Raw genomic sequence first — 57,671 nt, forward strand, 5'->3', positions numbered from 1 at the left:
ATTGTAAAATACCACGTGTAAAAACTGTTGAGAATAAGGTTGAACAAGTCTCAGTACCGTGGGCACGGGAAGGTAGTGGTTTTACACTTCTGTTTGAGGCATTTAGTATGTTGTTAATAGAGCAAGAAATGCCAGTCAACAAGGTAGGCAAAGTGATTGGAGTTTACCCCAATCGCATCTGGAATATCTTTAATTATTGGCTTGGAATTGCTTATTGTGGTGCAGATCATAGTGATATTTCAACATTGGGAATAGACGAGACAAGTTCTAAAAAGGGGCATGATTATATAACCGTTGCGGTGGATATGAAAACTTCAAGGGTAGTACATGCAACTGAGGGCAAGGGAGCAGACACCATTACGAAAATAGCTGATTATCTGGAAACTAAAGGTACCCAGAGACAGAATATCAAGCAAGTTTGTATAGACTTATCACCCTCTTTTATCAGTGGTGTGGAGTCAGAATTTTCAAATGCTCAAATAGTATTTGATAGGTATCATGTCAAAGCACTCTTGAATAAAAGTATGGACGACTTAAGAAAACAAGAACTAAAGAATCACCTAATGCTAAAAGGGCAAAAGTATTTGTTTCTCAAAAATGACAAAAACATGACGGCTTCTCAAAAAACACAGAGAGATATGTCACTAGAGGCATTACCCAGATTAGGTGCGGCTTATCGTTTAAAAATACTATTTGACGACTTTTGGTCTATTAAATCGCCTCAAGAAGCTCAAGGGTTTTTAGCCTATTGGTGTGATATGGTAAAAGAGGCAATGATACCTCAATTTGAGAAATTTGCAGACACCGTAATCAAACATTGGAAAGGAATTACAAACTATTCTAAATACCATATTTCAAACGGAATTTTAGAAGGTATTAATAGTAAAATCCAATTGGCTAAAGCTAGGGCTCGTGGATACAGAAATAAAAACAATTTTATCAGTATGATTTACTTCATTGCTGCTAAACTCAAATTCAAGTACCCACTCTATTCAGCATAGAGCCATTATTTTTATATTTAGGACATCTCCGGTTGGATTAATTTCTTTACCCATAAGTTCGGCAATTTCTTCACCTAATTGACCCAGCTGTGCTTAGTCTTCAGACTAAGCACGAGTGACAAACGGTCTTCAGACCGAAAACCACAAATATCATCACCATAAGTCGATTTCAATATCATATCCAGATTTCTTTAATGGATTTATAATTGGATTTGATGGCAACGTTACAGGAATTAAACTTTCTTTTTGCATATAATTACTCGCACTTGAATACAAGTAATCTGATGCTTTAGAAACAATACCAGCCCTAACTGGATTCATATGAATGTAATTGATTTTAGACCATAAAAACGGCTCAGTAAAGATTTCCTCTGGATGATTGTTTATTTGCCAAAATTGCAAATTTGAGTTCCGCTGATTACTCTTAGCAGCAAATGCGAAACGTTTTAACATCCAGTCAGACCTTGACTCAGGCCCAATTTTAATTTGATTGAGAATCATTTGAGCTACATATTTTTTAAAATCTCTAACTAAATCCGATAAATTCCCTTTATCTGATTGACAGATTATATGAATATGATTGCTCATAATGACATAAGAAATCAAATTCATTCCTTTGTTTTCCTGACAAAATTTTAAACTATCAATTACAATATCTCGATAAATTTTTCTTGAGAAAACATCTACCCAATCAACTATCGTCAATGTGAGAAAATGCATTGCTTCCTGATTTCTTATCGCATAACCGCCTTCCATCTTATTTTTTATACTAAAATAAATAATTATTGTTTTTTATGAAAATAGTGTCGGTCTGAAGACCGATAGACACCTGTGCTTAGTCTGAAGACTAAGCACAGCCTCTACGATGGTGAAACCATCATAGAGCTTTAATTATTTCAAAAGCCTATAAATCAACAAAGTACTTCTTTTTATCAACTTGGGATATTCTTTGATATTCATCGTTTCTGTGGGTGTATGAGCACCTGAACCTGAAGCTCCTAAGCCATCCAGACAGTCCAAATAATCGGCCACATAACTAATATCTCCAGCACCTCTTGAGCCGGGGTCGCCTTCTTTTACTGCACCCATTCCAAGGTCAAGACTTACTTGGCTTAGTACTTTCATGATATTTCTATTACCTTCGGTTGGAGGCATGGAGGGTATACCGTCTTTGAATCTGATTTGAGCTGAAGTTTGATTCAAGTTTCTTTTTACAATCTCCTGCATTTTTTTTCGGGCAACAATCTTCTGATTTTCAGTTAGGAACCGTAAATCTCCTGTCACTAACGTGCGTTTGGCTATGATATTGGTCTTGCCTAGGGATATGCCTTTGGCTTCGGTTTCGTCATAGTTTACAAACGAACCTCCTACTATCTGCCCAGGATTGAAGGTCAAATACGTTTCCTTGCTCAAAGTTTCCCTGAATTCATTTAGAATGCGTGAAGCTTCGTAAATAGAGCCATAACCAGCACTTTCACTAAAAATACCTGAGGAATGGGCTTGTTTGCCGGTAACTATAAGCGTCCAGCCGCTTGCTCCTCTCCTAGCTGTGGTGGCTATGCCAAAGCCAGCGGTTGTCTCATAACCCAAGGCTACATCACAAGCTTTGGCTCTTTCTATAAAATCGGCTCTTGATACCGAAGTTGGTTTTCCGGACTCTTCTTCGTCACCCGTGAAATATACGGTTATGTGTCTGTCTTCTAATAAATTGAGTTGATGTAAAGCTTTTAAGGAAGCTAAAATCATCACATCGCCACCTTTCATATCGTTTACGCCTTGACCTGATGCCGTAGAATCATTCACAATAGTAAAAGGCGAAAACTCCATCGATTTCTCGAAAACGGTATCCAAATGGCCAATTAAGAATAACTTTTTGCCTTTATTGCCTTTTCTGGTAGCCACAAAATGTCCTGCTCTGTTCATGGAATCTGGTAAAGAAATCCACTCTGTCCTAAAACCAATTTTGTCAAACTCTCTTTTAAAGATTTCTCCTACCTGCCATACCCCTTCCTTGTTGAGTGTTCCCGAATTAATATTCACGACTTCTTCTAATAATTTGAAGGTTTCGCTGTAATTGGTTTCCACCAATTTTATCAATTCGGCTTCGGTTTTATCTAATTTTTGAGAAAAACCAATAAAACAAAAGTTTAAAAGAAGCAATAAGAGTACAAACCTTTTCATTTTTCAGGGGATGTTTGATTTAAAACTATAGAATCACTTTTGATTATTATCTTTTTGTCCTTATACAGAACGCCGATAGCTTTTTTGAAGGCTTTTTTACTCATTTCCAAAACTTCTTGAATCTCGATTGGGTCAGAGCTATCGCTCAAATTTAATGTGCCGCCCGATTGTTGAAGTTTATCAAGAATAGCTTTCTGATTGGGTTCTAAGGTTTTTAAGAAACCTAAAGGCTGCAAGGAAATATCTATCTTACCTTCGTCCCTTATCAATTTCACATAACCTTTGGTGGTATCGCCCCAAGCCAATCTACGGAATGTTTCGTTTTCGTAAACCAAGCCTTTGTAAAGATTATTTACCACCACATTATGCCCCAGTTCGGTCTTTTCAAAAACCAACAAATCCACTTCTTGGCCTTCCTCCAAATCTACTCCATCGAGGTTTTTGAAATATTTATGCACTTTGGCAGAAGCCACCACACGGTCGGTTTGCTCGTCGAGATATAAGTAAACAGGGACATACTGTCCTTTTTGTAGCTTATGATTTTGTTCTTTGAATGGCACAAAAAGGTCTTTTTCCAAGCCCCAGTCTAAGAAAGCACCAAATTGTGTTGCGGCCACCACTTCAAGTATAGCGAACTGATTGAGTAAGATTAATGGCTTTAATGTGGTTGCGATGAGCCTATCTTCTGAGTCTCTGTAAATAAAGACTTCGATACTTTCGCCAATTTGGGCATTTTCAGGAATATACTTGTGTGGCAAAAGCACATCGTTGCCTTCTTCATCGCCCAAATACATGCCTACGCTTGTACCCCTTAATATCTGTAATGTATTGTATTTTCCTACTTCCATATTTTTTGTATTCGATGCTAAAAGTACAAAAAAAAGAGGATAGAGCCTTAATAATGGCTCACTTTGCAGCTAAACTAATCTATTAAATTCTAATTTGAGATAACAAGCAGGTTGCAAAATTGTAAATTCAAAAATATACGGTATAAGTATGCAGCCATTCCTTGAAAAAATAAAATGTCGCCCATACTGGGCTTATAATGATTGGAATTATATTATTACCAATATAACGCCTCTCTTAGGCTGAAAAGTCGTTTGAAAATAAACAATTTCAAAAGAATTAATACCTCAAAATAAAAGCCCATCGGGCTGGCATTATGGTAAAAAACTGAAATTTAAGATAGAAAAAGCCCGATATGGGCGACATTAATTTAGCTACCAGTTTTAGCTCAGTACTTTAATTGTGATTTAGACTATTATTTAAACAATATCAGCAAAGCTCCTAAAAATGTTATGGCCATCACGAGCTTTCTGAAATGAGCATCGTTGACTTTGCCCACGAGTTTTAGACCAATATAGAAACCTATGACTAATGCCGGTAAAACGATAAGATCAAGTAATAAGGTTTGTGTAGTAATGTTGTCCCAGAAAATAATTTGGAAAGGCAATTTGAAAAAATTTATAACCAAAAATATCCAAGCTGCAGTGCCGATAAAGGTGTTTTTATCCAATTTTAAAGCCAAAAAATAAATGTTTGAAATGGCTCCCGCCAAATTGCCCATCATGGTTACAAAGCCCGCCAAAAGACCCATACCCGTACTAAACCACAACTTCGATGGAAAACTGGTATTTTTTGACCTTTCGGAATATACCATTATCACTACCGTCAAAACAATTATAATGGAAATCACTCTTTTGAAAAGTTGCTCGTCGATTCCTTTCCCAAACCAAACCCCACATAAAACACCGACAATCATAGCTGGTATGAGTTTCCAGAAATATTTCCACTCTACATGTCTTTTGTAAATTATCACTGCCAGGATGTCAGCAAAACATAAAAGTGGCAAAATAACCCCAGTAGAAGCTTTACCACCAAAAACAACGGCCATCAACAGTACATTGAGTACGTCTAAACCTTTTATTCCAGCTTTAGAGAAACCGATAATAAATGCCGCCAATACCATAAAAACCCACTGCAAAATTGAGAATTCCAGATTCATAATAAACTTCAATCAAACTGATATCAAAAAACCATTAGAAAAGTAAATCTATAATGCGTTTTAATATTGGTTCTATGGATTGGCAATACAAGACGTTTTATTTACTTTGTGTCGGCTGCCGCCTGGGCTTTCATTTTTTTTCAAAAAAAAACGAAACAAAAAAAACTGCACGGCAGCGGCCGACCGTCCACAAACTCACACACTCAAAATTCTCTTAATCATCAGGCTTTGAAATGGATATTACAGTTTGAGAATTTTGATTGTGTTCAAACAGTGCTGGCTGTTATAAGGAACCATTCATATTTACTTTTTCTTTAGAGCATTAAAATAAGGGTTAAAAAAATAGCCACTCAAAACTGAGCGGCTATTTTATTATATTCTTCGAAAATTATTTTTTTCTAACCGAAACCGCAATTCTACGGTTTTGTGCTCTTCCTTCTTCAGTATCGTTTGAAGCGGCTGGATGTTGGTCACCATATCCTTCAGATTCCAATCTTGCTGCATCCGTACCCATGGCTACCAAAGCTGCTTTCACAGCGGCTGCTCTTTTTGAGGATAACTCCAAATTAGAAGCTGGAGCACCAACATTGTCTGTATATCCACCCAATTTGATGGCAACAGCTGGAAATGCTTTCAAAATTTCAGAGATGTTTTTAACTTCTGAAAGCGAAGTTGAATCCAATTTGTCGCTACCCGTTTCGAAATTCAAGTTCACAAAATTGAACCAGTTTTCTTTTCCAGCAACTGAGTCTGCGTTTTCGATAAAGTTAATCAATTGATCTTCAATACCGCCTTGTGCAAATGATAGATTAACACCAGTTGAAAGTTCTTTTGAAAGAGTTTCAACGGCAACAACCTCGGTTGAAGGCTCAGAAACCACAGCAGTAGTTTTCTGAACAGCAATATAAGGAGCAATAACCAAAGAAACGATAGACATCAATTTGATCAAAATGTTCATTGAAGGACCAGAAGTATCTTTGAAAGGATCACCTACTGTATCACCAGTAACGGCCGCTTTGTGTGGTTCTGAACCTTTCTTAAATGTTTTTCCATCGATCAATACGCCTTTCTCAAAAGATTTTTTAGCGTTATCCCAAGCTCCACCGGCATTTGATTGGAAAATTCCCATCAAAACACCTGAAACTGTAACACCAGCTAACAAACCTCCAAGAATCTCGGCTGAGCTTGTAGTTTCGAAAATTCCTTTGAAACCGAAACCTACTAATACAGGAACCAAAATAGCAATAGCTCCTGGCAATATCATTTGTTTGATAGAGGCTTTTGTAGAAATCTCTACGCATTTTTCGTATTCAGGCTGAGCTTTGTATTCCATTATTCCTGGAATTTCTCTGAACTGACGACGAACTTCGTTTACCATTTCCATCGCAGCTTTTCCTACGGCAGAAATACACAAAGCACTGAAAATAAATGGAATCATGCCACCCACAAACAATCCTGCCAAAACTGGAGCTTTATAGATATCTATTGCAGAAATACCAGAGATACCCACAAATGCAGCAAACAAAGCCAATGAAGTTAGAGCAGCTGAAGCAATCGCAAAACCTTTACCTGTTGCAGCTGTTGTGTTACCTACTGCATCCAAATTATCTGTTCTTTCACGTACTTCAGGAGGTAACTGAGACATTTCAGCAATACCACCAGCGTTATCCGCTATTGGACCAAAGGCATCGATAGCCAACTGCATGGCCGTAGTGGCCATCATACCAGCAGCGGCTATAGAAACTCCGTAAATACCTGCAAAAGCATAAGAGAATATAATACCCGCAGCCAATACCAAAATAGGCAATACTGTTGATTCCATACCTACTGCTAAGCCACCGATGATGTTTGTAGCGTGACCAGTTCCTGATTTTTGTACAATCGAATCAACAGGTCTTTTGCCCATTGCTGTGTAATATTCAGTAATGATTGACATCAAGGTACCCACTATCAAACCAACCACAATGGCATAAAATACGTCCATTGAACTAAATTCAAATCCTCTCAAATTAAGCGTTTCTGGCAAAATTTCTTTCACCAAGAAATAAGAAGCAACCAAAGTGATGACAATTGATAACCAGTTTCCTAGGTTTAAAGCATTCTGTACGGAGTCTGTTTCGTTTTTAACTCTTACAAAAAACGTACTAACCATAGAGGCCAACAAACCTACACCTGCAATAAGCATTGGCAACAATACTGGTGAAAAACCACCATAGTTATCCGTTACGCTAATTTCTTGTCCCAAAACCATTGTAGCCAAAATAGTAGCGACATAAGAACCGAACAAGTCAGCCCCCATACCAGCCACGTCACCTACGTTATCGCCCACATTGTCGGCAATAGTCGCTGGGTTTCTCACATCATCTTCAGGAATACCAGCCTCTACTTTACCCACTAAGTCAGCACCAACGTCAGCAGCTTTGGTATAGATACCACCACCTACACGAGCAAAAAGAGCAATTGACTCAGCACCCAAAGAGAAACCAGCCAATACTTCAATGGCTTGTCTCATACCTTCAGAAGTTAATCCTTGGCCTTGAGCGAAAATGTTGTAAAATGCTATAAACAAACCTCCTAAACCTAAAATAGCCAAACCAGCAACGCCCATACCCATTACGGCACCACCTGTAAATGACACATTAAGAGCTTTAGCCAGAGACGTACGAGCAGCGTGAGCCGTTCTTACATTGGCTTTTGTGGCTACTTTCATACCTACATAACCTGCGAAAGCAGAAAAAATAGCTCCTATCAAAAATGCTATTGAAATTATCCAAGAAGAATGTATTGGATTTTCAGGAGTGCCTTCGTCCATCCCTAACCAAGCCAAAATTAGAGCAGTAGGAGCTGCAAACATAGCTAAAACTTTCCATTCCGCTTTTAAGAAAGCGATGGCACCATCTGCAATATAACCAGATAGTCTCTGCATGTTTTCGTCTCCGGCTTCTTGGCGAGATACCCAGTTGAATTTCCAAGCTGTGTACAACAATCCAATGACCCCGAATAATGGAACCAAATAAACAATTGAATTCATATAAAAACGGTTTAAATTAAGAATTTAAAATAAAAAAATTTGGCAAATTTAAGACGAGATGGACACACTAAACAAGTAAAACACAATTAAATCTAAAAAAATAAAAATTTAAGCCAATTATTTGAGGCACAGAAAGCATGCAGAAGTAGACATCAGAAGCAATTACCGATTTGAGCCTTGAAAACATTACCTTTTTCAGCCACAAAACCTGGGCTTAAAAGTATACTTTCCGAAGCTTGGTAAAGAACATTGGAGACCGGCTGAATTTTCTGAACCGACGTTAAATCTTTGGCGAAGATATTTTGGCTAGAATTAGCCATTATTACCCCATTCACCAGTTTGTCTTCTGTGGCTCTAACAAAGTTAAAATCTGTTGGTGGTGGTACAGGACAGTTCCAGTTTTGAAGACAAACGGCGGTTATACTTAAATTCGTTTTTAAGTTTTGGATAATTATCCCGGCATTCGTTTCTCCATTGCTCCACAAAACAGGACCAGAGCATCCCGTAGCAATCAAAACAAAATCTACAGAATCACAAACACTTACAGGTGAAACATGCGGAGCAATGGCGGAAATCTGATAGGAAAATGCTTGGTTATTTTGATTTGTTCCTGTTACAGAAAACTGATTTTGAGTGTTTTTGGAAAACTGAATATTAGTAGAATTTGCGATTTCGTCAGCTTGAGGAACTGTAATGGAAACATTTTCAAAAGGAAAACCAAAAATCTCTGGGGTACTTTTCACAAAAATCTCTGCCTTTTGCCTCGGCGATGGACACAAACCTGTACATTGAGATTGAGCGTAGTAGTAATTTGAGCCCAGTGGTAAATTACTTCTCACTAGCTGCTCGGAATTTGAAAGAAGGTTACCGCCCACACTGGCGTCCCACCAAGTAGTAGATTGTACTGCCAAGTGAGCATTGGTGTAAATTTTTATACCAAAACCTGACACACACAAAGGATCCAAAAGAGAATTATCTACTGGTAATAATTTCCATATTCCATTTGGAAATTCACCCACCAAAGTCGAGAATGAGGTTCGGGGTGAGAAATTACCAGAAACGGGGCTGATACCTACAATTGGAGCATTGTTTTTAAAAACCATCGTTACCAAACCACTGCTGGCAGTGCCTCTAGCGTAAGTTCCCTCGGCAATTAAATCGTATAACTGACCAGAAGGTGACAAAAGTTTAAATCCTACCTCTTCATTAAAAGGCACACCTCCACCATCAGCAGTACTACAAGATGTCGCCCCTCCACCATCTTTTTTATGCCAACTAATGGTTACTTCCAATGAATCAATTAAACCAATCGCATCGGTCATATTTACAGTAATATCGGAGCCAGACTGTTCAAATCCGTCAAAACCAACGGTGGGTCCTGAGTAAATTTTTTGATAAAAGTCAGGGAAACTACATGCAGGAGATGTGGCCACAAGCGTATCTAGTTTTGCCGAACAATACCTATCCTCTAGATTATTTACGCTTGGGGTTTGAGTCTGAGTAACATTGTAAACAACTGGTTTTGACTCAACGGTCTTAACACAAAAACCTTTGCTTACAGTTAAGGTATAGTTTCCATCTTGGGTAGCTGTAAAACTATTATCGGTATCAGGTAAAATTACACCATTTCTTCTCCAAACATAGTTAGTCCCAGCTACTAATGGAGTTGAAATAATGGCACTGTCGCCAACACAAAAATATCTACTGGGAGATACACTGAGGCTTACACTGGCCAGGTTTTCATTCAAACATGCCACAGCATTAAGAAGATTTACCCTGCCTGAACCCAACTGACCTACAAAACTTGGATTGACCGAGGAAATATCATCAGCAGTGGATTTTAAAACATTCTCCAATTGAGCCATGGTAAGGCTAGGAAAACAAGACCAAATATAAGCCAAACAAGAAGAAACCAGCGGAGTGGCCATGGATGTACCGCTGAAAGAGGCATAAGTGCCGAAAGGAATCGTACTCAATATACCTCTACCCGGTGCTGAAATATCAACCGTGTTTCCATATGAGCTAAATGAACTCCTAGCATCGTTTATATCTAGACTAGCTACTGAAATAACGTGATTGTAAGCTGCAGGATAGCTCAGTTCGTCGTTGTTATCGTTTCCAGCGGCTGCCACCACCATGACACCACGATTGTAGGCGTAATCTATCACATCCTGCTCTGCCTGAGAGAAACCTGGACCGCCCCAAGATAAACTAACTATCTTGGCACCATTATCTACTGCCCATCTTATACCCTCGAAACCGTAATATATGCTATTAAAACTACCATTGTCTGGAGTAGCTTTTATTGGCATGATCTTTACCTTATTGTTGCCCGCAGAAGCTATTCCTAGGGCGTTATTGGTAACTGCCGACACAATTCCCGCCACGTGGGTTCCATGTGAAAAACTGGCATTGGGTGGATTTGGGTCAGTATCAGCCAATGATGACATATCTTTCCCAGCCACCATGTTAGCTGCCAAATCGGGATGATTGGTCTCAATAGCATTATCTACAACAGCCACCACGACAGGATTTCCACCTGGATTTACATCCCATGCTTGGTCTGCTTTGATTTTTGTAAGTGACCATTGGGATCCAAAATCAGTATCGTTGGGAGCGGAGATAATTTTACGAATCGGCACTTTCTCTACATATACATAATAACCATCTTGCTTTAGTTGGTCGATTATATCATCTATCTTGTCGGAATCTTTGAGTTTTAGTCTTATGATATTGTTTAAATCCCTATTTTTGAGATTTGAAAAAGGTTTTTCTATTTTACTAATATTGGATGTGGCTATGGTGTTTGAAATGAAAGGTGCCTCTGTGGCTACATTCAATGCTTTGGTAGTAGATTTTATCATTTTCCCAAACTGTGGTTTCACTCTTATGTAAATTTCGCCCTCAGAGAACTCAGTGAGTTTCTTTTGAGACAAAGCATTAAACCAAAACAAAACTGTAAAAAACAACCCTAACCAATATTTCATTCTTACATAATTACTATTACAAACTTATGAAAAAATTATGTCTCCTTGGTCTTCTTTTTTATTCTACGGGCATATTGTTTGCACAGCCGAAGCCACAGTCAAGTAGTGAAATCTACCAAAATATTCAAAAACTGAACACAGTGGGTAACGCCATGTATGTGGCAGCACACCCCGACGACGAGAATACTTTATTGATAGCTTGGCTTTCAAAAGAAAAAAAAGTTAGAACAGCCTACATGGCCATGACCAGAGGTGACGGTGGGCAAAACCTAATAGGTTCAGAACAAGGAGAATATGTAGGACTACTCAGAACGCATGAATTGTTAGAAGCCCGTAAAATAGACGGTGGAGAACAATATTTCTCACGAGCGGTAGATTTTGGTTTCTCGAAACAAACAGATGAGGCCTTGTCGACATGGGGAAAAGACAAAATACTGGAAGATTTGGTTTATCAAATACGAAAATTCCAACCTGATGTGATCATTAACAGATTTCCACCCGATGCACGTGCTGGACACGGTCATCACTCAGCATCAGCGGTTCTATCAGCAGAGGCATTTGATGCGGCGGCCGATCCTACGAAGTTTCCTGAACAGCTAAAAACCGTGGGTGTATGGCAAGCAAAAAGATTGGTTTGGAACACTTTCAACAGAGGTTTTACGAATACCGAACCTACGGATGGACCATATATCAAGCTTCCATTGGCAGACTATAGCCCACTTTTGGGAAAATCATACTCTGAAATAGCAGCTGAAGCTCGAAGCAAGCACCGTAGCCAAGGTTTTGGATCCGCACCTACCAGAAACGAACGTTACGACTTTGCAGTAAACATCAAAGGAGAATCAGCCAAAGAAGATTTGTTTGATGGCATAGATTTGACCTGGAGAAGGATTCAAGGTGGAGAACCTATTGGAAAAGCACTGGATGCCATTCTTGCCCAATTTGACTTTCAAAATCCTTCTAAAAGTGTAAAAGGCCTAATTGAAGTCTACAAAGCGATTGAAAAAACGCCTGAATCTATTTACAAAACCAACAAGCTTTCAGAATGTCTGAATTTGATCTTGGCTTGTTCAGGAATATACTGTGAGGCCAATGCAGCCACCAATATGATTTCTCCGGGTCAAACACTTAAAGTTTTTGCGACAGCTGTGAATCGTTCCAACTTAGATGTAAAAATAGAGAACTTTAAAATCTATGGAGCAGCTTCAAAAGACAGTACTTTAACCAAAACATTGGCCTATAACAAGAGCTTGGATTTTGCCATTGATACGAAAATTCCTATTAACGCAGCCATAACCCAACCTTATTGGTTAAACGAAAAGCCAGAAAAAGGAATTTACAAGGTGCAGGATGAAAAATTCAGAGGACTACCCATGGCTCCAGATGCACTTTGGGCTGAATTTACCCTGAATATTTTGGGAGAATCTTTCAAATATACCCACCCTATCAAATACAAATATACCGAACCATCACTTGGAGAAATATATAAGTATCTGGAAATCAGACCTGAAATTATGATTAACCTTGACCAAAAGGTGTACATTTTTGCAGATAACAAACCTAAAAAGGTTAGTGTAATGGTAAAAAGCAATGTGGCAAACTTGAACACAAAAGTAAAACTCAATTTGGCCGCTGGGTGGAATTACGAACCAAAAGAAATAGAAGTAAGTTTTACTGAAAAAAATCAAGAAAAGCCAGTCTTTTTTACGGTTACGCCACCTTCAACGAGTTCTGAAATAGAAATAAAAGCTTCGGCAAGCACCTCGAATGGTACTTTTTCTAAATCAGTGAAAAATATTAAGTATGAACATATTCCAGAACTCAATGTTTTTCCAGAAGCCACAGCAAGGGCCAACAGAATAAATCTTTTGAAAAAAGGACAAAACATAGCCTACATAGCCGGTGCAGGTGACGAAGTTCCAGAATCCCTGAAGCAAATTGGGTATGATTTGACCAATCTAAATGAAACCACTATCAAAGGTAATTTGTCTAAATATGATGCTATAATAGTGGGTGTAAGGGCATACAATACCGAAGATTGGTTGGTAAATGCACAAAATACCTTATTTGAATATGTCAAAAACGGTGGAAATCTGATCGTTCAATACCAAACGCAAGCGTTCTACGGAACTGTCAAAACCAAAGAACTCGGACCTTTTCCGATTACAATTGGCCGCGGAAGAGTGACCGAAGAAAATGCTGAAATGAAAGTTTTGAGAGCCGCAGACCCAATTTTGAACACGCCAAACAAAATAGACGCAAAGGACTACGACGGTTGGATTCAAGAAAGAGGACTCTATTTTGCCGAAAAATGGTCGGATAAATACACCAGTGTTTACAGCATAAAAGACACCGGTGAAACCGAACAAGAAGGCTCTTTGTTATATACCAAATATGGCAAAGGGACCTATATTTTCACTGGTCTTTCGTTCTTTAGGCAGCTACCTGCTGGAGTACCAGGTGCTTTCAGATTGATGGCCAATTTGATATCATTCAACAAAAAATAGATGAATTGGAGTAGAGAATTCTCGCAAAACGAGGTTTTTTTCTTGGTTAGCTTTATCCTGATTTATATTATTTATTTCGGTAGGGTGTTCTATATCTCCAAAAAACTAAAAACCTCGGCAGCTTCATCTTCCTTGAAATTTATTATTCGCAGTATCTATTTGGGGCTCATGAGTTTAGCTCTACTGGGCCCCAATTTTGGTATAACTGAGCTAGAGGCCCGTTCATCGAGCAAAGATATTTATTTGGCTTTTGACCTCTCTCTTTCCATGAACGCAAACGATGTGGAGCCATCGAGATTGGACAAAATAAAAAGTGAAATTACCAATTTGGTAGACCAGTTTAGTACCGACAAATTTGGCATAATGGTTTTTAACTCCGGAGCTCAAGTTTTCACACCCTTGACCTTTGACCATGCCAATCTCAAGAACAACATTGCGTCTTTAAAAACCACACTTCTTCCAAAAGGCTCAACTGATTTCAATTCTATTTTTGACTTATTGATTGAGAAATTTGGTGTAAACGCTAAAAAAGAAAGCCAATCCAAAGTGGGCATCGTCATCACCGACGGTGAAAACTTCCAGAACATTGATAATCAATATTTTAAACTTATAAAAAAGAACAACATCAATTTGTTCATCATAGGTATTGGTTCTCAAATGGGAAGTAAAATCCCGACCCTAAATGGTTATAAAAAAGACAAAAATGGCCAGGATGTGGTGAGTGTTTTAGATATCAACCAAATAAATGAAATAGCCAAGCAAACTGGCGGTCAATATTTTATAGTCAATAACCAAAGAAATCAGATTGCAGATTTGATAGAGAAACTGAATCAAGTCAAAAGTAGTTCGGATACCATCAACCAACAGACGGTTACCTACAACAAATACATGTATTTTTTGCTTATTGCACTGATTTTCATCATATTGGATTTTTTATTAACTGTAAATGTGCTGAAACTCTAAATGTACCAATTCATTTATCATATCATTTATTTCCTGATCAACCCTCAATTTTTTACAAATATTGAGCAAAAGAACACATTTAAAATGGAATTCAACTTGGCCTTCAGAAAAGGCGATTTCAAAAAATCTATCGCAGTTTTTGAAGAAATAGAAAAAGTAAATAGACTAATTGAACCCGAGCTTCGACTGGATGCCGCTCATGCCTATTTTGTTACAAACGATACCCTCAATGCCCGAATAAATTACGAACACACGCAAGATTTACCCAACGCACTCCAAGCTTCTCAGTCTTGTAATCAACTGGGTGTGTTGGCCATTATACGTGGAGATAGCAGTACTGGGCTAAAATACTTCAAAAGAGCGATTGAGAAAAACATAGATCTAGAGCAGGCAAGGTATAATTATGAGCTCATCAGTAAACTTTACAAACCAAAAGGTTCGCCACCCCCAGAACAACAGCAAAGCAAACAAAATCAGGAAATTTTAGCTTCTGATAAGAAAGAACAAGACTTTGATGAATATACATCAAAGAAAATTTCGAAAGAAAAAGCCCTACAACTCCTCGAAGACCTGAAAAATTCGGAAGTTAAAATTCTCATATCGAAAAAAAATAGTAAGCAAAATTTAGAAAAAGATTGGTAATAAACCCGAAATTTGTAATTCATTAAGTGCCAAAGGCATGTTACGCAGTATAACAAGGGAAATTTTAGATTAAAAATGAATAGTATTAAAGAAACCAATTACATTTTCAAGAACCAAAAAGCTTTCTATCGTGGCAAAGTAAGAGATGTTTATACCATTGGTAATCATGTACTTATGATCGCTTCCGATAGAATATCGGCCTTCGATGTGGTTTTGCCAAGACCTATACCTTTCAAAGGTCAAGTTTTGAACCAAATAGCCGCCAAAAACCTTGAAGCCACACGCGAAATTGTACCCAATTGGTTGATAGCTACTCCAGATCCAAATGCGACATTTGGTCTAAAATGCGAGACTTTCCCAGTTGAAATGGTCGTAAGGGGATATCTGGCTGGACATGCTTGGAGAGAATACAAAGCCGGTAAAAGAACACTTTGCGGCGTATCACTTCCGGAGGGATTGAAAGAAAACGATAAATTACCTCACCCGATCATCACGCCCACCACCAAAGCTCACGAAGGTCACGACGAGGATATCTCTAGAGAAAATATCATAGCTTTGGGCCTGGTAGAGGAAGACAAATACATCGCATTAGAAAAATATGCATTGGCTCTTTTTGCGAAAGGAACCGAAATGGCTCTTCAAAATGGACTAATTCTCGTTGATACGAAATACGAATTCGGTGAAAAAGACGGCACTATTTACTTGATAGACGAAATTCATACGCCTGATTCTTCGAGATTTTTTTATAATGCCAACTACCAAGAAAACCAGGATAACAACCTACCGCAAAAGCAGTTATCGAAGGAATTTGTACGGGAATGGTTGATTGCTAATAATTTCCAAGGCAAAGAAGGACAAACGATTCCTGAAATGACCGATGAAAAAATCGAAGAAATCTCGAACCGTTACATTGAATTATACGAAAAAGTAACTGGCGAGAAATTTGTAAAGGATTTGACAGAAGATATCATTAAACGTGTTGAAGAAAACGTTAATAGTTTCTTAAAAAAGATATAATACTATGCCAAACGAGTATAAAAAAAGCGATAGGCTAAACAATCTTAGTTACGCTATCAGAGGTCCGGTTTTCGAAAAAGCTCAGCAGCTAGAAGCTATGGGCCAGAAAATAATCAATCTCAATATCGGCAATCCGGCTCCGTTTGGATTTGATGTACCTGACGAAATTGTACACGATATGATTCTGAATCTTCGCAATGCACAAGGCTATTCGCATCATTTGGGAATTTTCCCTGCTCGTAAGGCCATCATGCACTATACGCAACAGATTGGTATCAAAGACGTTAAGATGGAGGATATCTTTGTTGGGAACGGTGTAAGTGAGCTCATTGTAATGTGCATGCAGGCATTGCTCAACGACGGTGATGAAATACTTATCCCTTCGCCCGACTATCCGCTATGGACTACTGCGGTGGCACTTTCCGGTGGAAAACCCGTGCATTATATGTGCGACGAGGCCTCTGATTGGAATCCCGACGTGCAAGATATGGAGTCCAAAATAACCTCAAAAACCAAAGCCATTGTAATCATAAATCCCAATAACCCAACGGGGGCTGTTTATGAAAAAGACGTTTTGAAAAAAATCGTTGCACTGGCTGAGAAGCATAACCTCATTGTATTTTCTGATGAGATTTATGACAAAATCCTTTATGATGGAAACGTTCACGTACCAGCAGCAACACTCTCTGAAGATGTATTTTTCATGACTTTCGGAGGTCTTTCTAAAAATTACCGAGCAGCAGGATTCAGAGGCGGATGGGTGATACCGAGTGGTGCAAAAAATAAAGCAAAATCATTCTTAGAAGGCCTTACATTATTGGCTTCTATGCGTCTTTGTGCCAACGTACCTACGCAATACGCAATACAGACTGCACTCGGTGGGTATCAGTCTATAAACGATCTTGTGGCAGAGGGCGGCAGATTAAAGAAACAAAGAGATTTAATTTATTACAAACTGACGGATATTCCAGGCATCACCTGTGTCAAACCAAAAGGCTCTCTTTATGTCTTCCCAAAAATAGACATGAAGAAGTTTGATATTCAAAACGATGAGCAATTTGCTTTAGATCTTTTGTCAGAGCAAAAAGTATTTGTGGTTTCAGGCAAAGGCTTTAATTATAATGATGGCCAACACTTTAGAGCTGTATTTTTACCTGAGGTGGACACTTTGGAACTCGCTACAGATAAAATTGCTGAATTTTTGGATAGTAGAAAAATAAAAACTAAAACACTCGTAGAAGCCTAATGGATTATCTGTTGCTAATCTCCGGACTCGGCTGTCTTGTTATTGGCTTAGCGGGAGCTATACTTCCACTACCTGGCCCACCACTGAGTTTTGGTGGGATTTTATTACTTCATTACTCAAGATTTGCTGAATTTTCAGAGAACAGCCTTATTGCTTTTGGCGTCATAACGGTCTTGATTACCGTCTTGGACTATTACATTCCGATTTGGGGCACAAAGAAGTTCGGAGGTAGTAAATGGGGAACCATAGGTTCTGGAATTGGCCTTTTAGTTGGTATGTTCTTAGGCCCATTTGGTTTGTTTATCGGAGCTTTTGTTGGAGCTTTCATTGGCGAATATCTCTCTAACAAAAATCACAACATAGCATTCAAAGCCGCCTTGGGTAGCTTTTTAGGCTTGATGGCAGGCATCGTAGCAAAAACCGTTCTCTGCATCGTCATGCTGGTTTATGCCATCATAGAAATTTACCAATCATTCCAATAAAAAAGGCCCCTTTCGAGGCCTTTTTCTTACCAAATATTATCAAAATCTTCTGGTTGATACTGGTGATCTCTCGTGTGAAAGACCGACTTGTCTGAGTCCTTAAGAGAAAGGTAATTCTTCCGAGAAAGCAATCTTTGTAAAAGAGCAAAAGGAGTTAGGAAAATAAAAAACACCAAACTCATGAGAATTCGAGTATTTATAAAACCCAAAACCTCAGCAAGTTTCATCCAACCTTTCAGTATTACATCTGCAACAACATCAAACATCAATGAGGAAACTCCTATAGCTCCTGCAGCGTAAAGGAAGTAATTCCTTTTAAACTCAAAGAAATACCAGTCGTAGTTTCTTTGAAAAATAAAATAAAGAACCAGAAAACCAACAACTATAACTAAAAGTGATTGGTATCTATCTGCAATTTTCATCTATATAAATATTTATCTCTTTACGAGAATGAATTAAAATAAGGTATAAATAAACGGAGCAATGGCAGAACCTCCACCAATCACAATAAGTATACCCACCAAAAGCAAAATAATAATCAGGGGAGCCAACCAAAACTTTTTTCTAGCCGCCATAAAACCCCATAAATCTTTAATAAAGTCCATATTCTTAATCTTTTATATTAATCTAAAACAAATTCTTCTTTCCAATTGTCTGTGCCTTGCCATTCGGGCTGGTCTTTCTTACTGAACAAGAAATTACCTACCACCAAATAATCCATTTCTGTTCTCATAAAGCACCTGTATGCGTCATTCGGTGTCATTACGATAGGTTCCCCTCTCACGTTAAACGATGTATTTACCACAACACCCATGCCCGTAAGTTTCTTAAATTCCTCAATCATTTTATAATAACGAGGATTGGTGTCGCTGTGAACCGTTTGGATTCTGGCAGAGAAGTCAATGTGTGTTATTGACGGCAAATCTGACCTTAAATGATATAATTTATCTCTCAAGTTCATGTCATCGTATCCTTCTGGCAATGTTTTCTTTATGGCGTCAGCTACCGGATGCACCAACAACATGTAGGGAGAAACACCATCGTAATCAAAAAACTTGCTCACATCTTCGGCCAAAACCGACGGTGCAAACGGCCTGAATGACTCTCTGTATTTGATTTTCAGGTTCAATTTTTTCTGCATTTCGGGACTTCTTGGGTCACCCAAAATACTTCTAGCACCCAAAGCTCTTGGACCAAATTCCATTTTGCCTTGTACCCAACCAATTACATTTTCTTGAGAAATCAATTTGGCCGTTTCGGCTGCCAATTCGTCAAAATTCTCAAAATATTGATAGTTGGCCTTGTATTTTTTAGACATCAACTCCACTTCCAAATCAGAAATGGTTGGCCCTAAATACGAACCTTTCATGGCATCCATCTCGTAATCTATCACACGCTCTTGCTTGAAATAGATATAGTTCACGGCCAAAGCAGCACCCAAAGCACCGCCTGCATCACCTGCAGCTGGCTGAATGAATACGTTCTTGAAAACGCCTGATTTTTGAAGTTTACCGTTCGATACACAGTTCAGTGCCACTCCACCAGCCAAACATATATTTTCTGAACCCGTAAGTCTTTTTGCTTCTTGTGCCATCAAAACCACCACATCTTCGGTAATCTGCTGAATAGCAAGACCTAGATTACAATGGTGTTGTTCCAATTCATCCTCAGGCTTTCTAGTTTTGAAACCAAACAATGCCTCCCATTTCGACTCATTCACCATTTTCAGGCCAGTGGCATAATCAAAGAAATCTTGATTTAACCAAACCGAACCGTCCTCTTTAACACTGATTAAATCCTTTTTGATGATATCTACATACTTTTTAATATCTGGTGAGAGCGGATTTCCGTATGGAGCCAAACCCATCAGTTTGTACTCACCAGAGTTCACCCGAAAGCCCAAAAAGTAAGTAAATGCCGAATATAAAAGTCCAAGAGAGTGCGGAAAACGCATCTCTTTCAAAATCTTTATTTGACCCTTTTGCCCGTGACAGATAGACACTGTGGCCCACTCTCCCACTCCGTCTACAGTCAGAATAGCTGAATCTTCATAAGGCGAAGGATAATAAGCACTGGCCGCATGCGAAAGGTGATGCTCTGGAAAAAGAAGTTTCGTTTTCTTTTTGTCGTAAGTTCCGATCTGTTCCAATTCCTCATGAATAAGTCTTTTCAGGAACATTTTCTCCTTGATCCAAACCGGAATAGAAGTTATGAACGAACGCAAACCTTTCGGTGCAAAAGCATAGTAAGTTTCTAATAATCTCTCGAATTTCAACAGAGGCTTGTCATAAAATACGATGGCATCCAAGTCTTTCAACTCTAAACCACTATATTCCAAGCAAAACTTGATAGCGTTTGTAGGGAAACCAGGATCGTGTTTTTTTCTGGTAAACCTTTCCTCTTGTGCTGCGGCAATTATTTTACCATCTTGAATAATAGAAGCTGCTGAATCGTGGTAAAACGCCGAAATGCCAAGGATATTCATTCTAAATTATGGTCTGTTATATAATATACTGCAAATTACGCCATTATTGACAAATAAAAAAAATTTGGACCAAGCTCATCTGGGTTTTGATTTTATGGAAAATAGATTTCTGACTAAATTTCTATTAATTTGCTCTAAAGTTATATTTTCAAAATTTAATTCCTCTAGAAATATATGTCTTCAAAAATTACTTTTTCTATCAAAATTGAACCTTTTACTGCTTTAGTTATCCTATTATTAACTTTAGTTTCTGGGGTTTCTAATGCCCAGAATATTGAAAAATGGGTAACAAAATTGAACAAAAGTAAGCTTCTGGAAAAACAAAAACAGACTTTGGCTTTCTCAAAAAACTACCAAAACCTACCCACCATTTTTGTCGATGATTCTAAGAGTTTCCAGTCTATGGATGGCTTTGGATATACCCTAACCAGCGGAAGTGCCACTTTAATAAACCAACTCAGCAACAAAAAAGAGTTGCTGAACGAACTTTTTGGGCATGGCGAGAACAGCATCCGCGTAAATTATCTTCGTGTGAGTGTGGGTGCGTCTGACTTGAGTGACCATACCTACAGTTATTCTGAAAGTAAAGATTTGAGTTTGAAGAATTTTTCTTTGAAAGAAGACGAAAAGGCTTTGATACCGGTTTTGAAAGAAATCATCAAAATAAACCCAACAATTAAAATATTGGCCTCGCCATGGAGTCCTCCTACCTGGATGAAAAGCAATAATAATTCTATGGGTGGTAGTCTTTTGCCAGAGTATTCTCAGGTTTATGCCGATTATCTGGTGAAATACATCAAAGAAATGAAAAAGCACGGCATCGTGATTGATGCCCTCACTATTCAGAATGAGCCACTTCACCCCGGAAATAACCCAAGTCTTTTGATGTTACCAAATGAACAAGCCAATTTCATTAAGAATAATCTCGGGCCAACATTCCTAAAAAATGTTATCAAGACCAAAATCATCGTTTATGACCACAACGCCGACCGGCCAGATTATCCCATCTCGATTTTGAATGATCCAGCCGCAAGGAAATATATCGATGGCTCGGCTTTTCACTTATATGGCGGCAGTGTAGAGAGTATCGGCGAGGTTCACGAAGCTCATCCCGACAAAAATCTCTATTTCACCGAGCAATGGATAGGTCACCCATCCAACTTTGGAGGAGATATGGCATGGCATATAAAAAACTTGATCATAGGAGCCACCAGGAATTGGTGTAAAACGGTGTTAGAATGGAACTTGGCCATAGACCCACAAATGAACCCGCATACCGATGGTGGTTGCACAGCTTGTTTAGGTGCTGTCACCATTGACAAAAACAAAATAGAACGAAACGCCGCCTATTACATCATTGGCCACGCCTCCAAGTTTGTACCCACCAACTCCAAAAGAATAGCCTCCAACACCGTTCTAAACCTCCAAAACGTTGCATTCAAAACACCAGAAGGCAAAACTGTTTTGATAGTTATTAACGATTCAGACAAAAACCTTGAATTTTTGATTGGATCAAAAGGGAAAATGGCTAAGGAAACAATTGAGGGTGGTAGTGTGGTTAGTTATGTTTGGTGAATTTGAATAAGTTTATACCCAATCAACATAATGACGGAAGTCGAAAAAATTGGATTATTTTGATTCTTGAATTCTCTGAAAATGTCAGCCAAAAAAAATTAGCCCCAATCATTGATCGAGGCTAATCCAGCTATCGAGTGAATCTATACTACTTATTACTTATCTTTGATGAGGTTGCCGCAATGGGCAATCTCAATATTTTCTTACTATTATTTTATCTCCAACCTCTATGATATTGTTATTGAGGTTATTGAGCTTATACAATTGATTTACGGACACTTTATAATTTACCGAAATCCGATACAAGGTTTCGCCCTTTTTTACTTCATGTACCAAATACCCCTTTTCATAATTCTTCGGGATATCGATTGTCTCTTTTAATTCTTCCGAAAACGGTTTCGCCGATTCTACCTTTGAGGTTGGCACTTCTTTCACCACCAGTTTTGGCTCAAATGGCTGAACTTTACTCTTCGGCACTACTGTTATTTCTTCAAAAGGCACCACTTCGTTTTTGGTCAAAACCTCCGATTTAAAAACTTCCTTAGGTTTATTTTCAACCAATGCTTCCGCTTTTTTGGGCTCAACAATTGCTGGTTTTTCCTCCAACTCTTCTTCCTTTTTGGACTCTACATATTGAGAAATCAGTTCATCGTCAAACTTCAATCTCTCAGGTTTTTCATCCTTATTTTCAATCGGAAACTCTATGTACTCTATCGGCTTGTTTTTCGGTCTGGTAGTCTGCATCCATACCACACGTCCTCTTTGTAACCTACCAACGGTCTCCATTCTGTTGTATTTCAATAACTTTGACAACTTCACACCGTATTGTTGCGAAATATCCCAGAGTGTTTCATCATTCTTGACGATATGATGTGGAATGGCTGCCTTGTCATTTTTAGCTTCGATATAGTAAACCTGACCAATCTGCAAAAAGTCTTTGTCGGTCATTTCGTTATACTCCAGAAACTGCTTATTCGTGATATCCGCCTTATAAGCAAGATTTACGAAATCATCGCACATTTCGGCTTGAATACCCTTCAGATTATTGCTGGTGTAAAACATTCCGCCAAGGCCTTTGCTCAACTCAGGAGTAGGTTTCAGAACCGGAAAACCCAAATCCATATTTTGATTCCCGACATTTCTCGACATCTCGTCGAGCATCCTTATCTCGCTGTATTTGTTGCTTGGGATATAGACCAAAATATTGGCATCGCCCTCAGGAACTCTATTGGTTTTCAACCATAAGTTACTCTTCAACAACTCTTTCGGGTCGATTTTTAAGTCAGCGGCTATAAGGTTAAGAGACTTACCAGCAGCGTTTTTGTATTCATAAACGATACTTTGCACTGGATTCTTATAACTATTAAACTCCGCTTCCATGACCCACTTAAAGGCCAAAAACTGTATCAAAGAACTGTATGAAGGCGAGTCAAGAACGATATAGTTACCCGACCACTTTCTGTTTGTTTCTAGGTTTTTCAAAACCTCACGACTCGCTATGTGAGCAAAGAGAGTTTTACCCCAGTTTTCGTAAAGCACCTGATTTCGCTTCAGGCATACCATGGCACCTTTGGAGGCCATGAGCAAGTGCTTCCGCTCGTCTATTTTGTCGTCGATAATCAAATCGACATCTTTTGCTTTTTCAATATCCAAACACCAAAAAACACCCTGCTCTAAAACTACACTTGCACTTAGGCTCTTTTGGAATTTATTATAAATACTCAAGTATTTAAAATCCGCCGGCACGTTGGCGTTTTCAACAAGGCTTTCAATGGATGGAATCACCAAGGAAAGCTTACTCAAATATTCGTTTTTAAGTTCTGTATTTCGTGAAATAGCCGCTACTTCTTGCGACATCAAATACCTCGTGACATCATTCAACTGAAAGGTTACATCAGCAAACTTTATTTCATAAGGGACTTTACTTTCTCGTGTCGCATTGGTCTGAGCCGAAGCCACAGAGAAAGTAAAGAACATAAAAAGAATTAAACTTCTTTTCATTACCTTAAACGATATGTTAAAGAAGGCACGTAAGTTCATTTTTGTTTGATTCACTCTTTTACTTTTTGATATACAATTATACCATTTTTTAAAAGATGTTTCAAATTTAATTTATTGAATTTATACTTCCAAATAAATAACCAAAATTTTTAAAAAATTTTGTTTTTTCAGTAATAATTGAAAATATAATACAAAAAAAATAGAGCCGAGGCCCTATTTTCTCCATTTTTTGTAGGTATTGATCAAATTATTGGTCGAAACATCGTGTGAGGTAACTTCTGAATCATCCTGTAATTCGGGATAGATCTTATTGGCCAGCTGTTTTCCAAGCTCCACTCCCCATTGATCAAATGAGAAAATATTCCAAATAATACCCTGTACAAATATTTTATGCTCGTACATAGCCACCAAACTTCCCAATACTTTCGGGTTGAGTTTCTTCACAAGTATAGAATTGGTGGGTCTATTTCCTTTGAAAACTTTAAATGGAGTAAGAAAATCTATATCGCCTTGACTTTTGCCTGCTTTTACAAATTCAGCAATCACCTCTTCTTTGGTTTTGCCATTCATCAAGGCCTCTGTTTGAGCAAAAAAGTTTGACATCAACATTTTATGATGCTCACCAATCGGATTCTGGCTAACCGCTGGTGCTATAAAATCAGCTGGAATAAGTTTAGTACCTTGGTGAATCAACTGATAAAATGCATGTTGACCGTTGGTTCCTGGCTCACCCCAAATAACTGGACCCGTTTGATAATTTACCTCGTCGCCATTTCTGTCAGTGCTTTTACCATTAGATTCCATGTCGCCTTGCTGAAAATATGCCGCAAAACGGTGCATGTATTGATCATAAGGCAAAATAGCGTGCGACTGAGCATTGAAAAAGTTATTGTACCAAATACCCAAAAGACCTAAAATAACCGGAGCATTGCGTTTCAGAGGCGTATTTTTGAAATGCAAATCCATTTGGTGAGCACCTTCCAACAAAGCCTCAAAATTCGCAAATCCAATGTAACAAGCGATTGAAAGGCCTATAGCACTCCAAAGTGAATAACGACCTCCTACCCAATCCCAGAATTCAAACATGTTTTGGGTATCAATGCCAAACTCAGCAACGCCTTTTGCATTGGTAGAAATGGCCACAAAATGTTTTTTGACAAATTCTGCATCCACGGCGGTTTCCAAAAACCAATTTCTCGCCGAATGAGCGTTGGCCATGGTTTCTTGCGTGGTAAAAGTCTTAGAAGCAATCATAAACAAAGACGTTTCAGGATCTAAACCTTTCAAAGTCTCGGCTATGTGTGTACCGTCTACATTAGAAACGAAATGGACATTCAAACCTTTTTTGGCATAAGGTTTCAATGATTCCGTAACCATAACTGGGCCCAAATCAGATCCACCGATGCCGATATTTACTATGTCCGTTATTTTTTTACCTGTGTATCCTTTCCACTCACCCGATCTCACGCTTTCCGAGAAGGCTTTCATCTGAGCCAATACTCGATTCACATCAGGCATTACATCTTTTCCATCTACTATAACAGGCGTATTGCTTCTATTTCTCAGAGCAGTGTGAAGCACCGCTCTACCTTCGGTAGCATTGATACCTTCACCGGCGAACATTTTCTCAATAGCCTCACCCAATTTACATTCTTCGGCCAATTCATTCAAATAGACCATTGTACGGCCATTGATATTATTTTTGGAGTAGTCTAAAAGAATATCTTGAAATTTAAGAGAAAACTTGGAGAAGCGTTTTTGGTCTTCCGAAAACAAATCTTTGATAGTGGTTTTTGAAATGGTCTTGTGGTGGCTTTTTAATTTTTTAAAGGCTTTGGTTTGATCAAACTTTACAGATGTTAACATAAATTGTTTTCTTTGGTGATATATCTAAATTAAAGTATAAACTTCTGGAATTTGTGAGGTGTACCCAAAAAGACATTAAAATCAACGTGAGAGTTAATGCCGGGCACTTTTCCTTTGGCCGAATGTTGCCAAAGAATAAGGTTTTTACAATCGAAGTTATTTTGGTTTTCAGAGACATAGTCTGATATCCAAATAGGATAATCGTCTAGCTTTCCCTGAATATGTTGCCTAAAAATGGGTTTATTGGTATAAATTATTGGTTTTACGCCAACATATTTCTCTACGGTCTCTAGCCAAACTTGTACATTCTTGGAAAGAGCTTTTCTCTCCGCAGCATTTCTACCATTGGTTTCAAAATCGAGCACTGGCACAAAATCGCCTTTTTCATGCTTGGCGTTAATAATAAAATTTAAGGCTTGTAGCTTTGGATCTGTGTAAGGCGTATAAAAGTGATATGCTCCTCTTACAAAACCATTCTCTTTTGCAGAAGCCCAATTGGTTTCAAAATTGGAATCTACCAAATCTCCACCTTCGGTGGCTTTGATGATAATAAACTTGATGAGGTTATTTTCGAGGCGGTCTTCGTTGATTTTTTTCCAATCTATGAGGCCATTGTGTCTGGAAATATCGATGCCGTGTATTTGATACTTAACGGGTATTTCGAGACCGTATTCCTTGTCAAAACGCCAGCCTTGGCCGTCACTAACAAACATGGGATCCATCACAAGCAAGCCTGTAATTGTACCGATATACCCATATCGCCAATAACGTTTAAGGAATTTGAACATTTATAGAAAGACTCGATTTAGAACAAAGTTACAAAAAGAATAAATGTTATGAAATAAAAAAAGCCAGCAAGCTGGCTTTTTTTTACATATAATTAAGGTCGTTATTGGGCTTGAGCTTTATGAGCTTGAGCTTATCTAATATCTTTATAATGGGATATGTTGGATCAAACTCGTGCCATTTCACACCGAAATTGGCTCTTCCGCCAAATTTGTGGTGATTATTGTGATACGATTCGCCCATCATCAAAACATCCACAGGAAGTAGATTTTTAGCGGTATCATCTACATCGTAGTTTCTGTAGCCATATTTATGAGCAAACCAATTGATGATAACTCCATGAACTGGCCCCATTAAAAAATGAATCGGGAGCAACAAAAATACCCAGTAACTTTCAGCAAAATAAAAATAAAACAAAGTGTAAGCAACACCCCAGCCGATTCTAGAAACCCAAGTATCGGCCAGTTTCTCCATGAATTCCCAGTGAGGTACGTTTTTCTTAAACTTGGCCTCCACAGAATCTACTCTATTGCAGATTTCTTGGTAATAGTTCTTGGTTTTCCACATCATATCGAACAAGTTCTTCGAAAAACTAGGCGAATGCGGATCGTGTTCGGTATCGGCGAAGGCATGGTGTAACCTATGCATAACACCATAAGCGTAAGGACTTAAAAATGACGAACCTTGGAAAATAAACGTAAGCCAGTAAAACAGTTTCTCCATGCGAGGACTCATCGTAAACATTTTGTGTGCAGCGTATCTGTGCAGAAAAAACGTCTGAGCAAAAAGCGATAGGTACCAATGAGAAATAAAGAAAATTAAAATAGCCATCAACAATTATATTAAATTAAAACACAAAAATACTCTTCCTAAAATACGTCAAAATATGACAAAAATCACAAAACATTAAGAATTAGCAACATTGAACTCGGAGGTGGTATGAAACTCAACCTCTGGGTTGTTTTCTTTGTTCATTCTTAGTATCCAATCCGTTTCTGCTAAAAAAACAGGGTTGTCGTCTTTATCTAGAGCTATGAAATTAGACTTCAGACGCATGAACTCGTTCAACTTTTCGCTGTCCTTGCTGGTAATCCAACAAGCCTTGGAATATGGTTTACTCTCGAAACGACAAGACGCTCCATATTCATGCAACAATCGGTGCTGAATTACCTCAAACTGAAGCTCACCCACCGTCCCGATGATTTTCCTGTTACCCGGCTGCATGGTAAACAACTGTGCAACGCCTTCCTCCGCCAACTGTGAAACGCCTTTCTCCAGTTGCTTCGATTTCAACGGGTCGGTATTGATTACCTCCCGGAATAACTCTGGTGAGAAACTTGGGATTCCAGTAAAAAACATCAGCTCACCTTCTGTAAGCGTATCCCCTATCTTAAAGTTCCCAGTATCGTAAAGTCCGACGACATCACCAGGGAATCCCTCGTCCACTACGTTTTTTGAGTCTGCCATAAACATGTAAGGATTCGAGAACCTCACATCTTTGCCCAATCTCACGTGCTTGTAGAATTTTCCACGTTCAAATTTCCCCGAACAGATTCGCAAAAAGGCGATTCTGTCTCTATGTCGAGGGTCTATGTTTGCGTGTATTTTAAACACAAATCCCGTGAATTTGTTTTCCGTCGGCTCCACCAACCTTACGCTCGTGTTTCTTGAAATGGGTTCAGGACTAATGTTGCAGAAAGAATCGAGCAATTCTTTAATACCGAAGCTGTTTACCGCACTTCCAAAAAACACCGGGGCAATACTTCCGGCCAAATAGTCGGCTTCTTTGAAATCGTCATAAATGGTCTCGATCATTTCCACATCTTCGCGAAGCTGAGCCGCGTCCTTTACTCCCACGCTGGCGTCGAGTTCGGGCGAATCAAGTGCAATTTCTTTCACGTCGTCTTCCAGCTTGGTTTTATTTACTTTGAAATAGTTCATTCTATTTTCAAGTAAATGATAAACGCCCTTGAAGTCTGAGCCCATGTTTACCGGCCACGTAATCGGACGCACTTTTATAGAAAGTTTCTGTTCCAATTCGTCCAAAAGGTCAAATGGGTCTTTGCCTTCTCGGTCCATTTTGTTCACAAAAACTATCACAGGCGTATCTCTCATGCGACAAACCTCCATCAGACGCTCGGTTTGTTCCTCTACTCCTTTTACACAGTCAATGACCAGTATCACACTATCTACCGCTGTAAGTGTTCTGTAGGTATCTTCTGCAAAGTCTTTGTGACCAGGAGTATCCAAAATATTGATTTTACGACCGCCGTATTCAAAGGTCATCACCGAGGTGGCTACGGATATACCTCTTTGCTTCTCGATTTCCATAAAATCGGAAGTGGCGGTTTTCTTAATTTTGTTAGATTTTACTGCACCGGCAGTTTGAATAGCTCCACCAAACAACAAAAGTTTCTCTGTGAGGGTGGTTTTTCCGGCATCGGGGTGAGAAATTATGGCAAAAGTCCTTCTCTTTTTTAACTCTGAAATAAATGACACTTATTATCTATTTTGTAAATTCTCTGCAATTTACGAAGATTTGTATTCATTATTTTGAAAAAGCATATTTTCTCTATTTTCAAAACGGTAAAGGAATTTTCACAATTTCGAAAGGTTCGAGATAAATAATGATCAATTGGATATTCTTGTAGCCCATCTGCTGCAGAGACTTTCCATAGGTCTGAATCTGGCTTTTATGCTTTTCGCTTTTTTCACCCGCCTTATAATCCACCACAAAAACCTTGTCTTGCACAAAAACTATTCTGTCCGGCCGTTGAACATTATTCCCTTTTGACAAAATCTCGATCTCATTTTTAACCAAAGCTTTGTCGCTGAAAAGAAAGGAAATCTCATCATTCTCTAATACTTGTTTGATTTTTTGCTCTATCAAGGTCCGTAAATCTTCGGTTAAAAAACCGTCTGCCATGAGCTTATTTATGGCAAAATCTACATCGTCCTTGGTTTTTATCAACTCAAAAGCTGCGTGAATAAGATTGCCTAGTGTTATTTTTTGCTCTCTTTCAATCGACTTAAAGTCAGATTCGGTTTTGAGTTTTAGATGATACGTTTTTTCGAAAATCTTTTGAAAGGATACATCAAAAACAACATCATCCTCCTTCAATTTAGTTTTGGAAGTTTTTATTGATTCTTCTCCAAATTTATAGCTGAACTGTCCGCTATTAAAAATGCCCTTTTGTTCTAAAAATGCCTTGAAAGCATTGCCTAAGCCATCCAGCGACCAGCCATCTTTCTTTGGTTTGTAATGACACCAAATATATAACCTATCCACCGGTCGGGTCAAGGCCACGTAGAGCATATTGAGATTCTCAATAAAAATGAGTTCTGTTTGTTTTTCGAGGATTTCAAGTCCGAAACTCACATGTTTTCTAAGCCCAAAAGACAAAGGAGCTGCTTGGAGCGATTTTGTTTCGGACAGTAGCTCAGAATAATCCAAAGCACTTAAATCCATCCAAAGCTCCGACCCAGGCTTAGGCTTGGTATCCCAAGTCAAATAGGGCATGATGACCACCGGATATTCCAGACCCTTGGATTTATGAATACTGGTGACCGTAATGGCGTTTTCAGATTTGTTATTGATGGATAGTTTCTCCTTTTTTTGTTCCCAATAGACCAAAAAATCAGAAAGATTCTTGCTTTTTTTATGCAAAAACTGAAGCTCTACATCTAAAAAAGTAAAGATATAATTTATGGAATTCTGATTTTTAAGCAAGTCAAACTTCTCAATTAAATACTCAGTTACAGAATAGAAATCCTTCTCAAACAATGATTTTTCCTCTATTTTGAATATTTCCAAGAATAAACTCAATGAACCCACACAAACTTCCTTGATGTCTAAATTTTCTAAAACTTTTGGATTCAGTAATCCATAAAACTGTAAAAACTCGAACCTAGCAAAGGTATTATCGGGCTGATGCAAAAACTTTAAGGCGGAAATCAAAAAACTTACCTCCAGATTTTTCCAAATCTTCAGAGAGTCTACTGAATTGATTTCAAAGCCTTGCTTTTGAAGAAAATCTGCAATTTCAGAACCTTGGGAGTTTTTTCGCACCAAAATGGCAATTTCACCAGGTTTGTATCCGTCTACCAAAATCTGATGTATCTGTGAAAGAATTTTTTCCAAAATAGGCTCAGCCTCTTTTTCGACAAATTCCAGACCCACAAAACCACCCTGATTAGGTACAGCAGGGAGGTTTTGGAAATAATCTGAAAAAACATTTGCTACCAACGGAAACTCTGATTGATTTTGAGCGATTACCGACTCAAAAAATGTATTATTGAAACCAATAATCTCAGATTTACTACGATAGTTGACATTTAGGCTTTCGACACTACCTGAAAACGCCACGTTTTCAATCTGAAAATGCTGACCTTCGCCACTTTCAATATTGGCCTTGAGACCTTCTACATTTTTCTTGATGAGGTCAATCATCAACTGTATATTGCCCCCTCGCCACTTATAAATGGCCTGCTTAGGATCACCTACTATCAGATTGGCCTTATTTTTTGAAATGGCATTATCAATCAATGGCAATAGATTGAAAAACTGCATATTGGAAGTATCCTGAAACTCATCAATCAACAAATGGTCGTATTTTTCGCCTATACGTTCATAAATAAACGGAACAGGTTCTTTAACCACTATGTCAAGAATTTTTTTATTAAACTCAAACAAAAACACCTCGTTCCGGTCAGATTTTATGATGTCCATTTCCTCCTTAATCATTACCAAAAGAGGAATTTTAAGTAAATTTTTGTTTACCTCCTTCAGAATGTAGTATTTATCGGATTTAAGACTCAAAACATCTTTGGCGATATTGGTCAAATCCTGTGAAATGTTATCTATAGAAGCACCGTTAGTCGCCCCTTTTTTATACCATTTACCTTCTTCAAAAGCACTAACATGCCTAGATTTTGGATAAGGTAGGTCAGAATAAAACAAATCTTCGGGATATGAAGCGAGTTTTTCGTAAAAGCCAAATACTCCACCCTTGCCATAAAGGAAGTCGTCAAAGCCCAAACCGTTTCTAAATATCAAATCGAGACCTGACTGTGCCAACTCTTGAATCCTATTGAGTGTATTCTTATGATAAGCAATTATTTGGCCTCTAATTTTCTTGATATCCGACAGTGTCAAATCCAGATTTTTCTCAATCAAATACGAACCTTCGTTTTCAAAAATATTCTTACCAAACTGATTGATTTCGTCTATTAAGGTATTCCAGCTTTTGTCTTCTTCTATTTTGTTCAGGGCAAAATCCAAAAGCAATTGGCTCAAATCCTGATTTTTGCCAATCTTTTCTAAGAGATTATCGACGGCCTCACTGAGAATCTGTGTTTGATCAAGATTGATTTCATAATTAAATGGAAGGTCTAAATCAAAAGTAAATGAGCTAACTATCTGATTTACAAAACTGTCAATGGTTTTAACAGCGAAGTCGTTGTATTCGTGGAGTATTTCGTTGTATATTGAAACACCTCTGCTTTTTAAAGTTTCGACAGAAACAGCAGGGAGTTCATCAGCAATTATGCCAAAAATCAAAGAACCTGAGACTTCACTTTCCGATATCTCCTTCAATGCCTTCAAAATCCGCACTTTCATTTCGTTGGCGGCGTCGTTGGTAAAGGTTATGGCCAATATGCGTTGAAAATAGCGAGGATCTTCTTCTTTCAAAACCATTTTCAAATATTCCTTGGTCAGAGTAAAAGTTTTACCAGAACCTGCAGAAGAACCATAAATTTTAAAAAGCGACATAAATGTGTTTTTAGAGAAAGAATCAAAGTTACAAAATAAACCCAGACTCAAATCAAATTAGATTTCGGTTAAAACAAAACGACCATTTTAGGGGTATTAGTAACGAATAAATCCGTTTAACCTTACCGAATTCAAACCTTTTTCCTTATTTTGACTCTATATTTGTGTCGAAAAAAAATTCATTATTCATTATGAAATATTTGTACTTACTTCTTTCTCTAATATCGATTTCAACTTTGGCTCAAAAAGCACAAAACATCAGAATAAACATAAAAGACCAAAATACCAAAGCTCCAATTTCGGGAGCTACAGTACTAGTTAAAAACACAGTATTGTCGGGTGTGGCGAATGAAAAAGGAGAAGTACTTATTGAAAACGTTACGATTGGACGTCATGAGATAGAAATCACATCTGTTGGATACACCAAGTTGATATTAAAGGAGTTAATACTTGAGAACGCAAAAGAAATCGTACTAGATTTGGAAATGCAAGCAAGTAGCAAAACCCTTGACCAAGTTGTTATTACGGCCGCCACACCCAACATGTCGAAGGCAATTACTAGCCTGAATACTATTACCTTTGAGCAAATAATGCGTTTTCCGGCTACATTTTTTGACCCTGCTCGACTAGCCTTTTCATTTGCGGGAGTGGCCAATACCAACGACCAAGCCAACGGCATGTCTATCAGAGGTAATACCCCTGAAAGTATGCAGTGGAAACTGGAGGGCGTTGAAATAGTAAATCCCAACCACCTGAGCAATGCCGGGACTTTCTCCGATCAACCTACACAAACAGGTGGGGGCACAAATATTTTGTCGGCTCAAATGCTCGGACATATGAACTTCCTAACTGGAGCATTTCCAGCCGAATATGGCAATACCCTAGCAGGTGTAATGGACATGACCTACAGAGTGGGCAACAACAAAAAGTTTCAACATACTGCCCAAATTGGACTCATCGGTGTCGATTTATCCGCTGAAGGGCCGCTGAATAAGACCAAAGGAAGTAGCTATTTGTTCAATTACAGGTATTCATTCACCGGTTTATTAGGCTTGATGGGAGTAGATTTTGGTGGTGAAAGTATCAAATTTCAAGACTTGGCTTTCAATTTCAACTTCCCTACTCGCCGCTTGGGTACGTTTATGTTTTTTGGTATGGGAGGCAATTCTTCCAACCAATTTGTACCAAACAGCGACAAAACCTTGTGGGAATCTGAAAAGGACTTTAATAACATAGACTTCTATAGCAGAATGGGCGTGGCGGGCCTCAAACATAGCCTAAAACTTTCTGAAAACTGGAATTTAAAGACGGTAATTGCCAACTCAGGACTAGAAAACTTAAGGGATGCTTACAAAACCAATCCAATATTTAATATCAACTACACCTATCAGGCCCGCAATATCCTCGGCTTTTCGAGTATTTTGAGTGGGAATTTGAATCGAAAATTTGCATTAAAAACTGGTTTAAACATTAATCAATATTTCAACGAGTTCAACTTTAAGAACAACGGAGATTCTTTCTATAGTTTTAGTGGTTTAATGGTTCAACCTTTCGTACGAATTACTAATAACGAAAAAACTAGACTTAGCTATAATGCTGGTTTAGTAATACCACATTATACTTTGAGTCAAAAAACCTATTTGGAACCAAGACTTGGGTTGGCCTATGATGTAAGCAGTAAATTTAGCTTAAAAGCGTCCTACGGACTCCACAGCTACGAGTCTTCTAATCAAAACGCCTATGCCTTGCCGTACAGACCGATTCGTGCACATCACTTCAACCTAGGTTATCAATATCAATTATCTGAAAATCAGGAACTTTTTGGTGAAATTTTCTACCAGAACCTGTTCAATACGCCGGTTTCGAATAATCAATATTTGTCGGTTTTGAATGGATATGAAAACACAGTGGTGGAACTTTCGACCGATGCCAGCAACCTCAACAATCAAGGAAGAAACTACGGTATAGAACTTAACTACCGAAAATACTTGAGCAAGGGTCTTTTTGCATTGATAAATACCACCCTTTACAAAGCCGAATTCTTGGCTTTTGACAAAAAATATTATCAGACCAGATTCAGTGGAAACCACATTGTGAACTTGACGATTGGTAAGGAGTGGTCAAAATCTCCCGGAAAATTCATTGGACTGAACACTAGAATAGCTTGGCTAGGAGGTTTTAGAAATTACGAAATACTTGAGGCAGCTTCCATTGTGTCGAAAAGTACCATTTATAATTATTCTAAACCATTAATAGAAAAAAATCCGAACTATTTCAGGCCGGATTTGAGAGTATATTTCAAGAAATCAAAGGAAAAATTCTCCAGAACCGTGTCTATCGACATACAGAATTTCAATGGACAGAAAAACCTAGCTTACCAATATTATGATGCTTTGTTGGAGAAAGTCACTCCGAAATACCAACTGGGAATGATTCCGATGCTGAATTACAGAATAGAGTTTTAACAGTGGAGAGAACTTATTGTTTCTCTCCATTCATTACCATGTCCTGAACTTTCAAGATTACTTTTGAGACTTTTCCAGCCGAATCTCTTATAAACTCAACAGAACCATCATAGCCTACCACGTTAAAAATATCTTTTTTATCGGTAGATTTAAGAACCGCAGAACCTTGATCTGTTTCTCCAAATAGCTCACCATCCTTCAAAGAAACAGTCATCGAAGCCACCGCACTGTCGTCTGCGAATTTATACTTGCCTAGATATTCGGCCTTCGCATCACTTTGCTTGGTTCCTTTCAACTCAGACCCTTGCACTTTCACCGTTAAAGAAACTACTTGGCCGCTACCGTCTCGATTAAACACCAAAACAGCATTGTTGTTGGGTTCGGTAAATTCATCTTTGTTTTTTGAAGGAAAAATTTCACCCTTGCCTACTCCCTCTGCTTCTGCAAATAGCGTAGAACCTTCTACACTTATGATAATTTTTTCAAACGGGGCCCCATCAAACTTAAATGCCCCTGCATAGTCCAACAAATTGCCGTTTTGAGCACTCACAAACAAAGGAAAAGTTAGGAAAAGAACAATTACAAATAGTTTTTTCATCTTTTTGAAGTATTAATATTTAAGGTTTTTAGATAATTTATCCAAATTTAGATTTTTGGTTTATTTAAATCTGATTTTGGGAAGAAAAATTTTTAAAAAGCATAATTTTGTGTGTAAATCAATCAAATTCAAGAATGCCGAAGGTTGTAGAACACTTAGCCAAAGTAAATGACAAACCCGTATTTTCTATTGAAATTATACCACCGGCAAAAGGTGGGAAAATAGATGAATTGCTTAACGACATAGCACCTATGATGGAAATCAAACCTCCATTTATAGATGTTACCTATCACAGAGAAGAGTACATATCGGTTAAGTCCGATGATGGCACTACGAAAGAAATTAAAACGCGAAAAAGACCGGGAACCGTCGGAATTTGCTCAGCTATCATGCATAAATTCGATGTAGATGCTGTGCCGCACGTGTTATGTGGTGGTTTTACCAAAGATGACACTGAGGATTTATTGATAGATTTGAATTATTTGGGAATAGAAAACGTAATGGCACTCAGAGGCGACCACGCCAAGCCGTTTAGTACTTTCAAACCCAAAACAGACGGACATGCTTATGCAGCTGAGCTAATAACTCAAATAAACGACATGAATCATGGAAAATATTTACATGAGGATGCCGAATACTTATCCAAAAGCAATTTCTGCATCGGGGCAGCCGCTTATCCTGAGAAACATTTCGAGGCAGAGTCACATGAAATCGATTTTGACCATTTAAGAGCCAAAGTGGACGCAGGTGCTGAATATCTGGTAACACAGATGTTTTTCGACAATCAAAAATATTTTGATTTCGTAAACAAATGTCGAGAAAACGGAATTCAAATACCTATTATTCCAGGTTTGAAAATCCTTTCGACTAAAAAACAACTGGATATTCTTCCCAAATTGTTCTATTTAGAAATGCCCTCAGAGTTCGATAGTGCCGTGAGGCAAGCCAAAGACGATAAAGACGCCAGAGCGATTGGAATTGAATGGTGTATAGCTCAGTGTAGAGAATTGATGAAATTCGGAGTGCCAGCACTTCATTTTTACACCATGAGTAAATCAACCACCACGATGGCTGTAGCCAAAGAAATATTTTAAGGAAATCAAAAACTGAAATACAAAAAAAGGAGTCTTTCGACTCCTTTCTTTTATAAGATTCAACTTAAAATTTATTTGATATCTTCAAATTCAACCTCAAGATTGCTTCCGTCTTTGATAGAAACAAGTTCCAAAGCAAAGTTAAGCTCTTGACCGGCCAGAGGATGATTGGCATCCATCAACACATAATCTTCGGCTATTTCTCTGATTATTACAGGAATGGCTTGTTGACCATCATGCATGTTCAAAGTTCCTCCAACTTCTAGAGGCACATCACCAGGAATCCCTGCTTTGTCAAACTTAAATATCATCTGCTCATTAGCAGGGCCATACGCTTCCTCAACACCGATATGTATGTCTTTTTTTTCGCCGATGGCCATGCCCATTACGCCGTCATCAAAACCTTTGATAACCATTCCACTTCCAACTTCGAACTCCAACGGCTCTCTTCCTTCCGATGAATCAAATATAGTTCCGTCATTTAAAGTCCCTTTATAATGAAGTGAAACGATATCCCCTACTTTTACCATTTTTATATTTATTTACTTGTTAATATGCTCTTGCAAAAATCACTCTTCCTTCTGAAGGTTTGCCTGTTAATACACAAACACCAGCTTCTGATTTACTATTTAATGGAATACATCTAATCGTAGCCTTGGTCAATTCTTTAATTTTCTCCTCAGTTTCTGAAGTTCCGTCCCAATGAGCCATCAGGAAACCACCTTCTTCAATTTTGGCCGTAAACTCGTCCCAAGTATTCACTTCGAAAGTGTTTTCCGTTCTGAAATCAAGTGCTTTTTTATAGATATTTTCCTGAATATCATTCAGTAAGTTTTCAAGATATTGAGCAATTCCCTCAATCGAAACAATTTCTTTTGAAAGGTTATCCCGCCTTGCCACCTCTACTGTACCACTTTCTAAGTCTCTCATCCCTACCGCCACTCTCACTGGTACACCTTTTAGCTCATATTCGGCAAATTTCCAACCTGGTCTGGCTTGGTCATCTTTGTCAAATTTCACTGAAATCCCTTTTGATTTCAATTCTTTCAATATAGGATTTATTTTTTCAGAAATTTGCTCCAGTTGTTCGTCGCCTTTGAAAATCGGAACTATAACTACCTGAATTGGAGCCAATTTCGGAGGCAAAACTAAGCCCAAATCATCTGAGTGAGCCATTATCAAGGCACCCATCAAACGAGTACTTACACCCCAAGAAGTTCCCCAAACATATTCTAAAGCACCAGATTTGTCTTGGAATTTCACATCAAAAGCTTTGGCGAAATTTTGACCCAAAAAATGTGAAGTACCAGCCTGAAGTGCTTTTCCGTCCTGCATCATGGCTTCAATACACAGCGTATCCTCGGCACCAGCAAAACGTTCATTGGCCGTTTTCTGACCTTTAACCACTGGTAGTGCCATCCATTCCTCCGCAAAAGTGGCATAAACATCTAACATCCTTGCTGTTTCTTCTTCGGCCTCTACTTTGGTAGCATGAGCTGTGTGACCTTCTTGCCACAAAAACTCGGCGGTTCTTAAAAATATACGGGTACGCATCTCCCAACGCACTACATTGGCCCACTGATTTATGAGTAATGGTAGGTCTCTGTAAGACTGTATCCAGCTTTTATAAGTATTCCAAATAACTGTTTCTGAGGTAGGTCTAACTATCAATTCCTCCTCTAGTTTTGCATCTGGGTCAACAATTACACCGTTGCCGTTAGGATCATTTATTAGTCTGTAATGAGTAACTACGGCACATTCTTTCGCAAAACCTTCCACGTGTGAGGCTTCTTTTGACAAGAAAGATTTCGGAATAAATAACGGAAAATAGGCATTGCTATGACCAGTTTCTTTGAACATGTCGTCCAATGCTCTTTGCATTTTTTCCCAAATTGAAAACCCATACGGTTTAATCACCATACACCCTCTTACTGCCGAGTTTTCGGCCAAATCTGCTTTTTTAACGAGTTCGTTGTACCACTCTGAATAATTCTCACTACGTTTAGGAAGACCTTTAGACATTTTTCAAGTATAGTTTTAATATAAGAAGTAAAAATTGCATTTTACTTATAAAAACTTTTGTTAATTATTTTGTTAACAATAGCCATTAAGGTTGCAAAGATAAGTTTTAATATTATTTTTGTAATGAAATATTTCACTAAGAATGTTTCAAAAAATATAAAAGCCGATGACGCAACCTTTTGGGGTATTTGAGCGTCTAAGTATATATGATTAGGTACACCTTTTTATCTAAAAAAATTATGAAACTTAAAAATTCAGTTTTGTTATTGGGAGCCAGCATTTTCATTGCTTCTTGTACAAACAAATCCCTTCCAACCAGTGGAGAGACTGATGACATGTATGCAACTTCTGCTGATGCTGCACCTGCTCCTATTGTGGCCTCTTCTAATGCTCCATTTAATAAAAACAATGGTGTAAATACCCAGCAATTACCTTACGAAGATGAGTATGACAGAATGGATAGCGGGAATCAGGCGGAATCCACTGACGATTATTACAGCGAGGATTACATAACTTCGCGTGATTTCAAAAGAAAATCTAGTCCAAACCCTGGATATTCAGACGGTTATAGTGATGGATATAGCCAAGGATGGTTAGATAACTCTTGGAGCCAGCCGATTGCAATGGGATGGAACTCGCCCTTTAATAGATTTGGATTTAATTCCTTTTCTCCATTTAACTCAGGCGTATTTTTGTCATACGGATTTGGTGGTGGTTGGAATTCTTGGAATAGATTCTCGCCTTGGGGTTTCAACTCTTGGAACAATCCTTGGATGATGGACTCTTGGGCTTTCAATTCATGGGGATACAGTCCTTGGGGATTCAATAGCTTCTATTCACCTTGGGGATTCAATAGCTTCTATTCACCATGGGGCTACAATAGCTTCAATTCTCCATGGGGTTTCAACGACTTTTATGGCAATGGTTTCTACAACAATTACAGACCTTACTATAACAACCAGGCTATTATTTCCCAAAACTCCTACAGGAATGGGTCTAGAACTTATGGTGCTAGGGAAACCGGAAGAAACTCTTCTAATTACAATGACAGATTTGTAAATACCAATAAACCTGCTGCGACCGCTTCAAGTGGAAGAACATCAAGCTCGGTGAGAAACTCTGGAAATACAAGCACTGCAAATGGAGAAAGAGTTTTGGCAGACAGAAAAAATGGAACTTGGGTAGGCAATACTTCTGGTAACAACACCAACAGTAGTAACCGAACCACTTACTCTAACTCAAGATCTAGTAGTGGTGCTACAGATTCTTACAATCCAAGCTCAAGAAGACCTGCAAGTTATGATTCTTACAACAGGTCGAGCAACTCAGGATCAAGTAGCTATAGCTCAAGAAGTGCCAATACCAATAGTACTGCTCAAGGTAATACCTACACGCGTTCTTCTTCTAGCAGATCATCAGCGAACAATAACTATAGTTCTCCAAGTTATGATCGAGGATCTTCTTATTCTTCACCTAGTAGCGGTAACTCAAGTTATAGCTCGGGATCAAGTTCAAGAGGAAGTAGCAGCAGTGGTGGCTCATCTTCTGGTGGTTCTAGCTCAGGTGGTGGATCTTCAAGAGGACCAAGATAATTTTTAATTAAAAACTCAATTTTATACCCCGCTAATAAACCAATTGTTGTTGGCGGGGATTTTTTTATCCTTTTTTTAAAATATAACACTATGAAAAAGTTAATTATTGGAGCATTTGCATTTGCTTTGGGCATTTCTTCATCGGTGGCACAATTGTCTCTGAATGGTCATTTTTATGGAGAAGACGCCTTGAAATTCTATTCTTATGGCAACTACGGTTCAGCAAGAACACAAGGAATGGGAGGAGCATTTACAGCTCTAGGGGGTGACTTGAGCAGCTCTTACTTAAATCCAGCGGGTCTAGGTTTTTACAATAAATCCGAGTTTACGATAAGTCCAATATTTACGGGTACCAACACTACTTCGAATTATATTGACAACCCTACCAAGCTAAGTGCCTCTAACATGAGCATTGGCCAAATTGGTGTGGTATTTAGTAACAGAGGAGTTGGCACCCGCAAAAAAAGAACCGCATGGAGTATTTCATACAACACTTTGGCAAACTTCAACAATGATTTTTCTTATAGCGGTTCGAATAAAAGAAGCTCTATATCAGACTATTTCGCAGAGAGAGCGACCCAAAGAGGAATAAGTTCAGAGGCGTTGAATAATGAATTTAATACCACTACTCGACTAGCTATGAATACCACGGCCCTAGCCTATCAAGCCTACTTGATAGACCCGGTTCAAGGTGGCGGTTATGTGGCATCAGAACTTTCGACTCCAGTTAACCAAAAAGGAAATGTATCAGAGAGCGGTAACCTTGGACAAATAAACTTGGGATACGGTATCAACTACGACGACAAAACATATGTTGGGGCTTCACTTGGAATTCAGAACCTAAATTATACCCAAATAACAGACTTGACGGAGCAATTTCCTAACGGACAGATTTTCAATGGTTTTACCTTTGGAGACGAACTTTTCGTAAAAGGTACAGGTATAAACCTGAACGTGGGAGTTATAATGAAAGTTAGTGACAACGTCCGATTTGGTGCAAATATCACCAGTCCGACGTCTATGAGGGTAAATGAAACTTATACATCTTATGTGGCTTACGACCAAAAACCAAATACCTTTGAATCGGACGAAAAAGAACTTTTCACTGTACCTAACGACTTCAAATATAGGATTTCGTCCCCATTGAAAGCCAATTTGGGTACTTCGATATTTCTGCCTAAAAAACTAGGTGTGGTAAGTGTAGAAGCCGAGTATGTAGGTTACAACATGATGAATGTGAGAGATAAAGAAGATAATATTTGGTCCACCGACCAAAAAAGAGGAATTCAAAGCGAGTTCAAAGACGTGGTAAATGTAAAAGTTGGTAGCGAATTAAGATTTGGAGTTGCAAGGGTAAGAGCAGGATTGAACTATCTCGGAGATCCAAGAAAAAACAGTGATGCTTTTAATACCAGGTCAACCCTTATTGGAACCGTAGGAGCAGGAATAAGAAATAACAGGTTCTTTGCTGATGTTTCCTACTCTAGAACTTCTAGAGATTTCGCTTTTACGCCATACAACCTTAGCAACGAAACCGACTTTGAATCTGCTACACTGAAGCAGTCAAAAGGTATCGTAGGAATTAGCTTTGGCACGTTTTTCTAAAAACAGAAACATAAAAAAGGCGGTTTTAGTAATTTAAAACCGCCTTTTTTGTTATCGATCAGTATTACCATTTCTTTTCAAAATCCCCTCTAGAAAAGTATTTTTCGATAAAGCAGTACATTAAAATAAAGAAATATCTACTACCCATTTCCCTAATTTTTAACTTAGACTCACCATACTTTCTATTTGTCCAAGAATTGGGTACCACAGCAAAACTAAAGCCCCGGATGATTGCCTTTAAAGGAAGTTCGATGGTAAGGTTAAAATGTGGTGACAAAAAAGGCTTCACTCCTTCTATAGTATGTCTTTTATAAAGCTTAAAAGCATTGGTTGTATCGTTATATTTAATATTCATGACCATCCTGATAATGGCGTTGGCCACTCTATTGATCACTTTTTTAACTCCTGGATAATCAATCGTTTTTCCTCCTTTCATGAATCGACTACCAAAAACGCAGTCGTAATTGCCTGCCATCATAGTCTCATAAAACTTAACAAGATCATGAGGAGAATCGGACAAGTCGGCCATCATAACGGCCACGCAATCGCCCGAAAATCTTTCAAGTCCATATCTTACCGCGTAACCAAAACCATTTGGACCAGAATTAGTGACAAAATTCAGTGCATCATGTTTTGCTTTTAGTGATTCCAATACCTCGAGTGTATTATCCTTAGAATTGTCATTGACCACCAAAATCTCGTAGTTCATCTGTTTTTCAGAAAGAACTGACACCAACTCCTCGATGGTTTCACCAATAGACTCTGCCTCGTTGTAAGCAGGAATGACAATACTTAGCCTCACTTATTTTTGGGTTAATTGATTAAAGCTTATTTGAGTTTTATTTGCTGTGAAAAAATCTGTTCCAGAATATCGTTCAAGTCATACTTATAATTCCAATCAGGATAATGACTTTTGAACTTTGAAACATCCGAAATATACCAAATATGGTCTCCAATTCGATTATCCTCAGCATAGCTGAAGTTCATTTTGTTACCCGTAATTTGTTCACAAATCTCTATAGCTTCAGTCATAGAACAATTTGAATGACGACCACCACCTGCATTGTAAACCTCACCTTGACGAGGATTCATGTAGAAATGATAAAACATATTTACGAGATCATAAGAATGAATATTGTCTCTCACTTGCTTACCCTTGTAACCAAACACAGTGTAATGATTACCGGTTACGGCACATTTCATCAGATAAGACAAAAATCCATGAAGTTGCGTCCCCGAGTGATTTGGCCCTGTGAGGCAGCCACCTCTAAACACCGCCACGTTCATTCCAAAGTACTTGCCATATTCTTGAGCCAACACATCAGCTGCCACTTTTGAGGCACCAAAAAGCGAGTGCTTGGAGTTGTCTATACTCATGCTTTCGTCTATACCATGCTCATAGTAAGCATGCTCCTCAGAGATTTCCCAACGTTTATCTTGCTCAATCAAAGGTAAATAATTAGGGGTATCACCATAAACTTTGTTAGTAGAGGTAAAAATAAATACAGCCTTCGGTGCATGTAACCTAGTAAGTTCCAACAAATTGAGCGTTCCATTGGCATTTATGGTAAAATCAGTCAATGGCTCCTTGGCAGCCCAGTCATGGCTTGGCTGAGCGGCTGTATGTATTATCAATTGAATATCAGAAGCATATTGCTTAAAAACCACCTTTAAAGCCTCATAGTTTCTGATATCTATAGCATGATGTATGTAATTTTGAATACTTTCTTCCAATTCATCCTTGCTTCTTTCGGTAGAAGCATCTTTGCCAAAAAAATAGGCTCTTTGGTCGTTATCTATACCGATAACTAAATCCATTTTGTCAGAGAAAAAACGTACGGATTCACTTCCTATCAAACCAGCAGAGCCAGTAACTATGGCGACTTTCATATTTTACTTTAAAATGTTTTCTAATTGTTTTTCGTTTTTGACAATCCACTGGTGAATGTCAGCAAAAATCTCATTTGCCGTTTTTTTAGGTGACCAGCCTATCTCACGTTCGATTTTAGAATTATCGGTAATGTAAATTCTCAAATCAGCAGGTCTGTTTTCTTTCTCAGATCCTACTGTTATTTTATTTCCAGATATTTCTTCACAAATCTTGGTCATCTCCAATAGCGAAACACTACTATTTACCCCACCACCTGCGTTAAAAACCTTACCAGTAAACTTCGAAATATTATGTATCTGAAAATCTATTAATTCAACCAAATCATCCACATGCAGAATGTCCCGAACTTGCTTTCCAAGGCCACTATAACCTATGTATTTCAGTGATTGTTTCCAAAAATGTTTAGCCATCCAAAGTGTTACCACGCCTTGGTCAGTCTTACCCATTTGTCTTGGCCCAGCTATCACACCAAAACGTGTAATGGCAGCGTCAAGGTTATAAAAAGCCGAATATTCTTGTATGAATAATTCTGATGATAGTTTGGTGGTGCCATAAAAAGACCTCGCACCAGACAATGTAAAATCTTCGGAAATACCCCTACTCGAAATCCCCGACAAAATCTGATTATCAGTGAATGAAAAACGAGTTTCTTCTTCAATAAAGTTGGCAGTTTCGATACTGTCGATCGGATAAACTCTACTGGTGGATAAGAATATAAGCTTAGCCTTGTGTTTAAGGCAAACATTGAAGCAGTTTATCGAGCCGTAAAGGTTGTTGTTGATAACATAACTCGGGTCGGAATTTAAACCGGACATAACTGAAGGTTCAGCTGAAGCCTCTATCAAAACGTCAAAAGCTTCAATGGAATTTAAGTCTTCAACATTTCGAATATCGCCATGTATAAATTCGATATCTCTTTCTTTGAAATCGGCCAGATTCAACTCCGAGCCTCTTCTTTTAAGATTATCAAATGCTATTATTTTATATTTTGGATATTTTTCTTTGAGCTGTATACAAAGTGTAGAGCCTATAAAACCCGCACCTCCAGTAACTAAAATTGTCATTTATGCTAATGTTAACTGTACTTTAAAAGTACCTGATCTTAAAACTCAATATGTGGATTTTGTTGTTAAGCGAATGCAAATTTATCAATACTTGCTATCAAAAACAAATATATTCATAAAGAGATGAATGCTGTTTTATGAGCCTAAGATCTAAAATGAAAAATACGAAACACAATTAATTAACTTTATCCTTAGAATAAAAGTAATACACAGATTCTAAATGCGATACGAACATTTGTCCATCGGTATTAGCTAATAAATCAAGTTTAAAAACGGAGTTACGCTTTTTTAAGAACTTCTTAACTTGTTCAAACTCGAACTTGGTGTAGAAAACACCTTTTCTACTATCAGTATTGTAGGGTTTTAACACACTCAGAAAGCTACTGCCGTCTTCTCCGTGAAAAATCAGGTAATACTTGGTCGATTTATTGGTATGCCTAAGATTAGTGAGATTCAGTACAATCTCGTGAAAATTATTCAAACTAAAAGCCTCCTCCAATATCGGCCTCGAAACAGTATCTTCTTTAAACTTAATAGTCTCTGTTAATGGATTAACTTTTGATTTAGTCATATACTCATCGTAATCGAAGTCATTTCGAAAAAGAAGCCATTTTCCGCAAACATTCAAATTATCGTCATCCAGACTAAATACTGATATTTTAGCATCCTCGTTTGGCAAATATTTTTTGGGCAATAAAAAATCAAACCCCACTGATTGAGCCTTTACCTCCTCAAACAAACTCAAGTGGGCGTTTAAGGCTGGAATTAAGAAATAGGACTTTTTGCCCTTAGACTCCAAAATAATTCCTAGTTTAAGACTTCGAGCCCGAAAAACCCCATAATAGTTACCCTTTATTCTCAAATATGGATTTTCTTTGATGGCAAATCCCTCAATTTTCTTTATTTCAAATCCACAATCTTTAGATACCGTCCGTATTTTAAACTTGGACGAATCAAATATTTTTGAAACCACACTTTCTTTGATTTTATCTAAATCAAAATAGCCTTTTTGAACCAAATCCTCTATCCTATGATTTGAAACGAGAGGGATATTATAAAGAGTTTTTCTGTCCTTGTAGAGATCAAGTGTATTACCCAAATACATCATTTCGTCATTTCTTGTTTCTCTTTCATCGTATTTGAGGGTTTCTATCCAAGTTCTGTAATTCTTTATTTGGTAGGCGAATCCAGCCAAAATAATCACCGCAAAAAACAAGGTAACTTTTTTAAAACTACTTTCAAGTTTCCAGGGTCTCAGAAACTCCTTAAAAAAAAGCATGTAAAGCAGTGTAAAAATCATTACACTGTTTATTAAGTAAGCACCTCTTTGTAAAAACTCAGTACCATACTCATTTCTTTTTATTGAAATAATCAAAAAAGTTAACAAATAGAACGCTAGCATTAGTGTAAGGCTCAATTCCTTTTTGTAGGCTTTCCTGAAAATCACAAAAAATAAAATTAAAGCCAGAGCCAAAAGACCCAATACTAAATTGGTTTTTAGAGAACCAAAACCACCAATCCCTCCAATATAAATAGGATACACTTTAAGCAAATACGGGATAATATCTAACTTAAATACACTTTTGCCACTCTCATAGTCGTAAAAATAAATGTAGGAAATCAGTAACGAAAACATCGACCAAATAAACAATCTCTTGTATTCTTTTTGCATGGCTAAACCTACAAACACTATCGGCATTAACAATATGCCGTTCCCGTTAGAAAATACCCCAAAGAACAAAAATACCAGAGGCAAAAAAGTAAACTTCCTGCTAATTGCAGTGTAAATGGTGCCGACGGTAAAAAATATCATCGGAAAATGACTAAGAGATTCCATTGCCAAATAATAAATTTCGGCGTAAGCAAAACTTAGCATTAATATGGGTATCGGTAAAAAAAAGTAGAAACGCTTTAGATTAAACGCGGCCTCCAGATACAAGAAAATCATAGAGGAAATATAGAAAACAAGGCCAATAATCCTGAATACTGCTAAATCGACCTTCCCAGAAAAATAAAAATAGGTCAAATTGATTATTCTTAGTGTGGCTATCCGGTGCTCGTTATGTTGCGAAAACACCAGATCTATTTTTTCCCAAAAACCTTTAAGTCCAAAGAATTTATTATTGAAATCAAAGAAAGCCTCGTAATCGTCGGCAATTGGGAAGTTCTGAAAGTTCAAGGAAACGTCGTAACAATACGCCCCAAGAAAAATCAGAAATATAAATATGGATAATATATTTAATATCCTCATCAAAAGTAATTTTAAAGACCTAGGACATTAAATGACACAAAGTGAACACATTTTTTTATGTAGAATGATAGGTGACTCCAATCTTTATCACCTCTAAAACCCGTAATATTATTGCAAAGTTCTGAAATGAGCATCCAGAATCCACATGATTGTATTGGCGTCAGTATCGCCTTCAATCACAATGTCGGCTTGCTTATAAATATCAATTCTTGATTCGTAAGTTTTCAGCAAAGTATCTAACAAGGAATCGCTTTCTAAACTAAAAAGTGGCCTATTATTCTTTTTTGAGTTACGCATTCTTTCTTCCAATTTGAAAGGCTTAACATCCAAAAAAACGCTAATACCGTTTTCTTTGATAATGGCCATATTGTTGTTGTAACATGGCGTTCCGCCTCCTGTGGCTATTACTAACTTGGTATTGACCTCAATTTTCTTTAGTTGATCCGACTCCAACTTTCTAAAGTAATCTTCACCTTCTAAATTAAAAATTTCGTTAATTTTCTTTCCTTCAGAAATCTCAATTTTTTTATCTAAATCAATAAAATCGTAATTTAATTCTTTTGCTAATTGTCTTCCAAGGGTACTTTTTCCTGAGGAAGGCATCCCCAACATAAAAATATTTGTCGTCATTCTTAAAACTTAGTACTAATTATCAATTCATTTACCTGATCGGCGGTTGGAATATTGTTATAACTCCATTTCTTCACTACAACGCCATCTTTTAACAACACAAAACATGGATTATTTCTTGCCATGGTTTTTAAAACCTTTTCATCGCAAGTATAAAAATTAAACCCAATTTTCTTCTCTTTTGCAAAACCCAAATATTCCTCTAATGGTATAGATGTAATTACCATGGGTTTTATCTTTCTTTTGGAAACTTTGGTTGCCAAGCTATTTATGGGACCAAAATCCAACTCCTCTAATCCATCTTTTTTCTTCAAAACAATAAAAAACACGTTCCCCTCGAATGTTTGTTGCGTAAAATCGTTTCCGGCACTGTCAGCAATGCTGTAATCAGTAATTTTGGCTTTCAACAGATCTTCATTAAGAACCTTCGATGAGATGTATTTATAGGTATTTGTATCTGCTAGGTATTCTTTACTCTCAATTTCCTTCTTTTCTCTTTTGTTCAAGAAAACATACTGCAGATCGGGTTTGATATCAGGACGTTCCATCTGTTTCGGAATACTCTTACCAGCAGCGTAAGGCAAAAAGTCTAGAATTGGCAAATACCTGATGGCATAAACACCAATACCAATTGAAAAGATCGTGGCAATAAGGACCATTGGTGTTCCAAATTCCGACTTTCCAAATTTCTTGCGGTAGACAAATATGATTAGAATAAATACCATACTTATGATATCCTTCAAGAATGAATCCCATGGTTTCAATTTAAGAAAATCTCCAAAACAACCGCAATCCGTTACTTTATTGAAATACGCCGAGTAAAATGTTAAGAAGGTAAAAAACAACATTAGTCCAAGAACCAACCAGGAGGTTTGTTTCATTTTGAAGTTAAATACCAAAGCCACACCTAAAACTAATTCTAGGCAACAAAAAACCAGAGACATACCAAGGGCATTGTGAGCAAGGCCATTAAAAAATGGAGCAAGTGCAGGCAAATCTCCAGCGAAGACTTCAAAATATTCTTGTAGTTTTAATCCTGTACCATAAGGATCCACTACCTTCACAAAACCAGAGAAAATGAATTCCAATCCAACCAGAATTCTTGACAAATTTGCTAGGAATTTCATACTTACTGTTGAATTTGTTGTATTTGCACGTTTCTTAATTTTATTAAACAAAAAACAGAATAATTGATAATATCTTGATAACCAGCCCTTATACCCTCAGAAATTAAAGTTTTACCATTGTTATCTTCAATCTGTTTTATTCGGAGCAACTTCATGAGAATAATGTCCGTCATTGAACTTACTCTCATCTCTCTCCATGCCTCACCGTAATCATGATTTTTGTTAAAGAGCAGTTCTTTCACCTCAGATATTTCCTTGCTATATGAAGCCTGTAAATCTTCAAGACTGTCGCCAGTTTCACCGCTCTTGGTAAGAATCAAAGCCATTACACAGTAGTTAATTATACCTATAAACTCGGATACCTGACCCTCTTCCACTCTTGAAAATCCATTTTCTTGGAGCGTCCTGATTCTTTGAGCTTTGATAAATATTTGGTCTGTGATGGATGGCAAACGTAAAATCTTCCAAGAAGTCCCGTAATCTGAATTCTTCTTGGAGAAAATCTCGAAGCAACTGTTTATTATTTCTGAATATTCAATTTCTGTGTTAGACATTGATATTTTCCAATATTTTTAGTTTTTTTTGCAAACTATGAAAGACACGATAAATATAGGAGGTAAAATACTTGACCTACAAAAACCAATAATCATGGGAATAATGAACATTACCCCTGATTCCTTCCACAAAGATAGTAGATTTAATCCTTTTGATGAAGATTTTTTAAAAAAAGCTAATGAAATGCTCGAAAATGGAGCCTCTATCATTGACATCGGTGGATATTCATCTCGACCGGGTGCTGTAGATATTTCAGAAAATGAAGAAATTGACCGGGTAATTCCAGCCATAGAAATCTTAGTTAAAAATTTCCGAGACGTAACGATATCCATTGACACCTTTAGGGCCAAGGTTGCTTATTCCGCATTATCCTCCGGGGCGAAACTTGTGAATGATATTTCGGCGGGGGAATTGGACCCCGAGATGGTTCCACTTATTATCAAGAATAATTATCCTTACATATTGATGCATATGAGAGGAAATCCTGAAACTATGCAAAACCTTACAGGCTACGAAAATATATATTCCGAAATCTTAGAACAGCTGGACACGAAAGCCAACTTTTTAAGAAAAAACGGAGTCAGAGATATAATCATAGACCCCGGTTTTGGTTTTTCTAAAACGATTGAGCAAAATTATGAATTAATGAAGAATCTATCGATTTTCAAGAACGAAAACTACCCTATCTTAGTGGGAATTTCACGAAAATCGATGATTTATAAACTCCTCAAAATAGATAGCTCCGAAACCTTGGAAGCAACCGCTCAATTGCACTTACAAGCACTTTTGGCTGGTGCAAACATCCTAAGAGTGCACGATGTAAAATCCGCCAAAAACTCAGTAGAATTATACAAAATATTAAAAAATTCATAAAACCAAAACCGTAAAATAATTTTATTCGGAATTATAATAAATAGAGATAGAAATTCTTACAATCTATATTATATTTACGATTAATAAATCTTAACGTACATAAATAATAAAATCATGAGAAAAATCTTCTTTCTACTTTCAATGATATTTTCAGGATTTGGAGTCTTTGCTCAGCCACTGGTGGCCCCAACTTTGCAGGATTTACCTTCCTCTATTACCACAAGCTCTTTTTTAATCCTAGTTACTGACACCAATCCTTCGGAAATGGCTATCGAGGTTGAAGTCAGTGGTGGTGGTGTAACCAGATCGAATGTTGTACCTGCGGGCAGTTCTTTCAACTTCCATGCTACTAGTCTAGTTCCTAAAACTGGTTATCAAGTTAGAGCAAGAGCATTAGGTTGTGCAGCTGTTGCAGGTTGTTTAAACTTGGGTCCTTGGTCTACCACTTACACTATAACCACCTTAGTTGCAGCTCCCGTTGCACCTATTCTTAAACTTGATAACAATTGTGCTCGATTTGTCGGGATATCCTGGGAAATGCCTGCAAGAGGTGATGAAGTTACGAACTTCACAATTCTGAGAGCATTTGACGGGGTGAGCTTCCAAACTGTAGGAAACGTACCGGGCGGGCAGCGTAACCTTTTTGACTTGGGAATAGCCGCAGGAGTACCTGCTACTTATATTGTATTTGCCGAAAATAGCACAGGCCGTACGCCATCAGCCAGATTAACTGTACCGGTTAAAGCATTTGTTCCTCCTGTTCCACCAATCAACGTTAAGTCAAGTACTGTGAACAAATCAGATACTCAGTTGAATATTGTCTGGGAAAACCCTGAGCAAGATTTCGCTTGTGGAACAAATATTAGGAGCTCATACTATGTAATGATTAAAAGAGAGGGTGAAACCGAATTTAAGGTTTATGACATTATATATCCAAATGCCAGCGGTATCATAATAAAAGGATTGAAACCAAACGAAAGAGTTGAATATGACATCTTCTCTCTCAGCGATAAAGGATTGTTCTCAGAGCACAGAATTGGGGTGGATAACACTTACGGCCCTGCCAGCAAGCCTACTAACTTTATAGGTGTTGCTTTCAAAGATGCTGTCAACAACTCCGCCATAGGCTTAAGTTGGGATCACGCACCAAAAGACGAGGACTATTTTGTTATAGAAGCAAGCAAAGATGGAATCAATTTCATGACATTGGGTAAAATCAAAGACGGTAATAACACTTTTAAACACGAACCAATAGAAGAAGGTGTAGATTACATATATAGAATCAAAGCTGGCAACTACCTCTTTGGAGAGTCGGATTATGTGACAACCCAACCAATTAAATATGCATATTCCGCAAAACCAAATGCCCCATATGGCCTTTCGGGTGTAATTTCTGCAGCGAAAGTAGATTTAAAATGGTATGACGATTCCAACAAAGAAGAAAACTATATACTAGAAAGATCGGTTGACAACAATACTTCTTTTGTCGAACTTAAAAAACTTGATAGAAACACAACTAGATACACAGACAATACCGTTACTGCGGGTAAAACGTACTTCTACCAAGTAAAAGCCGTAAACACCCTTGGCTCATCGGCTGCATCAAATGTTTTTCAAGCTAAAATTGCAGGTGGAGCAGGCTTGTTGAATACTGAAATCAGTATTTATCCAAATCCAACCTTAGATTTTGTTACAATTAGCAACGAATCACTAAATACAAGTGAATCTTTCGAAGTTTCTATCTTGGATCAAAACAATATGGAAGTCTTCAAAAGAACTTATGGAACTAAAAATGTAAAAATCAATCTAGAAGATTACAAAACTGGTGTTTACAATTTAATAATTAAAAACCCAACAGAAACTATTTCTAGAAAAATAGTAAAATACTAAAATTAGCTTTTAAAAATATTCGAAAGAGTCACCCAAAAGGTGGCTCTTTTTTTTTATACCCAAAAGACAAAAAACAAGTCTCCCAAAGAATCAAAAGAGATTCAGGTATTACATATTTGGACTATATTTTTTTTAAATATTATATTTTTTACATAATTTTACCCTCATACATAATGCAATTCCTTAATTAATAAAGAAAATGAAAAAATTTCTAATTCTTTTTGCGTGCTTAATAGCTTCTCTAAATTACACTTTCGCCCAGTTTCCTCCCCCCCCTCCAACAGGCCTTGTGGCAGGTCAAGTAGGCTTAACAAACTCTGTGAATATCTCATGGACGGCACCAGTAGGGGCTATTAATGGTTATAAAGTATATTATTCAAGTCCTGCTGACCCGCTAGACTCGGTCACATTGGGGTCTTCCGTAACAAGCTTAAATCTTAGTAATTTACTTTTCAACCAAAGTTACACTTTCAACATGAAGGCTTTTAGGGTAGTTGGTCCAGATACATTAAGATCAACGGCTACTGGAAATGCTATTGTTCTAGTGGTGGGCTTGGTTGCACCTTCCCCAACGGCAGACTTGGGCTTGGTGACTCATAATTTTATTGGTCTTCAAATTACTGATAGCAATGTTTTTGAAACAGGTTTTGATGTCGAATTAACTGAGAATGGAAACATTACCACTGTTGTAGCAGCTGCTGGGTCTTCAGTTTTCCAACCTCTGACCAATCTTAAGCCTAAGACTGGCTATAGCATTAGAGTTCGTGCAAAATACAATTCATTGGCAGGTCCATGGTCTAGTTCAATATTTGTAGCCACCAAAGTTGGATTTCCCCCAGCACCAATATTATCTTCTGATTTAAACTGTCCTACTTTAATAAATCTAAAATGGTCTATACCCTCAAGAGCTGAGGATATAGAAGAGTATATTTTGAAAAAATCATACGATAACGTAACATTTTATGATCTTGACAAACCCGCCCTTACTTTAAATAATTATTTTGACCAAACTGCCTTGGCAGGTGCAACTCAATATTACGCACTGTTTGCTCGAAACTCCACAGGTAGCACAGCCTCAAACACAGTAGCTGTGACTGCTCAGGCCTTTCAAAAACCTAATGCACCTCTCAATCCAATCTCTGATCAAGGCAATAAGTCACGTAATCACTTGACAATTAGATGGACCAACGGCTCTGAGGATCAAACTTGCAAAACTAACATCAGAACGAACACGATAGTAATGATAAAAACGAACAATACGGGTGATTTTAAGCAATACGCAAACCTTCCCGCATTTGCAAGTTCGGTAAAAATAGAAAATCTAAACCCTAAAGATATTGTTGACGTTGCTATATTTGCAGTAAGTGACAAAGGTTTGTTCTCAAACCCTGCAAATATTAGAGATACAACCGCAGGTCCTCCATACGCACCAACCAATCCTATAGCTGTGTTTTTTGTAGATGCCCTTGGCAATCCAGTATTTGATATTAGCTGGAAGGACAACTCAAAAGATGAGGACTATTTCATTGTTGAAAGAAGCTTGGATAATAAAACATTCGCTGAGCTAGGAAAGATTAAAATGAATATAAATTCGTTTAAAGACCTTACTCCTGAAGAAGCTACCATTTATTACTACAGAGTAAAAGCTGGTAGTAACACCGAAGGTGAATCTGCGTATTCGCCGTCTATAGGACCATTTATTGTTAACCCAACGAAAGCCCCTAATGCTCCATATGGTCTGAAAGCCAAAGAAAACGCAGGTAAGGTAAACCTGACTTGGTACGATGACTCAAAAAGAGAAGAGAGCTATATCATCGAAAAATCATTGGATGCTGGTGTTAACTACAGTCTTGTCGCAACACTTGGCAAAAATGTTACTTCTTACACAGATGAGAACGTTTCAGCTGGTAAGACTTACCTTTACAGAGTAATAGCCAAAAACGCAATTGGCAGTTCTGCAAACTCGAATATAGCCACTATAAAGATGAGTGGAGTTGGATCCTCTCCTAATCCAATTACATTGAGTGTATACCCTAATCCTGCTTTTGAAACCCTAAATATTAAGGTTAACGAAATCAAAAGTGAGTCTGTTTACAATCTTAGAATTTTCGATAGGAACAACAGGCAGGTATTATATAAAACAATTAAATTTGACAATGCGGAGGCTGTTCAGATTCCAGTTTTCCGATTGAACCAAGGGCTTTACAATGTAGTTATCACTAATGGAGAAACAAGCATTTCTAAAAAAATATTCAAATATTAATGCAAAAAGAGGTCAAAGTTTTGACCTCTTTTCTTACAATCCCACTGAATAATAGAACTATACAAAGAAGACTTTTGAAATTTTTTATAATTTATTTTTGACACTGAGAAACTTCGATTAAATGGTAATCGAAGTTTTTTTTTTGTTAAAAAATCATTATGTTTGCATAACAAATTTTTTTTATAACCTAAACTTAACAATGCATGAGAAAGAATTTACTTCTTGCCCTTGTGCTATTTTGCTCATCAATGGTGGCTTTTGCCCAGAGTAAAATAAGCGGAAAGGTAACTTCAGCAGACGACGGATCAGGCATCCCTGGGGTGACTGTTCAAATCAAAGGTACCTCGAAAGGTACACAAACCGACCTAAATGGTGGCTACGAAATCGAGGCAGCCGCCGGTCAAACGCTCGTTTACAGTTTTGTGGGAATGGTGTCACAAGAAGTGGCAGTAGGCACAAAATCTATTATCAATGTTGTATTAGCTAGCGACGCCAAAGCTCTATCAGAAGTGGTAGTAACAGCCCAAGGTATTGTTAGAGAGAAAAAAGCAATAGGTTACGCGGTTACTACGGTAGCGAGCGACCTTATCAACAATCGTCCTGAGGCGGATGTTAGCCGTATCCTTCAAGGAAAAGCTCCTGGTGTAAACATTACCTCTACGGGTGGTATGTCAGGAACTGGTACCAATATCACCATCAGAGGTTATTCTTCTGCAACTGGTTCAAACCAGCCGCTATTTGTAGTTGATGGTGTTCCTTTCAACTCAGGAACCAACGGACAATCAGGCTTCACTGGTGGTGGACAAACAACTTCTAGCCGTATGCTAGATATTGACCCTAACAACATCGAAAGTGTATCGGTTTTGAAAGGTCTTTCGGCAACTGTATTATATGGTGACCAAGGCCGTAATGGTGTAATCTTGATTACTACCAAAACTGGTGGTGGTAAAAGAAAAAATGCTGAGGTTAGCTTGAATCAATCGTATTTCCAAAATACCATAGCTTCCTTGCCAAAGTATCAAAACAATTACGGTGGTGGTTTCCAACAATTGACTCCTCCTTCTTGGTTCTTCTCAAACTGGGGAGCGAATTTTGCGGATCAACCTACTACCAAACATCCAATTGGTTTGTCAGGTGTTGCAAAAATCAGAAATGCATTCCCTCAGTATGCTATAGACCCTACAAAACCATGGGGTAATGGTGCGGCTGATTTATTGAACAACGTTGTGGATATTCCTAACGTGGCTCAAGACAATATTGGAAAGACATTCTTTAGAAAAGGAAATGTATTTAACACTTCGGTAGCTATTTCAGGCTCGTCTGATAAGTCAGGCTATAACGCTAGCGTTGGCTATCAGGATGAGGAAGGTTTTACTCCTGGTAATACGTTGAAAAAACTAAACTTAGCATTGGGTCTAAACTCTCAAATTACCAAGAAATTTTCGGTTCGTTCATCGTTTACTTTTGCAAACACGGACATGAAGTCACCTCCTTTGAACGCAGGTTATGGTTCAGGCCCAGATGGTGGTATTCAGTCGATTTTTGCTAACGTAATGTATACGCCACGTAACGTGGATTTAGCTGGATGGCCTTATGAAAACCCTGTGGACAGAAGCTCAGTTTACTACAGAGGTGGTAACGATATCACCAACCCTTTGTGGTTGGCTAAATATCATTCCGATTTAAGTAAAGTGGATAGATTCTTTACGTCATCTTCTTTGAATTATGACATCAACAATGATTTTTCTGTTACTTATCGTTTAGGCTTTGATACTTACTCTGAGAATCAAGAAAGACAGTACAATAAAGGTGCTACAGGTGGAAACGTTAATATCATCAATGGTTATTATTCAAGCATCAATATTAAAAACTCTATCTGGAACCACGATTTGATTTTGAACTATAATAAGCAAATCTCTGATAAAATCAATTTGACTGCTTTGTTAGGTGCAAACAACCGTTTTGACAGTTATGAGCAGTTTGGATTAGCTAGTACAGGTCAATTGACTTTTGGATTGTTTAAACACTCTAACTTTACAACTACCTCTTCAAGAAATCCTCTCCCAGGTGGTGCCTACGGTGGTTCACTTAACTGGGAAGAAAAACAAAGAAGAATCGGTACTTATGCCAATGTGGTTTTAGATTACAGTAATTACCTCTTCTTAAACCTTTCTGCCAGAAATGACTGGACTTCAACTGTTGAGTCTGCTAACAGAAGAATTCTTTATCCAGGTGCAAGTATATCATTTATACCAACTTCGGCATTTGACATAAGCTCAAAAGTATTGAACGACTTGAAAATCAGAGCTAGTTACGGTACTTCAGCTGGTTTTCCATCACCATACAATACGAGAAACACACTGTCTCAAAATGCAAGAGGTTGGGCCAATGCTGCTGGAACACTTACTTCAACTCAAGCTATCTCAAACGCCTTGGGTAACCCTAACCTAAAACCAGAGTTACACAAAGAGTTTGAATTTGGAGTAGAATCTGTGATGTTTAGCAACAGATTGAAATTCGACGTTTCAGTTTATGAAAAAAACACCCAAAATTTGATTACAAACGCTCCAATTGACCCATCTACAGGTTATACTTCTACTTTTATCAACATCGGTAGAATTAGAACTAGAGGTGCCGAAATCGCTGCTACAGTTACACCTGTTAAAACTGCATCAGGCTTGACTTGGGATGTAACCGCTAACTACGGTAAGTATAAAACCATTGTAATGGAATTAGGTGGTGGTATCGAACAAGTTGTTATTGCTGGTTTCACTAATTTGGGTAACTTCGCTATACCTGGAGAGCCATTCAACTTGATCAAAGGCTCAGGTATAGCTAGAAACGCAAACGGTGAGAAAATTGTATTGCCAAATGGTCAGTACAAAGCAACATCAGAACTTGCTACCTTGGGTGATCCAAACCCAGCATTTACCTCGTCATTAATCAATAGCTTGAGCTACAAAGGCTTCAACCTTTCGTTTATGTTTGAGTACCGTCATAAAGGTGTAATACTTTCTAACACTGTTAAAGGTGTATTAGCCAGAGGTCTTTCTAAAGATACTGACCAATTAGATAGAGACTTGTCATTAATTCTACCGGGTGTTCAAGAAGACGGAAGCAAAAATACTGTACAAGTTACGGCTGCGAACTACTTCTTTGATAACTACTTCTTCACTGACGAAGCAGTAACTTTTGATGGAAGT

Annotated in this window: 41 protein-coding genes (1 of these 41 running past the window's edge); 16 read left to right on the forward strand and 25 right to left on the reverse strand. The window is 37.9% G+C overall.

Annotated elements, in window-relative coordinates; translation table 11 throughout:
• Nucleotides 1-1,001: ISL3 family transposase (locus tag EGI31_RS06965; RefSeq protein ID WP_255035273.1), on the forward strand; the 1,001-nt coding region annotated here is incomplete at its 5' end.
• A 153-nt stretch (nt 1,002-1,154) separates the two neighbouring features.
• Here the strand turns inward: EGI31_RS06965 and EGI31_RS06970 are convergent.
• From EGI31_RS06970 to EGI31_RS06995, 6 genes are all read right to left on the reverse strand, one after another.
• The gene (locus tag EGI31_RS06970) at nt 1,155-1,757 is read right to left on the reverse strand and encodes an REP-associated tyrosine transposase (protein WP_255036475.1); all 603 of its coding nucleotides are present in this window, start codon (nt 1,755-1,757) and stop codon (nt 1,155-1,157) included.
• 135 nt (nt 1,758-1,892) lie between these two features.
• Nucleotides 1,893-3,182, reverse strand: coding sequence for a M20/M25/M40 family metallo-hydrolase (locus EGI31_RS06975; protein WP_255036476.1), 1,290 nt, complete (start codon nt 3,180-3,182; stop codon nt 1,893-1,895).
• Nucleotides 3,179-4,030: a CvfB family protein gene (locus tag EGI31_RS06980; RefSeq protein ID WP_255036477.1), complete on the reverse strand. Its 852-nt coding sequence runs from the start codon at nt 4,028-4,030 to the stop codon at nt 3,179-3,181. The genes EGI31_RS06975 and EGI31_RS06980 overlap by 4 nt, the downstream gene beginning before the upstream one ends.
• Nucleotides 4,031-4,443: 413 nt before the next feature.
• Nucleotides 4,444-5,187 carry a sulfite exporter TauE/SafE family protein gene (locus tag EGI31_RS06985; RefSeq protein WP_255036478.1) on the reverse strand — a complete coding sequence of 248 codons (744 nt, stop codon included), beginning with the start codon at nt 5,185-5,187 and terminating at the stop codon, nt 4,444-4,446.
• A 388-nt stretch (nt 5,188-5,575) separates the two neighbouring features.
• Nucleotides 5,576-8,218 carry a sodium-translocating pyrophosphatase gene (locus EGI31_RS06990; protein ID WP_255036479.1) on the reverse strand — a complete coding sequence of 881 codons (2,643 nt, stop codon included), beginning with the start codon at nt 8,216-8,218 and terminating at the stop codon, nt 5,576-5,578.
• Nucleotides 8,219-8,370: 152 nt separating this feature from the next.
• Nucleotides 8,371-11,205 carry a S8 family serine peptidase gene (locus EGI31_RS06995; RefSeq protein WP_255036480.1) on the reverse strand — a complete coding sequence of 945 codons (2,835 nt, stop codon included), beginning with the start codon at nt 11,203-11,205 and terminating at the stop codon, nt 8,371-8,373.
• Between the two features lie 26 nt (nt 11,206-11,231).
• On the opposite strand from EGI31_RS06995, the gene EGI31_RS07000 reads away from it, so the two are divergent.
• The 6 genes from EGI31_RS07000 to EGI31_RS07025 all read left to right on the forward strand — a co-directional run bounded on the left by EGI31_RS07000 (nt 11,232) and on the right by EGI31_RS07025 (nt 18,062).
• Nucleotides 11,232-13,712 (forward strand): PIG-L family deacetylase, encoded by a 2,481-nt coding sequence (locus EGI31_RS07000; protein WP_255036481.1) that lies wholly within the window; start codon nt 11,232-11,234, stop codon nt 13,710-13,712.
• Nucleotides 13,713-14,675 (forward strand): vWA domain-containing protein, encoded by a 963-nt coding sequence (locus EGI31_RS07005; RefSeq protein ID WP_255036482.1) that lies wholly within the window; start codon nt 13,713-13,715, stop codon nt 14,673-14,675.
• A gap of 84 nt (nt 14,676-14,759) precedes the next feature.
• Nucleotides 14,760-15,317, forward strand: a complete 558-nt coding sequence (locus EGI31_RS07010; protein ID WP_255036483.1) for a tetratricopeptide repeat protein — start codon at nt 14,760-14,762, stop codon at nt 15,315-15,317.
• A gap of 75 nt (nt 15,318-15,392) precedes the next feature.
• A complete protein-coding gene (locus EGI31_RS07015) occupies nt 15,393-16,334 on the forward strand; it encodes a phosphoribosylaminoimidazolesuccinocarboxamide synthase (protein ID WP_255036484.1) in 942 nt (313 codons plus the stop codon).
• 4 nt (nt 16,335-16,338) lie between these two features.
• Nucleotides 16,339-17,580, forward strand: coding sequence for a pyridoxal phosphate-dependent aminotransferase (locus EGI31_RS07020; protein ID WP_255036485.1), 1,242 nt, complete (start codon nt 16,339-16,341; stop codon nt 17,578-17,580).
• A complete protein-coding gene (locus EGI31_RS07025; protein ID WP_255036486.1) occupies nt 17,580-18,062 on the forward strand; it encodes a DUF456 domain-containing protein in 483 nt (160 codons plus the stop codon). The genes EGI31_RS07020 and EGI31_RS07025 overlap by 1 nt, the downstream gene beginning before the upstream one ends.
• A gap of 26 nt (nt 18,063-18,088) precedes the next feature.
• Here the strand turns inward: EGI31_RS07025 and EGI31_RS07030 are convergent, their stop codons facing one another.
• Genes EGI31_RS07030 through EGI31_RS07040 form a run of 3 tightly spaced genes read right to left on the reverse strand, consistent with a single transcriptional unit; the run spans nt 18,089 to nt 20,547 of the window.
• Nucleotides 18,089-18,484 (reverse strand): SxtJ family membrane protein, encoded by a 396-nt coding sequence (locus EGI31_RS07030; protein ID WP_255036487.1) that lies wholly within the window; start codon nt 18,482-18,484, stop codon nt 18,089-18,091.
• 33 nt (nt 18,485-18,517) lie between these two features.
• Entirely contained in the window at nt 18,518-18,667 is a 150-nt protein-coding gene (locus tag EGI31_RS07035; protein ID WP_255036488.1) for a DUF5989 family protein, read from the reverse strand.
• 17 nt (nt 18,668-18,684) lie between these two features.
• Nucleotides 18,685-20,547 carry a carbamoyltransferase family protein gene (locus EGI31_RS07040; RefSeq protein WP_255036489.1) on the reverse strand — a complete coding sequence of 621 codons (1,863 nt, stop codon included), beginning with the start codon at nt 20,545-20,547 and terminating at the stop codon, nt 18,685-18,687.
• A 174-nt stretch (nt 20,548-20,721) separates the two neighbouring features.
• Here EGI31_RS07040 and EGI31_RS07045 point away from each other — a divergent pair, with 174 nt between their 5' ends.
• A complete protein-coding gene (locus EGI31_RS07045) occupies nt 20,722-22,122 on the forward strand; it encodes a glycoside hydrolase family 30 protein (protein WP_255036490.1) in 1,401 nt (466 codons plus the stop codon).
• A 192-nt stretch (nt 22,123-22,314) separates the two neighbouring features.
• On the opposite strand, the gene EGI31_RS07050 is transcribed toward EGI31_RS07045, so the two are convergent.
• The 6 genes from EGI31_RS07050 to EGI31_RS07075 form a co-directional block, all read right to left on the reverse strand.
• Nucleotides 22,315-24,123, reverse strand: a complete 1,809-nt coding sequence (locus tag EGI31_RS07050) for a LysM peptidoglycan-binding domain-containing protein (protein WP_255036491.1) — start codon at nt 24,121-24,123, stop codon at nt 22,315-22,317.
• Between the two features lie 213 nt (nt 24,124-24,336).
• Nucleotides 24,337-25,989: a glucose-6-phosphate isomerase gene (gene pgi, locus EGI31_RS07055; protein WP_255036492.1), complete on the reverse strand. Its 1,653-nt coding sequence runs from the start codon at nt 25,987-25,989 to the stop codon at nt 24,337-24,339.
• 29 nt (nt 25,990-26,018) lie between these two features.
• Nucleotides 26,019-26,777: a glycoside hydrolase family 25 protein gene (locus EGI31_RS07060; RefSeq protein WP_255036493.1), complete on the reverse strand. Its 759-nt coding sequence runs from the start codon at nt 26,775-26,777 to the stop codon at nt 26,019-26,021.
• Nucleotides 26,778-26,859: 82 nt separating this feature from the next.
• Entirely contained in the window at nt 26,860-27,606 is a 747-nt protein-coding gene (locus EGI31_RS07065; protein WP_255036494.1) for an acyl-CoA desaturase, read from the reverse strand.
• A 75-nt stretch (nt 27,607-27,681) separates the two neighbouring features.
• Complete coding sequence (locus EGI31_RS07070) at nt 27,682-29,274, reverse strand: peptide chain release factor 3 (protein ID WP_255036495.1); 1,593 nt, start codon at nt 29,272-29,274, stop codon at nt 27,682-27,684.
• 79 nt (nt 29,275-29,353) lie between these two features.
• The gene (locus EGI31_RS07075) at nt 29,354-32,548 is read right to left on the reverse strand and encodes a UvrD-helicase domain-containing protein (RefSeq protein ID WP_255036496.1); all 3,195 of its coding nucleotides are present in this window, start codon (nt 32,546-32,548) and stop codon (nt 29,354-29,356) included.
• A 191-nt stretch (nt 32,549-32,739) separates the two neighbouring features.
• Between EGI31_RS07075 and EGI31_RS07080 the strand changes: the two genes are divergently transcribed.
• Entirely contained in the window at nt 32,740-35,013 is a 2,274-nt protein-coding gene (locus tag EGI31_RS07080; protein ID WP_255036497.1) for a TonB-dependent receptor, read from the forward strand.
• A gap of 13 nt (nt 35,014-35,026) precedes the next feature.
• On the opposite strand, the gene EGI31_RS07085 is transcribed toward EGI31_RS07080, so the two are convergent.
• Nucleotides 35,027-35,611 carry a DUF3471 domain-containing protein gene (locus EGI31_RS07085; protein WP_255036498.1) on the reverse strand — a complete coding sequence of 195 codons (585 nt, stop codon included), beginning with the start codon at nt 35,609-35,611 and terminating at the stop codon, nt 35,027-35,029.
• A 134-nt stretch (nt 35,612-35,745) separates the two neighbouring features.
• Here EGI31_RS07085 and EGI31_RS07090 point away from each other — a divergent pair, with 134 nt between their 5' ends.
• A complete protein-coding gene (locus tag EGI31_RS07090) occupies nt 35,746-36,705 on the forward strand; it encodes a methylenetetrahydrofolate reductase (RefSeq protein ID WP_255036499.1) in 960 nt (319 codons plus the stop codon).
• Between the two features lie 71 nt (nt 36,706-36,776).
• Here the strand turns inward: EGI31_RS07090 and EGI31_RS07095 are convergent, their stop codons facing one another.
• Together EGI31_RS07095 and proS are read right to left on the reverse strand one after the other, a co-directional pair.
• Nucleotides 36,777-37,235, reverse strand: coding sequence for an FKBP-type peptidyl-prolyl cis-trans isomerase (locus EGI31_RS07095; protein ID WP_255036500.1), 459 nt, complete (start codon nt 37,233-37,235; stop codon nt 36,777-36,779).
• 19 nt (nt 37,236-37,254) lie between these two features.
• Nucleotides 37,255-38,727, reverse strand: a complete 1,473-nt coding sequence (gene proS / locus EGI31_RS07100; RefSeq protein ID WP_255036501.1) for a proline--tRNA ligase — start codon at nt 38,725-38,727, stop codon at nt 37,255-37,257.
• Between the two features lie 239 nt (nt 38,728-38,966).
• Between proS and EGI31_RS07105 the strand changes: the two genes are divergently transcribed.
• Together EGI31_RS07105 and EGI31_RS07110 are read left to right on the forward strand one after the other, a co-directional pair.
• Nucleotides 38,967-40,319 (forward strand): hypothetical protein, encoded by a 1,353-nt coding sequence (locus tag EGI31_RS07105; RefSeq protein ID WP_255036502.1) that lies wholly within the window; start codon nt 38,967-38,969, stop codon nt 40,317-40,319.
• 90 nt (nt 40,320-40,409) lie between these two features.
• A complete protein-coding gene (locus EGI31_RS07110; RefSeq protein ID WP_255036503.1) occupies nt 40,410-41,924 on the forward strand; it encodes a PorV/PorQ family protein in 1,515 nt (504 codons plus the stop codon).
• Nucleotides 41,925-41,988: 64 nt separating this feature from the next.
• Here EGI31_RS07110 and EGI31_RS07115 read toward each other — a convergent pair whose 3' ends face one another.
• The 7 genes from EGI31_RS07115 to EGI31_RS07145 form a co-directional block, all read right to left on the reverse strand.
• Nucleotides 41,989-42,726: a glycosyltransferase family 2 protein gene (locus tag EGI31_RS07115; protein WP_255036504.1), complete on the reverse strand. Its 738-nt coding sequence runs from the start codon at nt 42,724-42,726 to the stop codon at nt 41,989-41,991.
• Between the two features lie 26 nt (nt 42,727-42,752).
• A complete protein-coding gene (locus tag EGI31_RS07120; RefSeq protein ID WP_255036505.1) occupies nt 42,753-43,814 on the reverse strand; it encodes an NAD-dependent epimerase/dehydratase family protein in 1,062 nt (353 codons plus the stop codon).
• Between the two features lie 3 nt (nt 43,815-43,817).
• Nucleotides 43,818-44,879 carry an NAD-dependent epimerase/dehydratase family protein gene (locus tag EGI31_RS07125; protein WP_255036506.1) on the reverse strand — a complete coding sequence of 354 codons (1,062 nt, stop codon included), beginning with the start codon at nt 44,877-44,879 and terminating at the stop codon, nt 43,818-43,820.
• Between the two features lie 175 nt (nt 44,880-45,054).
• On the reverse strand, nt 45,055-47,130 hold the full coding sequence (locus EGI31_RS07130; RefSeq protein ID WP_255036507.1) for a hypothetical protein: 2,076 nt from the start codon (nt 47,128-47,130) through the stop codon (nt 45,055-45,057).
• Nucleotides 47,131-47,238: 108 nt separating this feature from the next.
• Nucleotides 47,239-47,760: a shikimate kinase gene (locus EGI31_RS07135; RefSeq protein WP_255036508.1), complete on the reverse strand. Its 522-nt coding sequence runs from the start codon at nt 47,758-47,760 to the stop codon at nt 47,239-47,241.
• A 2-nt stretch (nt 47,761-47,762) separates the two neighbouring features.
• Nucleotides 47,763-48,887, reverse strand: coding sequence for a BT_3928 family protein (locus tag EGI31_RS07140; protein WP_255036509.1), 1,125 nt, complete (start codon nt 48,885-48,887; stop codon nt 47,763-47,765).
• Nucleotides 48,888-48,889: 2 nt separating this feature from the next.
• On the reverse strand, nt 48,890-49,441 hold the full coding sequence (locus EGI31_RS07145) for a DUF1599 domain-containing protein (RefSeq protein WP_255036510.1): 552 nt from the start codon (nt 49,439-49,441) through the stop codon (nt 48,890-48,892).
• Nucleotides 49,442-49,478: 37 nt separating this feature from the next.
• Between EGI31_RS07145 and folP the strand changes: the two genes are divergently transcribed.
• The 4 genes from folP to EGI31_RS07165 all read left to right on the forward strand — a co-directional run.
• Nucleotides 49,479-50,315, forward strand: coding sequence for a dihydropteroate synthase (gene folP, locus EGI31_RS07150; protein WP_255036511.1), 837 nt, complete (start codon nt 49,479-49,481; stop codon nt 50,313-50,315).
• 114 nt (nt 50,316-50,429) lie between these two features.
• Nucleotides 50,430-52,205, forward strand: a complete 1,776-nt coding sequence (locus EGI31_RS07155) for a T9SS type A sorting domain-containing protein (protein ID WP_255036512.1) — start codon at nt 50,430-50,432, stop codon at nt 52,203-52,205.
• Between the two features lie 199 nt (nt 52,206-52,404).
• Nucleotides 52,405-54,468, forward strand: a complete 2,064-nt coding sequence (locus EGI31_RS07160) for a fibronectin type III domain-containing protein (RefSeq protein WP_255036513.1) — start codon at nt 52,405-52,407, stop codon at nt 54,466-54,468.
• Nucleotides 54,469-54,671: 203 nt separating this feature from the next.
• A protein-coding gene (locus EGI31_RS07165) for a SusC/RagA family TonB-linked outer membrane protein (RefSeq protein WP_255036514.1) crosses the window boundary here: on the forward strand, nt 54,672-57,671 show its 5' portion. 249 nt of this gene lie beyond the right edge of the window; 3,000 of the gene's 3,249 nt are visible here — the first part of the coding sequence; it begins with the start codon at nt 54,672-54,674; the stop codon falls past the right edge of the window.

Source organism: Lacihabitans soyangensis (genome assembly GCF_024343775.1).
Taxonomy (GTDB): domain Bacteria; phylum Bacteroidota; class Bacteroidia; order Cytophagales; family Spirosomataceae; genus Leadbetterella; species Leadbetterella soyangensis.

Excerpts from the sequence above, each read along its gene's own strand:
- EGI31_RS06970 (WP_255036475.1), bottom strand. The coding sequence starts at position 1,757 with ATGGAAGGCGGTTATGCGATAAGAAATCAGGAAGCAATGCATTTTCTC.
- EGI31_RS06975 (WP_255036476.1), bottom strand. The coding sequence starts at position 3,182 with ATGAAAAGGTTTGTACTCTTATTGCTTCTTTTAAACTTTTGTTTTATT.
- EGI31_RS06980 (WP_255036477.1), bottom strand. The coding sequence starts at position 4,030 with ATGGAAGTAGGAAAATACAATACATTACAGATATTAAGGGGTACAAGC.
- EGI31_RS06985 (WP_255036478.1), bottom strand. The coding sequence starts at position 5,187 with ATGAATCTGGAATTCTCAATTTTGCAGTGGGTTTTTATGGTATTGGCG.
- EGI31_RS06990 (WP_255036479.1), bottom strand. The coding sequence starts at position 8,218 with ATGAATTCAATTGTTTATTTGGTTCCATTATTCGGGGTCATTGGATTG.
- EGI31_RS06995 (WP_255036480.1), bottom strand. The coding sequence starts at position 11,205 with ATGAAATATTGGTTAGGGTTGTTTTTTACAGTTTTGTTTTGGTTTAAT.
- EGI31_RS07000 (WP_255036481.1), top strand. The coding sequence starts at position 11,232 with ATGAAAAAATTATGTCTCCTTGGTCTTCTTTTTTATTCTACGGGCATA.
- EGI31_RS07005 (WP_255036482.1), top strand. The coding sequence starts at position 13,713 with ATGAATTGGAGTAGAGAATTCTCGCAAAACGAGGTTTTTTTCTTGGTT.
- EGI31_RS07010 (WP_255036483.1), top strand. The coding sequence starts at position 14,760 with ATGGAATTCAACTTGGCCTTCAGAAAAGGCGATTTCAAAAAATCTATC.
- EGI31_RS07015 (WP_255036484.1), top strand. The coding sequence starts at position 15,393 with ATGAATAGTATTAAAGAAACCAATTACATTTTCAAGAACCAAAAAGCT.
- EGI31_RS07020 (WP_255036485.1), top strand. The coding sequence starts at position 16,339 with ATGCCAAACGAGTATAAAAAAAGCGATAGGCTAAACAATCTTAGTTAC.
- EGI31_RS07025 (WP_255036486.1), top strand. The coding sequence starts at position 17,580 with ATGGATTATCTGTTGCTAATCTCCGGACTCGGCTGTCTTGTTATTGGC.
- EGI31_RS07030 (WP_255036487.1), bottom strand. The coding sequence starts at position 18,484 with ATGAAAATTGCAGATAGATACCAATCACTTTTAGTTATAGTTGTTGGT.
- EGI31_RS07035 (WP_255036488.1), bottom strand. The coding sequence starts at position 18,667 with ATGGACTTTATTAAAGATTTATGGGGTTTTATGGCGGCTAGAAAAAAG.
- EGI31_RS07040 (WP_255036489.1), bottom strand. The coding sequence starts at position 20,547 with ATGAATATCCTTGGCATTTCGGCGTTTTACCACGATTCAGCAGCTTCT.
- EGI31_RS07045 (WP_255036490.1), top strand. The coding sequence starts at position 20,722 with ATGTCTTCAAAAATTACTTTTTCTATCAAAATTGAACCTTTTACTGCT.
- EGI31_RS07050 (WP_255036491.1), bottom strand. The coding sequence starts at position 24,123 with ATGAAAAGAAGTTTAATTCTTTTTATGTTCTTTACTTTCTCTGTGGCT.
- pgi (WP_255036492.1), bottom strand. The coding sequence starts at position 25,989 with ATGTTAACATCTGTAAAGTTTGATCAAACCAAAGCCTTTAAAAAATTA.
- EGI31_RS07060 (WP_255036493.1), bottom strand. The coding sequence starts at position 26,777 with ATGTTCAAATTCCTTAAACGTTATTGGCGATATGGGTATATCGGTACA.
- EGI31_RS07065 (WP_255036494.1), bottom strand. The coding sequence starts at position 27,606 with ATGGCTATTTTAATTTTCTTTATTTCTCATTGGTACCTATCGCTTTTT.
- EGI31_RS07075 (WP_255036496.1), bottom strand. The coding sequence starts at position 32,548 with ATGTCGCTTTTTAAAATTTATGGTTCTTCTGCAGGTTCTGGTAAAACT.
- EGI31_RS07080 (WP_255036497.1), top strand. The coding sequence starts at position 32,740 with ATGAAATATTTGTACTTACTTCTTTCTCTAATATCGATTTCAACTTTG.
- EGI31_RS07085 (WP_255036498.1), bottom strand. The coding sequence starts at position 35,611 with ATGAAAAAACTATTTGTAATTGTTCTTTTCCTAACTTTTCCTTTGTTT.
- EGI31_RS07090 (WP_255036499.1), top strand. The coding sequence starts at position 35,746 with ATGCCGAAGGTTGTAGAACACTTAGCCAAAGTAAATGACAAACCCGTA.
- EGI31_RS07095 (WP_255036500.1), bottom strand. The coding sequence starts at position 37,235 with ATGGTAAAAGTAGGGGATATCGTTTCACTTCATTATAAAGGGACTTTA.
- proS (WP_255036501.1), bottom strand. The coding sequence starts at position 38,727 with ATGTCTAAAGGTCTTCCTAAACGTAGTGAGAATTATTCAGAGTGGTAC.
- EGI31_RS07105 (WP_255036502.1), top strand. The coding sequence starts at position 38,967 with ATGAAACTTAAAAATTCAGTTTTGTTATTGGGAGCCAGCATTTTCATT.
- EGI31_RS07110 (WP_255036503.1), top strand. The coding sequence starts at position 40,410 with ATGAAAAAGTTAATTATTGGAGCATTTGCATTTGCTTTGGGCATTTCT.
- EGI31_RS07120 (WP_255036505.1), bottom strand. The coding sequence starts at position 43,814 with ATGAAAGTCGCCATAGTTACTGGCTCTGCTGGTTTGATAGGAAGTGAA.
- EGI31_RS07125 (WP_255036506.1), bottom strand. The coding sequence starts at position 44,879 with ATGACAATTTTAGTTACTGGAGGTGCGGGTTTTATAGGCTCTACACTT.
- EGI31_RS07130 (WP_255036507.1), bottom strand. The coding sequence starts at position 47,130 with ATGAGGATATTAAATATATTATCCATATTTATATTTCTGATTTTTCTT.
- EGI31_RS07135 (WP_255036508.1), bottom strand. The coding sequence starts at position 47,760 with ATGACGACAAATATTTTTATGTTGGGGATGCCTTCCTCAGGAAAAAGT.
- EGI31_RS07140 (WP_255036509.1), bottom strand. The coding sequence starts at position 48,887 with ATGAAATTCCTAGCAAATTTGTCAAGAATTCTGGTTGGATTGGAATTC.
- EGI31_RS07145 (WP_255036510.1), bottom strand. The coding sequence starts at position 49,441 with ATGTCTAACACAGAAATTGAATATTCAGAAATAATAAACAGTTGCTTC.
- folP (WP_255036511.1), top strand. The coding sequence starts at position 49,479 with ATGAAAGACACGATAAATATAGGAGGTAAAATACTTGACCTACAAAAA.
- EGI31_RS07155 (WP_255036512.1), top strand. The coding sequence starts at position 50,430 with ATGAGAAAAATCTTCTTTCTACTTTCAATGATATTTTCAGGATTTGGA.
- EGI31_RS07160 (WP_255036513.1), top strand. The coding sequence starts at position 52,405 with ATGAAAAAATTTCTAATTCTTTTTGCGTGCTTAATAGCTTCTCTAAAT.